Raw genomic sequence first — 45485 nt, forward strand, 5'->3', positions numbered from 1 at the left:
GGCGCTCCATGAGCACTTCATGCTCGGTCACATCAGGCTCGTCAGGATCCGTGCGCTCGACCCAGCGCTTGACGAGGAACTCGACGAGTTCGTCCATGTCGATCGTCAGGCGGCTCGCGAGCGCCTCGACGCGGGCCTTGATCTGCTCGTCAATCTGGACGTGGAAATCGACGCGCGGCATGAACGGTTCAAGGGGTTGGAGAACGGCGGACACTCTGCACCTGATCTTTCAGCGACAAGAGGAAGGCGCGCATTCTGAGAGCTTCAGATCGCTTGGCAAGAGCGCTTGACGGCCGTCAAGCGCTTCACCGACTTGGATCAGTCAGGGCTTGATCTCCTGCGCGGACGCCCACGGACCGGTGATGCCGTCGAGTTCGCAATCCCACAGCGCCTGCGCGTCGAGCGCGTCGGTCACGCCTTCGGCATAGACCTTCAGCGACAGGCTGCGCAGCATGACCACCAGGCTGCGCACGAAGGCTGCGCGCGCCACGTCCGCCGACACCCCGCTCACCACCGAGCTGTCCAGCTTCACGTAGTCCAGGCCCGCCTGGAAAAGACGATCAATTTGAGCCAGTCCCGCGCCCGCGTGTTCCAGGCCCAGCTGGACGCCCAGCGGTCGCAGCTGCCGGCCCAGTTCCTGCAGCGTCTCGAAGTGCTGCACCGCGGCCGGCTCGGCCAGTTCCAGGCCGATGGCGCGCCGCACCGACGCCGGCGCCGCCTGCACCAGTTCGCGCGCCCGCGCGATGAAGCTGCCGTCGTTGAGCGTGGCCGGCGCCACGTTGACGCAGCGCGCGCGCTGGTCCTGCTGCGTGGCCTGCAGCGCGAGCGCCAGCGCCTGCAGGTCCGCCTCCGCGCTCAGCCGGTGGCGCAGCGCCAGCGGCAGCCAGCGCGCGGCCGGCTCGAACTCGCCGACCGGATTGAGCTTGAGCTGCAGCGGACATTCCAGGTGCAGCACCTGCCGCTCGCGGCCGATCAGCGGGAACTCCAGCAGCCGGCTGCGCTGCTGCGCCAGCGCGTCCGAGATCAGCGCGCGCCAGGCCCGCTCGCCCTGCGCGACCTCGTCCGACGGCGGCGCCTCGCGCAGCTCCAGCACGACGCCCTCGCCCTGCTCGGCCTTGGCCAGCGCCGCGTCGGCCGCGGCGAACCAGGCGCTCATCGGCTGGTCGCGCATCAGCTCGACCGCGCCCAGCGCGACGCCCACGCCCGAACCGAGGTTCTGCAGGCCCGCCCGCAGCGCATCGGCCAGCGCCTGCGCCGTGTCGCCGACCACGTTCGGCGCCGGCAGCCACAACGCGAAGTCCGAGCCGTTGAGCCGGCCGGCCAGGCAACCGCGCACCTGCTCCGGATAGACACGCAGCGCCTGCGCGATCGCCACCAGCGCCTGGTCCGTCGCCCCGTGGCCGAGCCGCTGGTTCAGGCCCTGCAGGTCCTTCAGCCGCAGCAGCACCAGGCCGGCGCGCAGCGGACCGTCATCGCGCTCGAGCGCGGAATTGAGCTCCGCCACGAACTGCCGCCGGTGCGACAGCCCGGTCAGCTCGTCGCACAGCAGCTGGTGATGCAGCGTGCGCAGCTGCTCGGCCTGGGCCTCGAACATCTGCCGGGTGCGCACCACCATCGTGTTCATCGCGCTGGTCAGCTTGCGCATCTCCGGCACGCGCGGCTCGAGCACGGTCTCGAAGCGCCCCTGCGTCACGCCCTCGGCCTGGCGCACCGCGGTGTCCAGCGGCCGGCGCAGCCGCGACAGCACGATCGCCGCCGCCACGCCCGTGACCACGCCCACCAGCAGCAGCCAGCTCGCCGTGCTCAAGGTCGCGCGCCACAGCGCCTCGTGGACGTAGCCGGTCTGGCCGCGCAGCTCGATCTCGCCGACCGCCTTCCAGCCGTCCGACACCTTGGCCACGCCCGGCGCCACGTCCAGCGGCAGCAAGGCCACGAACCAGCGCGGCGCATGCGCGAGCTGCGGCGTCTCCAAGTGCCGCTCGAACACCTGCGCCCCGCCGCCGTCGCGCCAGCGCACGCTTTCGTAGGCGCCCGCGTCGAACTGCGCCGAGATCAGCAGCGACATCAGCTCCGCGTCGCCCTTCTGCTGCGACAGCGCCAGCGCCAGCGCATTGGCGTTGTCGGCGTTCTTCAGTTGGGCCTGCGTCTGCAGCAGCTCGCGCAGCGACCAGGTGCTCACCGCCACGCCGCCCAGCACGGACGCCAGCACCGCGCCCAGGACCAGGCACCAGATTTGTCTTATCAGGGACATGTCGTGAATTCTCCGTCGCCCTTCGTCTTGTCGTCTCCGGCCTCTCCCGGGGGACCCGCCGCGCCGCGCCGGTCCCTCAGAAGCCCTCCGCCTTCGCCTTCGCCAGCAGGTCGCGCCACAGCGACAGCCGCACCAGCGGATTGCCCGCGGTGGTGGCGCCCACGCCGCTCCACAGGCCCTCGCCGTTGAAGCTGAACACCGGCGTGAGGTCCGGCCGCAGCGACGCGGGCCGGATCTCCGGATTGATATTGTCCAGAATCAGGGGCTCCGCCTCCGGCTGCGCATAGTAGGCCAGGACCATGTGCGCCTGGGGCCGCCCCTGGAACTGCGCCCGCACGTAGACCATCCGCAGCCGCGACTGCGGCACCCCGGCGGCCAGCAGGCTCATGTACTTCGCGATCGCGTAGTCCTCGCAGTCGCCGGCGCCCTTGTCCAGCAGCTCCAGCGGCGTCGCCCAGTAGTCGATCTGGCCCCACACCTCGATGTCGTCGCGGAACGCCACCCGCTGGTTGAAGAAGCCGTTGACCGCGGCCAGCCGGTCGCGCTCGTCCGGCATCGCGGCCGCGCGGTCGGCCATCTGGATCATCGCCTTCACCGCGGCCTGCGTCCGGGGCGACAGCTTCGCGGCCGATTCGGTCAGCCGGTCCTGGTCCCAGCCCCAGGCCAGCGCCGACCACAGTCCCGCCGTCCACGCGAGCGCCCACAGCGCCGGCCGGATTCTCCGGCCAGCACGGGACACCGTACGCGTGACGAAACGTGACATGCGCTGCAATGTATCTGCCTCCACGCCTGCCCGAGGGCGAACCGCGACGCGCCCCCCGGGGACCGGCAATTTGCCGCACCGCCTTCACGCGGCGCCCGTGGAGCGGCCGGGATAATCCGGCGCTCAGATGAAGACCCATGCCATCCGCCAGGAACTGGACCAGGCGCGCGCCAACGGACCGCTGCGCCAGATCCAGATTCCCCCCTGTCCCGAGCTGCTGCAGCGCCTGCGCGCGGCGATGGACCAGCCGCAGCCCGACCTCAACGAGGTGGCGCGCATCGCCGCCGCCGACGTCGCCATGTCCGCGACCCTGCTGCGCGTGGCCAACAGCCCGCTGCACCTGGTGGCAGGCCACGTGCCCTGCACCACCGTGGGCCAGGCGATGTACCGGCTCGGCCTGGACGAGAGCGCGGCGCTGATGCAGGCCTTCCTGGTCCGTCACGCGATCCCGGTCAACAGCCCGCACCTGCTGCGCTTCTGGCAGCGCTCCACCAAACGCTCGATCGCGATGGGTTTCATCGCCGGCCAGCTGCCCGGCATGCGGGTCGACCTGGCGCAGGGCTACGGCCTGTTCTGCCACGTCGGCATGCCGGTGCTGCTGCAGAGCGTGCGCGGCTACGGCGCCACCATGGTCGAGGCCGCCGCCCGCATCGACCGGCCCTTCATCGCCACCGAGAACGTCAATCACCGCACCGACCACGCGGTCGTGGGCGCGCTGGTGATCAAGGTGTGGCACCTGGCGCCGGAGCTGATGACGGCGATCCGGCTGCACCACGACTTCGACGCGTTGCGGGATGAAGGCGTCGAGCCCGAAGTCCGCACGCTGATCGCCGCCGGCCTGATCGCCGAGCACCTGATGCGCCGGCACGAGGGGCTGGACGAGGACGTCGACTGGGCCGCCAACCGCGCGGCGGCGATGGCCTGGCTGCACCTGTCGGAGGACGAGCTCGAGCAGTGGGACGAGGCGCTGCGTCCGAGGCTGGACGAGGCCTGAGGACCTCACGCGGGCATCACTCGGGGCGCCCGGGACGCTTCAGCCGCGCACCGCGACGCGCGCCGCGGCCAGGTCCCAGCGGGCGCAGCCGACACTCTTGAACAGCCGCGTGCGGCCGTCGTCGACGGGCCGCTGGCCCATCACCAGGTCCTCGATCGAGGCCTGCGGCTCGAAGCGGCCGGCCGCCATCAGGTCGCCGGCCTCGGCCTGCGCGCCGACCGGGTCGTCGACCCAGACCTGCGCGCCGCGGACCAGCTCGGGCGGCAACTCGACCATGTCGTCGCGGAACGCGCCGACGCCGATCACCACCGCCCCCTCGCCGACGCCGGGCCGCAGCACCGGCACGCGGCTGGTCGTGGCGCAGACGATCAGGTCCCAGGCGTGGCGCGCCTGGGACTCGGCCGGCAGGGGCTCGACGCCGAGTTCCTCGACGAATCCAGGCTCCGCCTGATGGCCCTGGACATGGATGGTGGCCTGCGGATGCAGCGCCTGCAGCGCTTCCACATGGGCCCGCGCCTGCACCCCGCCGCCGACGACCAGCGCGCGGCGCGGCGCCTCGCGGGCCAGGTGCTGCAGCGCCAGCATGCTGACCGCGGCGGTGCGGCGCGCCGTCAGCGCGGGGCCGTCCAGCACCGCCAGGCGCTGGCCGGTGCGGCTGTCCATGACGACGACCTCGCCCGAGATCGTCGGCAGGCCCAGCGAGGCATTGAGCGGATGCACGCTGACGAGCTTGGTGATCGACAGCGTGTCGCTCAGGCAGGGCATCACCAGCAGCACGCCGTCCTGGCGCAGCGGCAGGACCTGCCGCGGCGGACAGGTCAGGCGGCCGTCGCGATGCTCGCGGCACACCAGCGCGATCTCCTCCATCAGGAGGGACCACGGCAGCGCCCGCGCGGTGGCGGCGGCGTCCAGGACCAGCATCCGCTCGTCGGCTTCCTGCCCGAGGCTTACTTGCGCGGCGGCGGCACGTCGGTGCACGAGCCGTGCGCGACTTCCGCGGCCAGGCCGATCGACTCGCCCAGCGTCGGGTGCGGGTGGATGGTCTTGCCGATGTCGACCGCGTCCGCGCCCATCTCGATCGCCAGCGCGATCTCGCCGATCATGTCGCCCGCATGCGTGCCGACGATGCCGCCGCCGATGATGCGGTGGGTCTCCTCGTCGAACAGCAGCTTGGTGAAGCCCTCATCGCGCCCGTTGGCGATCGCGCGGCCCGAGGCAGTCCACGGCAGCAGGCCCTTCTTGACCTTGATGCCGCGCGCCTTGGCCTCGTCCTCGGTCACGCCGACCCAGGCCACTTCCGGATCGGTGTAGGCGACGCTGGGGATCACGCGCGCGTCGAAGCGCGACTTGGCCAGCGCGTCGTCGCCGAGCAGCTCGCCGGCGATGACTTCCGCCGCCACGTGGCCCTCATGCACCGCCTTGTGCGCCAGCATCGGCTGGCCGACGATGTCGCCGATCGCGAAGACGTTGGGCACGTTGGTGCGCATCTGCACGTCGACCGGGATGAAGCCGCGGTCGGTGACCACGACGCCGGCCTTGTCCGCGCCGATCTTCCTGCCGTTGGGCGTGCGGCCCACCGCCTGCAGCACCAGGTCGTAGACCTGCGGCTCCTTCGGGGCGCCCTCGCCTTCGAACGTCACCTTGATGCCTTCGGGCGTGGCTTCGGCCGCGACCGTCTTCGTGTTCAACATGATGTTGTCGAAGCGCGGCGCATTCATCTTCTGCCAGACCTTGACCAGGTCGCGGTCCGCGCCGGTCATCAGCGTGGGCAGCATCTCCACGACGTCCAGGCGCGCGCCCAGCGTCGAGTACACCGTGCCCATCTCCAGCCCGATGATGCCGCCACCGACGATCAGCATGCGCTTGGGCTTGCTCGTCAGCTCCAGCGCGCCGGTCGAGTCGATCACGCGCGGGTCATTCGGCATGAAGGGCAGGCGCACCGCCTGCGAGCCTGCAGCGAGGATGATCTTCTTGAACTTCAGCGTCTGGGTCTTGCCGGTGCGCTCCTGGCCCTCGCCGCCGGTCTCCTCGACCGACAGGTGGTTGGCGTCCAGCAGCGAGCCGTAGCCGCGCACGACCGTGACCTTGCGCATCTTGGCCATCATGGCCAGGCCGCCGGTCAGCTTGCCGATGACCTTCTTCTTGTGCGTGAGCAGCTTGGGCAGCTCGACCTTGGGCTCGCCGAACTCGACGCCCAGATCCGCGAAGTGCTTGACCTCGTCCATCACCGCCGCGACGTGCAGCAGCGCCTTGGACGGGATGCAGCCGACGTTCAGGCAGACGCCGCCCAGCGTCGCGTAGCGCTCGACCAGCGCGACCTTCAGGCCCAGGTCGGCCGCGCGGAACGCCGCCGAGTAGCCGCCGGGACCGCCGCCGAGCACGATCACGTCGTACTCGCCTTCGGCGGGGCCGGTATAGGTGGCGGCCTGCGGGGCCGGCGCCGTAGGTGCGGCCGCCGCGGCGGGTGCCGCGATAGGAGCCGCCGCGGCCGGAGCCGGCGCAGCAGCGGCCGGTGCGGGCGCTGCGGCCGCATCGCTCTCCAGCACGACGATCAGGTCGCCCTGGTTGATCTTGTCGCCCAGCTTGACCTTGAGCTCCTTGACCACGCCGGCCGTCGAGGACGGGATCTCCACCGAGGCCTTGTCGGACTCGACGGTGACCAGGCTCTGCTCCTGCTTGATCGTGTCGCCGACCTTGACCAGGACCTCGATGATCGCGACGTCCTTGAAGTCCCCGATGTCGGGAACCTTGACTTCAACCAATGCCATGTCAGGTCCTTCCGATCAGAGCGCGATCCGACGGAAGTCGGCCAGCAGCGAGGCGAAGTACACGTTGAAGCGGGCCGCGGCCGCGCCGTCGATGACGCGGTGGTCCCAGCTCAGCGACAGCGGCAGGATCAGGCGCGGCGCGAACTGCTTGCCGTCCCACACCGGACGCGTCTGCGACTTGCACACGCCCATGATCGCGACTTCCGGCGCGTTGATGATCGGCGTGAAGTAGGTGCCGCCGATGCCGCCCAGCGACGAGATCGAGAAGCAGCCGCCCGTCATGTCGGCCGGGCCGAGCTTGCCGTCGCGGGCCTTCTTGGCCAGCTCCGACATCTCCTGGCTGATCTGGAAGATGCCCTTCTTGTCGCAGTCGCGGATCACCGGCACGACCAAGCCGTTCGGCGTGTCGGCCGCGAAGCCGATGTGGAAGTAGTTCTTCAGGACCAGCGTGTCGCCGTCCAGCGAGGCGTTGAACTCGGGGAACTTCTTCAGCGCCGCGACGGTCGCCTTGATCATGAAGGCCAGCATCGTCACCTTGATGCCGGACTTCTCGTTCTCCTTGTTCAGCTGGACGCGGAAGGCCTCCAGCTCGGTGATGTCCGCGTCGTCGTGGTTGGTGACGTGCGGGATCGTGACCCAGTTGCGATGCAGGTTGGCGCCGCTGATCTTCTTGATCCGCGACAGGTCCTTGCGCTCGACCGGGCCGAACTTCTCGAAGTCGACCTTGGGCCAGGGCAGCAGGCCCGGGAAGGCGCCACCACCGGCAGCGCCGCCCGCCGGGGCGGCCGCCTTCTGCGCCGAGGTCTGCGCGGTGCCGGCCATCACGGCCTTCACGAAGGACTGGACGTCGGACTCGGTGATGCGGCCCTTGGCGCCGGAGCCCTTCACTTCCTCGAGCGGCACGCCCAGCTCGCGCGCGAGCTTGCGGATGCTCGGCGAGGCGTGCGGCAGCTTGCCGGTGGGCTTGGTCGGCTCATGCGGGGGCAACGCGGCGGTCGGGACCTGGCGCTCCACCGGCGCGGGCGCGGGGGCGCTCGCGGTGGCCGGAGCCGGTGCCGCGGCGGCTTGCGCCGGGGCGGGCGCGGCAGCGGCGGGTGCCGGCGAGGCAGCGCCACCGGTGGCCTCGATCACGGCGATCTTCGTGCCCTTGGACACCTTGTCGCCCAGCTTGACCAGCAACTCCTTGATCACGCCGCCGTGTGACGACGGAATCTCCATCGAGGCCTTGTCGGATTCGACGGTGATCAGGCTCTGCTCGGTCTTCACCGTGTCGCCGACCTTGACCAGCACCTCGATCACCGCGACCTCGTCGAAGTCGCCGATGTCCGGCACGACGATGTCGACCGGACCGGCCGATGCGGCCGGGGCCGCCGCAGCCGCGGGGGCCGGAGCGGGCGCGGCCTGCGGCGCCGGGGCGGCGGCCGCGGGAGCCGGCGCAGAAGCCGGCACGGCAGCGGCCGGCGCGGGGGCTGCGGCGGCGTCGCTTTCCAGCACGACGATCAGATCGCCTTCGTTCAGCTTGTCGCCGAGCTTGACCTTCACTTCCTTGACGACGCCCGCCGCCGAGGACGGGATCTCCATCGAGGCCTTGTCGGACTCGACGGTGACCAGGCTCTGCTCAGCCTTCACCGTGTCGCCGGGCTTGACCAGCAGCTCGATGATCGCGACGTCCTTGAAGTCCCCGATGTCGGGAACCTTGACTTCCACCAATGCCATATTGGGTGTCTCCAGAAATTTACTGAGCCGGCGGGCTTACCCAGCGGAGCCCACGGAACTGGCTTCGCCAGGCCGTCGGGCTCGCCCCCTTGAGGGGGCCGGCGAAGCCGGTAGGGGGTGGGCCGTGCTCACGCGTACAGCGGGTTGATCTTGTCGACGTTGATGCCGTACTTCTTGATGGCTTCCGCGACCTTGGCCTGCGGGATCTTGCCTTCGTCGGCCAGGCTCTTGAGCGCGGCCACGACGATGTAATGGCGGTTGATCTCGAAGTGCTCGCGCAGCTTGGAGCGGAAGTCGCTGCGGCCGAAACCGTCGGTACCGAGCACCTTGTAGGAGCGGCCGGCCGGGATGAAGGCGCGGATCTGCTCCGCGTAGTTCTTCATGTAGTCGGTCGACGCGATCACCGGCCCTTGCACCTTGCTCAGCTGCTGCGTCACGAAGGGCACGCAGGCCAGCTCGGTCGGGTGCAGCAGGTTCCAGCGCTCGGCGTTCTGGCCGTCGCGGGCCAGCTCGTTGAAGCTGGGGCAGGACCAGACATTCGCTCCCACGCCCCAGTCGGCCTCGAGCAGCTTCTTGGCGGCCTGGCTTTCGCGCAGGATGGTGCCCGAGCCGAGCAGGTTCACCGTCAGCGGTTGGGCGGCGGCCTCCTCCAGCAGGTACATGCCCTTGAGGATCTGCTCCTCGGTGCCGGCCTTCAGGCCGGGCATCGGGTAGTTCTCGTTGAGCAGCGTCAGGTAGAAGTAGACGTTCTCCTGGTTCTCGACCATGCGCTTCAGGCCCGAGTGCAGGATCACCGCCACCTCATGCGCGAAGGTCGGGTCGTAGCTGATGCAGTTCGGGATGGTGCCGGCCAGGATGTGGCTGTGGCCGTCCTCGTGCTGCAGGCCTTCGCCGTTCAGCGTCGTGCGGCCCGAGGTGCCGCCCAGCAGGAAGCCGCGCGCCTGCATGTCGCCGGCGGCCCAGGCCAGGTCGCCGATGCGCTGGAAGCCGAACATCGAGTAGTAGACGTAGAACGGGATCATCACGCGGTTGTTCGTCGAGTACGACGTCGCCGCGGCGATCCAGCTGGCCATGCCGCCGGCCTCGTTGATGCCCTCCTGCAGGATCTGGCCGGCCTTGTCCTCGCGGTAGTACATGACCTGGTCCTTGTCGACCGGCGTGTAGTTCTGACCCGCGGGGTTGTAGATGCCGATCTGGCGGAACAGGCCTTCCATGCCGAAGGTGCGGGCCTCGTCGACCAGGATGGGCACGGTGCGCGGGCCCAGTTCCTTGTCGCGCAGCAGCGTGGTCAGGAAGCGGACATAGGCCTGGGTCGTCGAGATCTCGCGCCCCTCGGCGGTCGGGTCCAGCACGGCCTGGAAGGTGGCCAGGTCGGGCACCTTCAGCGCTTCCTCGGCCTGCGGGCGGCGCTTGGGCAGGTAGCCGCCCAGCGACTTGCGGCGCTCGTGCAGGTACTGCATCTCGGGCGTGTCGTCGGCCGGCTTGTAGAACGGGATCTTGGCCAGCTCGCTGTCCGGGATGGGGATGTTGAAGCGGTCGCGGAAGGCCTTGATGTCCTCGTCCTGCAGCTTCTTGGTCTGGTGCGCGGTGTTCTTGCCCTCGCCGATCTTGCCCATGCCGTAGCCCTTGACGGTCTTGATCAGCATGACGGTGGGCTGGCCGACGGTGTTGACCGCCTTGTGATAGGCCGCGTAGACCTTCTGCGGGTCGTGGCCGCCGCGGTTCAGGCGCCAGATGTCCTCGTCGGACATGTTCTCGACCATCTTCAGCAGCTCCGGATGCTTGCCGAAGAAATGCTTGCGCACGAACGCGCCGTCATTGGCCTTGTAGGCCTGGTAGTCGCCGTCCAGCGTCTCCAGCATGACCTTGCGCAGCAGCTCCTGCTTGTCGCGCGCCAGCAGCGGATCCCAGTAGGAGCCCCAGATCAGCTTGATGACGTTCCAGCCGGCGCCGCGGAACTCGCCCTCGAGCTCCTGGATGATCTTGCCGTTGCCGCGCACCGGGCCGTCCAGGCGCTGCAGGTTGCAGTTGACGACGAAGATCAGGTTGTCGAGCTTCTCGCGCGCGGCCAGGCCGATCGCGCCCAGGCTTTCCGGCTCGTCCATCTCGCCGTCGCCCAGGAAGACCCAGACCTTGCGCTTGGAGGTGTCGGCGATGCCGCGGGCATGCAGGTACTTCAGGAAGCGCGCCTGGTAGATCGCCATCAGCGGGCCCAGGCCCATGGACACCGTCGGGAACTGCCAGAACTCCGGCATCAGCTTCGGGTGCGGGTAGCTCGACAGGCCCTTGCCGTCGACTTCCTGGCGGAAGTTGTTCAGCTGTTCCTCGGTGATGCGGCCTTCCAGGAAGGCGCGGGCATAGATGCCGGGCGCGCTGTGGCCCTGGATGTAGAGCAGGTCGCCGCCGTGCACGCCGTCATCGCCGTGCCAGAAGTGGTTGAACCCGCAGCCCAGCATCGTCGCCAGCGAGGCGAAGCTGGAGATGTGGCCGCCCAGGTCGCCGCCGTCTTCCGGATGCAGGCGGTTGGCGCGCACCACCATCGCCATCGCGTTCCAGCGCATGAAGGCGCGCAGGCGCTCTTCCATGTCGATGTTGCCGGGGAAGCGCTCTTCCTGGTCGGCCGGGATGGTGTTGACGTAGGCGGTGGTGGCCGAGAACGGCACGTCGATGCCGGCCTGGCGCGCGTGGTCGATCAAGGTCTCGAGCAGGAAGTGCGCGCGCTCGCCGCCCTCCTCGCCGATGACGGCGGACAGCGCGTCCAGCCATTCCTTGGTTTCGAGAGCGTCGGTGTCATTGGCGGCTGCGCCGAGGAACGACTGGGGCTGCGCGGACATGTGTTGTCTCCTGTGTCTCAATCACGGCCTTCGGACGGGCGGGTCGCGCGGCGCGGTGTCCGTTCCGAACAGGCAATCCTGCCCGAGCTTGAGGAAACACGCATGCGTCGGCACCCTCCAGAAGGGCTATGGCGGCGGAGTGTCGCATAAGCCGTGGATTTTCCAAATAGCGCGATGCGTTTCCGTATCGTGAAATTTCCAAGGCGTTTTCAGCGGGGTTTCGTGATGGATGTCTTTCACGATGCGATCCGGGAATGCCCGGATCGGGAATGCCCGGGGCCGCCGGAGCCGGGTCGCACCAAAGGCGCCGGGATAATCGCGCCCATGTTGTCCCGCCTCGATGTCCAAGGCTTTGCGCGCCGTGCCCTGAACCCTCTCAAACGCCTGGTCTCGGCGTGGTGGCGGCGGCAGTCGCCGTCGCGGCAGGACCGCTTCGCGACGCTGGGCCCGCTGCTGTCGGTGGTGCTGTTCCTGGCGGCGATCGTCTCGGCCTTCTGGTACCTGCGCAACGAGGAGATCGAGCGCGAGGCCGAGGCCGTCAAGCGCGACACCGAGATGGCGCAGCAGCAGATCCGCTCGCGCCTGATCGAGAACGAGGACTTCCTGATCCCGCTGCAGCGCGACCTGGCCAACCGCGCGATCGACAACCTCGAATTCACGCAGCGCGCGATGGCGATCGCCCGCAACCGCCCCGAGATCACCCACATCACCTGGCTGAACGCGCGCCGCGAGCGCCGCGTCAGCGTGGCGGCGATCGGCGAGCAGGCCGACTCGCTGATGACGCTGGACGGCAGCGACCCGTCGATGCCCAACGGCCATGCCAACAGCGAGCCCGAGCGCGCCTTCCAGGGCGCCCGCGACCGACGCACCCGGGTTTACTCGGCCTCCTTCGCCGACGCCAACAACACCACCGTCTTCCAGCTGCAGCTGCCGCTGAGCGACCGCGCCGGTTTCGCCGGCGTGCTGATCGCCGAGTACGCGGTGGAGGGCCTGCTGCGCTATTCGGTGCCCAACGAGCTGACTTCGCGTCACGCGGTGGCGGTGCTCGATCCGCGCGAGCAGGTCGTCGCCAGCACGGTGACGCCGATGCCGGGCAAGCGCATCACGCGCGCGCCGATCTACTACGAGGTGCCGATGGCGCCGGCCCCCGGGCTGGTGCTGCGCGGCCAGGGCTACCGGACCTCGATCGGGCTGATCTCCAACACGCTGTTCTGGATGGTGATGGCGCTGTCGGTGCTGACCGTCTGGATGCTGCTGGGCACCTGGAAGCACATGCGCCGGCGCGCGCAGGTGCAGAACGCGCTCGCCGCCGAGACCAACTTCCGGCGCGCGATGGAGAACTCCATGCTGACCGGCATGCGCGCCATGGACCTGGAGACGCGCATCAGCTACGTCAACCCGGCCTTCTGCGCGATGACCGGCTTCGCCGAGTCGGAGCTGATCGGCCGCAAGCCGCCCTTCCCCTACTGGCCGCCCGACCGCTACGAGGAAAACCTGCGCCTGCTGCAGCAGGAGATGCAGGGCCGCAGCCCCGCCGGCGGCTCCGAGGTCAAGGTGATGCGCAAGGACGGCAGCATCTTCGACGCCCGCATGTATGTCTCGCCGCTGATCGACCCCAAGGGCAAGCAGAACGGCTGGATGACCTCGATGACCAACATCACCGAGGCCAAGCGGGTGCGCGACCAGCTGTCCGCGTCGCACGAGCGCTTCACCACGGTGCTGGAAGGCCTGGACGCGGCGGTGTCGGTGCTGTCGGTGCAGCAGGGCGAGCTGCTCTTCGCCAACCGCAGCTACCGCCTCTGGTTCGGCGCCGATCCCAAGGGGCACGCGATGCTCGCGGGCTCGCAGCTGGCCGGCGCGACCAGCACCAAGGAAACCAACTTCGAGACCGACGAGGACGTCGACGACTACGGCGGCCTGCCGGCGCAGCACCTGACCGAGGTCGGCGGCGATTCGCGCGAGGTCTTCATCGCGCAGCTCGACATGTGGTTCGACGTCCGCGCCCGCTACCTGCAGTGGACCGACGGCCGCCTGGCGCAGATGCTGATCGCCACCGACATCACCGCGCGCCGCCATGCCGAGGCCCAGCAGCAGCAGCAGGCCGAGAAGGCGCAGGTCACCAGCCGCCTGATCACGATGGGCGAGATGGCCTCGAGCGTCGCGCATGAGCTCAACCAGCCGCTGACCGCGATCACCAACTACTGCAACGGCATGGTCTCGCGGGTGCGCAACGACAACATCCAGAAGGACGACCTGATCGTCGCGCTGGAGAAGACGGCCAAGCAGGCGCAGCGCGCGGGCCAGATCATCCACCGCATCCGCGCCTTCGTGAAGAAGAGCGAGCCGCAGCGCCAGCCGGCGTTCGCGGCCTCGATCGTGGAGGACGCGGTCGAGCTCGCCGGCATCGAGCTGCGGCGGCGCAACGTGCAGATCCACACCTACGTCGCGCAGCGGCTGCCAGTGATGCGGGTCGATCCCATCCTGATCGAGCAGGTGCTGCTGAACCTGCTCAAGAACGCCGCCGAGGCCATCGACAACGCGGCGCTACCGCCCTCGCGCCGCCACATCGAGCTGCGCGTCGTGCCCAAGCACACCGCCGAGCTCGGCGCCAACATCGAGTTCTCGGTGACCGACATGGGACCGGGCCTGCCGGTCGAGGTCATCGAGCGCATGTACGAGGCCTTCTTCTCCACGAAGGCCGATGGATTGGGCATCGGCCTAGGGTTATGCCGGTCCATCATCGAGTCCCACCAGGGTCGGATCCGCGCCGAGAACCTCTACAATGGCCCGTCCATCGTCGGGTGCCGGTTCGCGTTCACGATCCCCGTGGACATTCCGCGTCCGGAGCCCCAGCTGGCTCCGCTCGACAAGAGCGGCGACCCGGGGACGGGCACTGCTCACAACACCGCAGCAACACCATGAGCTTGATTCCGAAGAAGGGTAATGTCTACGTCGTCGACGATGACGAGGCCGTGCGAGATTCCTTGCAGTGGCTGCTGGAAGGCAAGGACTACCGGGTCAAGTGCTACGACTCCGCCGAGAGCTTCCTGAGCCGCTACGACCCGCGCGAAGTGGCCTGCCTGATCGCCGACATCCGCATGGAAGGCATGAGCGGCCTGGAGCTGCAGGACAAGCTGATCGAGCGCAAGAGCCCGCTGCCCATCGTGTTCATCACCGGCCACGGCGACGTGCCGATGGCGGTGCAGACGATGAAGAAGGGCGCGGTCGACTTCATCGAGAAGCCGTTCAAGGAAGAAGAGCTACTGTCGCTGGTGGAGCGCATGCTGGACCAGGCGCGCGGCGCCTTCGCGACGCAGCAGGAAGCGGCCAGCCGCGACGCCCTGCTGTCGCGCCTGACGACGCGCGAGGCGCAGGTGCTGGAGCGCATCGTCGCCGGCCGCCTGAACAAGCAGATCGCCGACGACCTGGGCATCAGCATCAAGACGGTGGAGGCGCACCGCGCCAACATCATGGAGAAGCTCAACGCCAACACCGTGGCCGATCTGCTGAAGATCGCGCTCGGCGCGAACACGGCGGCCGCCAAGGCGGGCTGATCCGACGTCCCATCCGAAGGCCGCTGCGAAGCGGCCTTTTGCATTCGGCCTTTTGCATTCAGCCTTTTGCATTCCCCGGGCAGAGCGATCCTCTGCCCTTGCGCTTTTCTGATTCCGGAGTACCGACCATGACTGCTCAACTGATCGACGGCAACGCGCTGTCCAAGCAACTGCGCGCCGAGGTGGCGACGCGCGCCGCCGCGCTGACCGCCAAGGGCGTCAAGCCCGGCCTGGCGGTGGTGCTGGTCGGCGAGAACCCCGCGAGCCAGGTCTACGTGCGCAACAAGGTCAAGGCCTGCGAGGACGCCGGCATGCATTCGGTGCTGGAGAAGTACGCCGACACGATGACCGAGGCGGAGCTGCTGGCGCGGGTCGATGCGCTGAACAACGATCCGGCCATCCACGGCATCCTGGTGCAGCTGCCGCTGCCCAAGGGCATCGACGCGCACAAGGTCATTGAGGCGATCGCGCCGGAGAAGGACGTCGACGGCTTCCACGTCGCCAGCGCCGGCGCGCTGATGGTGGGCCAGGACGGCTTCAAGCCCTGCACGCCCTACGGCTGCATGAAGATGCTGGAGTTCATCGGCTATGACCCGAAGGGCAAGCATGCGGTCGTGATCGGCCGCAGCAACATCGTCGGCAAGCCGATGGCGATGCTGCTGCTGCAGGCCAACGCGACGGTGACGGTGTGCCACAGCGCGACGCCGGACCTGGCGCACTTCACCCGCCAGGCCGACATCGTCGTGGCGGCGGTGGGCAAGCGCAACGTGCTGACCGCGGACATGGTCAAGCCGGGCGCGGTGGTCCTGGACGTGGGCATGAACCGCACCGAGGAAGGCAAGCTCTGCGGCGACGTGGACTTCGACGGCGTCAAGGAAGTCGCCGGCTGGATCACGCCGGTGCCGGGCGGCGTCGGACCGATGACGATCACGATGCTGCTGGTCAACACCATCGAATCGGCCGAGCGCGCCGCCGCACAGCGCTGACTGAGGCTCTTTCGCTATAGGGAATAGACCAGCTCAAAGAGGTCGGTCGGCCGACTTTGAAGATGGTTTGGAGCGACTGACGGAAGTGAGGTCGGTTCGCACACTGCGCTCCCCTTCAAGTGCAGAAAGCGAACCATGCGCTCCACATTCAAGCTTCCTTCCCGTTCCACCATCCGGCGTTGCGCCGCATCGGTCCCCGTGCTGCTCGCACTAGGACTGGTCCACGGCCTCTCGCTGGCCCAGAACTGTGATGTGCTCGGCGGCGGGCGCGGCTACAGCGCCGCGCTTCGCGCCGAACAGATGCCGGGACATGTGGTGGCCCGCGACTTCGCCTCGCTCAAGGCCGCCGTCGACAGCGGTGCCCGCCACATCCATGTGCCGAGCGACGCGACCATCGATCTGCCCAATCAATCCTCCGCGCTGTGGCTGCGCGCCGGGCAGACGCTCTTCGGCGACCGCGGCCTCGAGGGCCGCCCCGGCGGACTGTTGCGCACCCGCTGGGTCGACGCCGCCGCGCGCAACTATCCCGTCATCGTGGTTGAAAGCGGCGCGCGCATCTCCGGCCTGCGCATCGAAGGGCCGTCGGGAGAGGCCACCTCCACCAACAGCACCATCGGCATCCAGCTGCTTCCCGGCACGCAAGGCGTCGAGATCGACAACAACGAGCTCTACCACTGGCCCTGGGCGGCGGTCAGCGTCAAGCAATCCGTCGACAACCGGATTCACCACAACCACATCCACGACAACCTTCGCTCACAGCTGGGTTATGGCGTCGTGGTCCAGAATGGCCACGCCCAGGCGGACATTCACTGCAACGTCTTCAACGCCAATCGTCACGCGATTGCCGGCAGCGGAGAGCCCGGCGAGCGCTACCAGGCCCGGGACAACCTGGTCCTCAACGGCGGCGGCAGGGGCGCGTATCACCAGTTCGACATGCACGCCGGGTCGACCGGCGCTGGCGGGCAATCCGTCGAGATCACCGGCAATGTCTTCGACTACGGCCGCTTCGGCACCTCGAACCGATCCAGCGTCCTGATCCGGGGCGTGCCCAAGGAGGGGCCGATCACCGTGGTCGGCAACCTCTTCACGCAGGGATGGGTGGTGGGATCACAGACCGCGGTCGCCGGCGTGGCGGGCTCGATTCCCGACGTCGAGCAGATCCATCATTGGAACCGCTTCCAGACCCCGGCCCTCTATAGCAGCCATCCGGCGGGAGAGTGCCGCCTGACCATCGCCGGCCGCACGACCCGGGTGAATTGCGAGGCCATGCAGCAGCCCGTGCTTCCCTGAGCGCCGATCAGTTGGTGTCGGCCTCGCGCAGCGTCTGCACCACCGGGCGCTGCAGCACGCCGCGCAGCGCCCACCAGCCCGCGAGCTGGGCCAGCACCGCGCCGCCGATCGTCGTGCCGATCAGCACCCAGGGCTTGAACTGCCATTCGAACTCGAAGGCGTAATGCGTCAGCGCCCAGCCCAGCGCCTGCGCCGCGAGACCCGCGAGCAGGCCGGCGAGCGCGCCCAGCCCCAGCAGCTCCGCGCGCTGCACCGCCGCCATCAGCGCACTGGACGCGCCGAAGGCCCGCATCAACGCGAACTCGCGCGTGCGCGCGTCCCGTGAACCCACCGCCGCCACCAGCAGCACCACCACGCCCAGCGCCAGCGCGACCGCGAACAGCAGCTGCACGGCCATGATCACCTGCTCCAGCACCTGCTGGACCTGGTGCAGTTCAGCCGAGACATCGATCAGCGTCAGGTTGGGGAAGGCGTTGACCAGCTTGCGATCGAGCGCCGCGGCGCCGCCCTCGCCCTGCGGCGACCGGTAGGCGGAAATGAAGCTGACCGGCAGCTCCGGCATGGCCGCATGCGGGTACAGCACGAAGAAGTTGACCCGCATCGAGCCCCAGTCCACCTTGCGCAGCGAGGTGATCCGCGAATCGACCGGCACGCCGGCGATGTCGAAGCGCAGCGTGTCGCCGAGCTTGAGCCCCAGTTGGTCCGCCAGGCCCTGCTCGACGCTCACGCCGCCCTGCTCCTCGGCGGTCCACTTGCCGCCGGAGATCTGGTTGTGCGACGGCAGTTCGGCGCTGTGGCTGAGGTTGAACTCGCGCTCGACCAGGCGCTGCGCGCGTTCCTCGGTGAAGCGGCTGGCCTGCACCGCCTCGCCGTTGATCGCGACCAGGCGGCCGCGGATCATCGGGTACCAGTCGTAGTCCTTGACGCCGGCCCGTTCGAGCTCGCCGCGGAAACCCGCGCCCTGGTCCGGCTGGATGTTGATGACGAAGCGGTCCGGCGCGTTCACCGGCGTCGCGGCGCGCCAGCTCTCGATCAGGTCGGTGCGCATCAGCACCAGCAGCGCCAGCGCCAGCAGCCCCAGCGACAGCGAGCCGACCTGCAGCACCGCGAAGGCGGGCCGGGCGGCCACCTGCCGCGTCGCCAGCAGCAGCCAGCGCGGCGCGCCGGCCTGCGGCACCAGGCGCCGCAGCGCCAGCACCGCGCCATAGGCCAGCAGCGCGAAGCATCCCAGCGCGACGGCGAAGCCGCCGGTCGCGACCAGCCCCAGGCGCCAATCGGCCGACAGCGCGGTGAGCACCGCCGCGAAGCCCATCACGCCGGCCAGCAGCACGGCGATGGAGCCCATCTTCGGACGCCCCAGTTCGCGCCGGATCACCCGCAGCGGCGGCACGGCCGACAGCTGCAACACCGGCGGCAGGCCGAAGCCCAGCAGCAGGCTCATGCCCATGCCCAGCCCCAGCAGCACCGGCCAGGCGCCGGGCGCGGGCAGGTCGACGGAGATCAGGCCGGCCAGCAGCGCGATGAAGCCGTAATGCAGCAGGAAGCCGAGCAGCACGCCGATCGCACTGGCGACCAGCCCGACCGTGGCGAACTCCAGCGTGAAGACCCAGGCCAGGCGCCGCTGCGGCTGGCCGAGCACGCGCAGCATGGCGCAGTCGTCGAGGTGGCGGTTGGCGAACTCGCGCGCCGCCAGCGCGACGGCGATCGCCGCCAGCAAGGCGGCCAGCAGCGCCACCAGGTTCAGGAACTTGGTCGCGCGGTCCAGTGTCTGGCGCATCTCGGGCCGGCCGGTCTCCAGCGACTCCAGCCTCACGCCGCGCCACTGGCCATCCTTCATCTGCTGGCGGGTCTGCGTGGTGAACTGCTGCACCGCGCTGCCCGGTTCCTGCCCCTGGCCGATCACCGCGAAGCGGTAGGTGACCCGGCTCGCCGGCTGGATCAGCGCGGTGGCGGCGAGGTCCGACTGCGCCAGCATCACCCGCGGCGCGAAGTTGAGGAAACCGGCGCCCCGGTCGGGCTCATTGGCGATCTCGCCAGCGATGGTGAGCGTCGCGTCGCCCAGCAGCAGCGGATCGCCGACCTTCAGGCCCAGCGCGCTCAACACGCCCGCGTCGACCCAGACCGTGCCGGCGGCCGGCGCACCGACCTGACGACCGTCCTTCAAGCTCAGCGCCCCACGCAGCGGGTAGCGCGCCCCGACGGCCTTGACCGCCACCAGGCGGCTGCCGCCGCCCTGGTCCTCGCCGGCGCGCGCCATGCTCGGGAAGTTCAGCGTCTCGACGCTGCGCAGGTTCAGGCGATCGGCCAGCTGCCGCACCGCGGCGGGCGTCGGCTGGTCGCTCGCGACCACCGCGTCACCGCCGAGCAGTTGGGCGGCGTCGCGTCGCAGGCCCTGGTCCAGTCGGTCCGACAGGAAGGCCACCGCGCACACGGCGGCCACCGCCAGCATCAGGGCCAGGATCAGCAGGTGCAATTCGCCGGCGCGCGCATCGCGCCAGGTCTGCAGGGACATCTGACGCCACAGGGACGGCGGACGCCGGCCGGCCGGGTCGGCGGCGGGCCGGGCCGTGGAAGCTCCAGCGGGGCCGGTTGGGTCGGCGGAAGGGGAAGACGGGTGCGCGCTCATGCGCGGACTGTAGCGAACCGCATGCCCGCCTGCTGCCGCGGGGAGACGGCCATGCAATCGGCTTGAACAGTCCGTGCAACCGGTTTTGACGATGCGGCCGGGCGGCGGGCGTTCAATGAGCCCATGACGCTGCCCTTCCCTTCCCTGTTCGTCTCGCACGGCTCGCCGATGATCGCGCTGGAACCCGGCGAGACCGGCGCCTTCCTGCAACATCTTGGCCGGACGCTCGCCGCCAGCTGGGGCCGGCCGCGTGCGGTGCTCGCGATCTCCGCGCACACCACCGCGCGCGCGGCGCTGCTGCTCGGCGCGCCACGGCACGAGGCGGTCTACGACTTCGGCGGTTTTCCCCCGGCGCTGTCCGCGCTGCGTTATGACGCGCCCGGCGATCCGGCGCTGGCCGAGCGGCTCGGCCAGACGCTGGCCTTGCCCGTCGTCGAGCACGGCGGCCTGGACCACGGCATCTGGACCGCGCTGCGCTACCTGATCCCCGCGGCGGACGTGCCGGTGATCCCGTTGACGCTGACGCCGCACGCGTCGCCGGCGCAGCTGATGGCGCTCGGCGAGCAACTGCAGGGCCTGGGCGCGGACGGGGTGCTGGTCCTGGGGACCGGCAGCATCACGCACAACCTGAGGCTGCTGATGCGCTCCGCGGTCACCGGGACCGCCGCTGGCGACGGCGTGCCGGAGATGCCGGAATCGGCCGCCTTCCGGCGCTGGTTCGCGGAGCGCTCGGCGGCCCGGGACTGGCCGGCGCTCGCGGCCTACCGGACGCAGGCGCCCCATGCGACGCTGATGCACCCGACCGACGAGCACCTGCTGCCCTGGTACGTCGCTGCCGGTGCCGGCGGTCGCGACCACGCCCCGCTGCGGATCCACGAGGGCGTCACCTTCGGCTGCCTCGGCATGGATGCCTATGCGTTCGGGCCGCAGGCCGGCGCGCTCCAGGACGCGGTGGCGAATGCCGATGCGCCCGCCACGGCCTCCTGATCCGCCGACCCACCAACGACAACGGCCCCGCAGGGCCGTTGTTCATCAGGGACACCACGTCGGCGATCAGAGGAAGATCGCCGCGAGGATCCCGAGGATCAGCGCCCACTTGACGATGTAGTAGCCGAGGCGGGATCTCGCCTTGAACGCCTTGAAGAACAGGCGCACCTTGTACGCGTGATAGAAGAACTTGTTGAGGCCGCCGATGGGCTCGCTCTCCAGGTTCTGCGTCGCCGCCGAGGTCATCACCAGCTTGCCGAAGGCGCGGTTGAGCCAGCGGATCGGCGCGAAGTGGACCGGGCGCTCCACGTCGCAGAACAGGATCACGCGCTGATGCGTCGTGGTGTTCTCGGCGTAGTGGATGAAGGTCTCGTCGAACATCACGTCCTCGCCGTCCTTCCAGTGGTAGCGCTGGCCGTCGACCTCGATGTAGCAGCCCGGGTCGTTGGGCGTGGTCAGGCCCAGGTGGTAGCGCAGCGAGCCCGCGTAGGGGTCGCGGTGACGCACCAGCTTCGCGCCCGGCGGCAGCGACGCGAACATCGCCGCCTTCACGCCGGGGATCTGCTTGAGCAGCTCGACCGTGCGGGGGCACAGCGCGTTGGCCGAGGCCATGTCCCGGTCATACCACTTCAGGTAGAAGCGCTTCCAGCCGGTCTTGAAGAACGAGTTGAAGCCGATGTCGTTGTAGCCGGACGCGGCCTTGATGAAGCCCTCGTCGTTGAGCTTGAGGGCTTCCTCGCGGATCACCTGCCAGTTGTCGCGCAGCAGCTTGAGCTCGGGGAACTCGGCCGTGTTCAGGTAGGGCGTGGCGGGGGCGCGGGAGAACAGGTACATGACCGCGTTGATCGGCGAGATCAGCACGGTGAAGTCGGTGAGCGCGCGGGCCAGCTTGAAGCGGACGCGGCCGCGGAAATGGGCGTACAGCGCCGAGGCGATGAAGATCGCCAGCACCCAGTAACGCGTGGGCGGCAGCCAGTCGGCCATGTGTCGGAACTCCTGAAGACAAGCGGCGGATTATCGGCGATCGAGCGCCAGCGACGCCGCCCAGAAGGCCATTCCCCCGAAGGCCAGGGCGACGCCCACCCATCCGGTGGAGGTCCAGCCGTGGCCCGCGGCGATCGCCAGCCCGCCCAGCCAGGGGCCCAGCGCATTGGCCGCGTTGAAGGCGGAATGGTTGAGCGCCGCGGCCAGCGTCTGCGCGTCGCCGGCGACATCCATCAGCCGCGTCTGCAGCACCGTGCCCAGCCCGCCGCCGCAACCGATCAGGAAGACCACCGGCAGCAGCGTCCACAAGTGGCCGGCGGCGAAGGGGTACAGCGCCAGCGACGCGGCGCTCCACAGCAGCAGCCCGCCGACGGTGGGCATCAGCGCGCGGTCGGCGGCCCAGGCGGCGCCAAGCGTGCCGGCCGTCATCCCCATGCCGAACACGCTCAGCACCACTGGCAGCAGGCGGGGGCCGGCGCGGGTGACCTCGAGCAGCGTCGAGCCCAGGTAGGTGTAGACGGCGAACATGCCGCCGAAGCCGATCGTCGCGATGCCCAGCGTCAACCAGACCTGGCGGCGGCCGAGCGCGCCGAGCTCGCGCATCGCGCTGGCGCCGGGCTGGACGCGGTCCTTCGGCGCATGCATCGCGACCAGGGCCGCCGTCAGCAGTGCCAGCAGCGTCACCACGCCGAAGCCCCAGCGCCAGCCCGCCCACTGCCCCAGCGCGTTGGCCAGCGGCACGCCGACGATGGTGGCCACGGTGAGGCCGAGCATCATCAGGCTCACCGCCTGGGCGCGGCGCTGCGGCGCCACCATCGACGCCGCGACCAGCGCGCCGACGCCGAAATAGGCGCCATGCGGCAGCCCGCTCAGGAAGCGGAACAGCAGCATCGCGTGATACCCCGGCGCCAGCGCGCTGAGCCCGTTGCCGACGGCGAAGGCCAGCATCAGCAGGATCAGCAGCGCGCGGCGCGGGACCTTGGCGCCGAGCACCGCCAGCAGCGGCGCGCCGACGACCACGCCCAAGGCATAGGCGCTGATCACGTGTCCGGCGGCGGGGATGTCGATGCCCAGGTCGGGCGCGAAGAACGGCACCAGGCTCATCGCCGCGAATTCGGTGGTGCCGATCGCGAAGCCGCCGATCGCCAGCGCGAGCAGCGCCCAGCCGGTATGGGCACTGGGCAGGGGATCGTCGGAAAACTCGGGCGAGGCGATCGGTGAGGCGGCGGACATGTCGGAACGGCTGAAAGAAAACGTTCAGAAAACGTTCAGCATTGCAACATGAATCGATCGCCGGGACGGCGCAGGGGTTCTGGAGAGCGCCCCGAAAGCGGGGAGCGGCCGCATCGCGACCGCTGGAATGGGGAAATCGGGGGGGAATAGCCCGGGCGGGCCAGGGAACCAGGGGAACCCCAAGGGAGGAGACCCAGCACCGCGAGACGACCGGCGCGCGTGGGTGGAGCGGGCGAAGGGAGTCGAACCCTCGTCATTGGCTTGGGAAGCCAAGGTAATAGCCGTTATACGACGCCCGCGGTAGGAGCGGATTATGGCCCAAGCCGGCGAGGCGCCGACCCAGGCCTCACAGCATGTACCCGCCGTCGATGGTCAGGCTCGTGCCGGTCATGTAGCCCGACTCGGGCCCCGCGAGGAAGGACACCAGCGCGCCGATCTCGCCTGGCCGGCCCATGCGGCCCATCGGCAGCTTGTCCTTCAGGTAATCGGCGAACGGCGCGGTCATGTCGGTCTCCACGGGCCCCGGCTGGACGTTGTTGATCGTGATGCCCCGCGGCGCCAGGTCCAGCGCCAGGTTCTGGGCCATCGACGCGACCGCCGCCTTGGTCATCGCGTAGACGCTGGAGCCGGGCGTGCCGGTGCGGATCGCCGTGTTGCTGCCGATCGTGATCACGCGCCCGCCCTCGCGCATCTGCGCCACCGCCGCCTGGATCGCGAGGAAGACGCCCCGCACGTTGACGTTCAGCGACAGGTCCAGGTCCTCCAGCGACACCGCGTCGACGGTGCCATGGCGCAAGACGCCGGCATTGACCACGGCCGCGTCCAGCGGCCCCAGGCGCTCGACCGCGCGCTCGACCGCCGTGCGCAGCGCCGCCGGATCGGCGCTGTCGGCCGGGATCGCCAGCCCTCGCCCGCCGGCGGCCTCGATCGCGGCAACCACCGCCTCCGCCGCGTCCGGCCGCGACACATAGGTCAGCGCGACGTCGAAGCCATCGCTGGCCAGCCGCTGCGCGATGCCCGCGCCGATCCCGCGCGAGCCGCCGAAAACCAGCGCCACGCGGCGCGTCCGGGGTGATGTCGTCATCGCTGCTTCCTTCCTTTGATCCTCGGATCGTTTACTGGAACAGTCGTTCCACAATCAAGCAAAAAAAACGGGCTCACTTCAGAGCCCGCAAGGCAAGTCGCGCCAGGGCGCGCAGTTCGGCTTCGCCCGCGCCGCCGCGCGCGGCCAGCCGCAGCGCCGCGATCTGGGCAAACAGGAAACTCACCGCCTGGCGCGGGTCGAGCGCCGCCGACAGCTCGCCATCGGCCTGCGCCGCGCGGACCCGCTCGAGCAGCGCCGCCTGCAAGGCCTGGCCAGCCGGCGCGCGGACCTCGATCAGTTCGGCGCTGCCTTCGCTGTCGGTGCCGAACTCCTGGACCGAGCTCACGCCCAGGCAGGGCCGGTGGGCCGTCGCCGCGACGCGCTTGAGCATCCGCTCCAGGCCATCGAGTCCGGTCTTGCCGGCCTTGAGTTCGCGCAGGTGCTCGCCGGTCTCGTCGTCGGCATACCGGCGCAGCGCCGCGCAGTACAGCGGCCACTTGCCGCCATAGGTGTTGTAGAGGCTCTGCTTGCCGATGCCCATTGCGGTGGTGAGCATCTCGGCGGACGTGCCCGCGTAGCCATGCTCGCGGAACAGCGCCACCGCGGCGTCCAGCGCGAGCTCGGGATCGAATTGCTTGGGTCGGGCCATGCGGCGGACTGTAGCGATTCTGGAATGGCCGTTCCAGATAAAGGGGATTGGCGGGAAGCGCGACGCGGTCCGCCGCCGCGATTCGCGCCACCTTGCCGCGCCGCTCAGTCCCAGGTGGGCGCGAAGTCCGGATTGGCCAGGCGCTCGCCGCGGTCCAGGGTGGCGATGCGTTCCATGTCGGCATCGTCCAGCCGCAGCGACAAGGCCTGCAGGTTGGCCGCCTGGTTGGCCGGTCGGGTGGAGGACGGAATCACCGCGAAGCCCTGCTGCAGCAGCCAGGCCAGGGAGACCTGCGCCGGCGTGGTGCCGTGTTTGGCGGCGATGTCCTGCAGCACCGGGTCGGCCATGACCTTGCCGTAGGCCAGCGGCATGTAGGCCGTCAAGTGCAGGCCCTGCGCCCGCGCGAAATCGGCCACCGCGCGGTTCTGCAGGAAGGGATGGCACTCGACCTGGTTGGTGGCCAGCGCCGCGACGCCGACAAGTTCGATCGCCTCGCGCATCTGCGCGACGGTGAAGTTGGACAGGCCGATCGCGTGCGTCAGGCCCTGGCGTCGCGCGTCGAGCAGCGCTTGCAGCGTCTCCTTGAGCGGCACCGCGCCGCCGGGCGACGGCCAGTGGATCAGCGTCAGGTCGATGGCGTCCAGGCGGAGCCTGGCCAGGCTCTCGCGCAGGCTCGGGACCAGGCGGTCACCAGCCAGCGATTCGGTCCAGATCTTGGTCGTGACGAAGAGCTCGGCGCGCGGCACGCCGCTCTCGGCGATCGCCTGGCCGACCTCGGCCTCGTTGCCGTAGATCTGAGCGGTGTCGATGTGGCGATAGCCGAGCGACAGGCCGCTCCTGACGGCGTCGATGACGGTCTGGTCCTTCAGGCGGAAAGTGCCGAGACCGAGGGCGGGCATGGGGCGTGTGGAGGGGGTCATGGGAACTCCAGAAGGGAGAAATCGGGGAGGAACAGGAAGGGCGGCGGCGGGCGGTCGCGTTCAATGTCCGACGACGACCGGACCGGCGCCCGGCGCGCGTCGCGGCAGCGGGAAGCGGCGGTCCAGGCGGCCGGCCAGCACCGTCAGCGCGAAGGCGCCGAGCACCACGATCGCGCCGATCCACGGCGTGTGCAGCAGCCCGAGCCGGTCGACGATCAGGCCGCCGCCCCAGGCGCCACCGGCGATGCCGAGGTTGAACGCGGCGATGTTCAGGCCCGAGGCGACGTCCACCGCCTTCGGCGCATGGGCCTCGGCCTGCTGGACGACGTAGAGCTGCAGGCCCGGCACGTTGCCGAAGGCGAAGGCGCCCCAGGCCAGCACGGTCAGCACCGCGGCGATCGGCGAGTGCACGGTGACGCTGAGCACGACCAGCACCACGGCCAGGCCGAGGAAGATGCGCTTGAGCGCGCCCACCGGGCCGCGCCGGTCGGCGAGCCTGCCGCCCCAGACATTGCCGAAGGCCACCGACACGCCATACACGAGCAGCACCAGGCTGACACCGTTGGCCGAGATGCCGCTGACCTGCTGCAGGATCGGCGCGAGGTAGGTGAAGGCGATGAACGAACCGCCGTAGCCGACGGCCGTCATCGCATAGACGAGCAGCAGGCGCGGCTGGCGCAGCGGCTCGAGCTGCTGCAGCAGGCGGGCCGGCGCGGGCTGGGCCAGTTGACGCGGCACGAAGACCAGGCTGGCGACGAAGGCGACCAGGCCCAGCGCGGCGACGGCCAGGAAGGTGGCGCGCCAGCCGAAATGCTGGCCGACGAAGGTGCCCAGCGGCACGCCCGTGACCAGCGCGACGGTCAATCCCGAGAACATCGTGGCGATGGCGCTGGCCGCCTTCTCACGGGGCACCAGGCTGGTGGCGATGGTCGAGCCGATCGAGAAGAACACGCCGTGCGCCAGGCCGGTCAGCACGCGCGCGACGACCAGCGCGCCGTAACCGGGCGCCAGCCATGCCAGCAGGTTGCCGGCGGTGAACAGCAGCATCAGCGCCAGCAGCAGCTGCTTGCGCGGCCAGCGGCCCGACAGCGCGGTGAGCACCGGCGCACCGATGGCCACGCCCAGCGCGTAGAGCGAGACCAGCAGGCCCGCGGAGGGAAGGCTGACGCCGAGGTCGGCGGCCATGGTCGGGATCAGGCCCACGATGACGAATTCCGTGGTCCCGATGGCGAAGGCGCTGACGGTCAGCGCCCAGAGGGCGATCGGCATGAGGAGGACTCCTGCGGTGAGGGGACGATGGGCGCCAGTGTGCGCATTCATCCCTTGCAGAAAAAGCCTCGAACATCCAAATGATTTTTGCATCGGTCGCAAATATGATGCCGTGACCCCGGGGCGCGGCCCGCCTCGGGCCCGACCTTGGACAGGAGCGCCCGCCCATGAAGAGCACCCTCGACGAACTCGCCGTCCTCGCCGCCATCGTGGATGCCGGCTCGATCAGCGCGGCTGCGGAGCAGCTCGGGCAGGCGGTCTCGGCCGTCAGCCGGGCGCTGAGCCGGCTTGAGCAGAAGCTGGGCACGACGCTGATGCGACGCTCGACGCGCCGCCTGGAACTGACCGAGGAGGGCCAGTTCTTCCTGGCCCGCGCCCGCAAGGTGCTGGCCTCGGTCGAGGAGGCGGAGGAGCAGCTCGCCCTGCGCCGCGACCAGCCGGCCGGGCGGCTGCGCATCAATGCCGCCTCGCCCTTCATGCTGCATGTGCTGGTGCCGCTGATTGGCGGCTTTCGCGAACGCTTCCCGCAGATCGAGCTCGAGCTCAACAGCAGCGACCAGATCATCGACCTGCTGGAGCAGCGCACCGATGTCGCGCTGCGCATCGGCACGCTGGCGGATTCCTCGCTGCATGCGCGGCCGCTGGGCAGTTTCCGGCTGCGCGTGCTCGCCAGTCCGGCCTATCTGGCGGCGCACGGCCGGCCCACCAAGGTCGAGCAGTTGAGCGGGCATTGGCTGCTCGGCTTCACCGCGCCGGAGAGCCTCAACACCTGGCCCCTGCGCTGGTCCGGCGGCGAGGGATATCCGATCAACGCCACGCTCAGCGCGTCCAGCGGCGAGACCCTGCGCCAGCTCGCCCTCGCCGGCCAGGGGCTGGTGACGCTCTCGGACTTCATGACGGCGCAGGACCGCGCCGACGGGACGCTGGTGCAGGTGCTGGCGCCGCACACCGTCGACACCCGCCAACCGGTGCACGCGGTCTATTACCGCAACACGGCGCTGGCCTCCCGCATCAGTTGCTTCCTCGACTACCTGGCCGAGCGCATGGCCGTGTTGCAGGGCGCCTGAAGCGCGCGTGGCGGGCCGCCCTCCCCTGGAGAGGCTGTGGCCCACCTCTCCGTGCGATAGCCCTCGCCGACAGACGCAGATGGGCGGAATAGTCTGCGGCCGCTTGCGCCGCGAGCATCTCGGCTCCCTCACTACGGAGCCGAGCCATGACGCTCTCCTTCCCCCGTCTCCCTCTCCTCGCGCGGTCGATCGTGCCGCCGTTCCTTGCCACTTCCGCCCTCCTGGTCGGCGCGGGTCCGGCCACCGCGGCGGATGGCGCCACCGGCGGCCACGTGCTGAAGCAGTCGGCCTTGCTCGCCGACGAAGCGCGCCTCACCAACGGTCCGCTCATGACGGCGATCAAGCGGGCGATCGCCACGCTGCCCAACGAGCAGGTCGAAGCGATCGTCCCCAATCGCAGCGCGAACCCCGCCAACGTCCGGCGCGTCGAGCGCCTGATGTCCAGCGCCGACTGGGACTATCTGTTCCCGCTGCGCGCGCCCGAGTACACCTATGGCGGCTTCCTGCGCGCGATCGGCAAGTTCCCGGCAGTCTGCGGCGACTATGCCGACGGCCGGGATGCCGACGCCATCTGCCGCAAGACCCTGGCGACGATGTTCGCCCACTTCGCGCAGGAAACCGGGGCGCACGAGAGCTACCGTCCCGAACCCGAATGGCGCCAGGGCCTGCGCTGGGTGCGCGAGATGGGCTGGACCGAGGACATGCGCGGCGGCTACAACGGCGAGTGCAACCCCGCCACCTGGCAAGGCAAGACCTGGCCCTGCGGCACCTTCGCCAATGGCGACTACAAGAGCTACTTCGGCCGCGGCGCCAAGCAGCTGTCCTACAACTACAACTACGGTCCGTTCTCGCTGGCGATGTTCGGGTCCGTGCGCCCGCTGCTGGACAAGCCGGAACTGGTCGCCGACACCTGGCTGAACCTGGCCAGCGCGGTCTTCTTCTACATGTACCCGCAGCCGCCCAAGCCGCCGATGCTGTTCGTCGTCGACGGCACCTGGCAGCCCAATGCGCGCGACCTGGAGAACGGCCTCAAGCCCGGCTTCGGCGTGACCACGCAGATCATCAACGGCGGCGTCGAATGCGGCGGCTCGGTGGAGGTCGCGCAATCGCTGAACCGGATCAGCTACTACCGCGCGTTCGCCGCCCACTTCAAGGTGGCGGTCCCCGCCGATGAAGTGCTCGGCTGCAAGGGCATGAAGCAGTTCGACGAAGGCGGCGCCGGCGCCACCCCGATCTACTGGGAGCAGGACTATCGCTGGGTTCCCACGAACCCGGAAGGTCGCAGCTACGCCTGCAAGCTGGTCGGCTACCAGACGCCGCACTCGGCGCTGACGGCCGGGGACTACGTGGCCTGCGTCAAGCACCACTTCCCCGACGCCACCATCGTCGATGACCGCGTCCAGACCTGGGGCAGCAACGACCGCAAGGGCACGCTGGACACCGTCTACGAGTACCAGAATCCCTACACCCGCCAGACCGAGTACTTCAGCTTGCAGGGCCTGGGCAGCGACGGCCGCTACTGGTACTTCCCGACCGACAAGACCAACAACCGCTTCTGGGTCTACCTGGGCACGGACAAGAACGAGGCGCTGGCCGCCAACGGCCGGATCGCCGCGCTCCAGTCCTGGGGGGCCAATGATCGCAAGGCGGCGATCGGCGACCGCTTCCGCTACCTGAACCCGCACAAGCCGGGCCTGCCGATGGAGGTCTACGAGCTCCGCGCCACGGGGTCCGACGGCCGCTACTGGTACTTCCCGACGACGTCCAGCGCCAACACGTACTGGACCTATGTCGGCCCCGCGGTGACGAGCGCCGGCTCGCGCTGACCTGCCGGTCCGCTGATCCGCTGATCCGCTGATCCGTTGATCCGCTGAACGCGGAACGGCGACCGCACCGGCGGCGCGTCGGCAACGACGCGCCGCCGGCCACATCAACGATTGATGTCGCCGATGCACAGGTATTTGGTCTCGACGTACTCGTCGATGCCCTGGTGCCCGCCCTCGCGCCCCAGCCCCGACTGCTTGACGCCACCGAACGGCACCTCCGCCGACGAGATCAGCCCCGTGTTGATGCCCACCATCCCGGATTCCAGACCCTCCGCCACGCGGTAGATGCGGCCGATGTCACGGCTGAAGAAGTAGCTCGCCAGCCCGAACTCGGTGGCGTTGGCCATCGCGATGCCCTCGGCCTCGGTGGTGAAGCGGAACACCGGCGCCACCGGCCCGAAGGTCTCCTCGCGCGCGCACAGCATCTCGGACGTCGCCTCGGACAGCACCGTCGGCTGGAAGAAGCGGTCGTGCAGCCGTGCGCCGCCCACCAGCACCTTGGCGCCCTTGGCCACGGCGTCGGCGAGATGGCGCTCGACCTTCTCGATGGCGGCGTCCTCGATCAGCGGCCCCTGCGTCACGCCGGGCTCGAAGCCGTTGCCCACCTTCAAGCCACCCACCTTCTCCGCCAGCTTCGCGACAAAGGCGTCGTAGACCCCGGCCTGCACGTACAGCCGGTTCGCGCAGACGCAGGTCTGACCGGCGTTGCGGTACTTGCTGGCGATCGCGCCCTCGACGGCGCTGTCCAGGTCCGCATCGTCGAAGACCAGGAAGGGCGCGTTGCCGCCCAGCTCCAGCGACAGCTTCTTGATCGTCGGTGCGCACTGCGCCATCAGGATCCGGCCGACCTCGGTGGAGCCGGTGAACGAGAGGTGCCGCACCACCTCGCTCTCGCACAGCACCCGGCCGATGGCGATCGAGTGCTCGCCGTCGCCGGTGACCACGTTCAGCACCCCGGCCGGCATGCCGGCGCGCTGCGCCAGTTCGGCCGCGGCCAGCGCGGTCAACGGCGTCTGCTCGGCCGGCTTGATCACCACCGGGCAACCGGCCGCCAGCGCCGGCGCGACCTTGCGGGTGATCATCGCCAGCGGGAAGTTCCACGGCGTGATGGCGGCGCACACGCCCACCGGCTGCTTGATGACCAGGGTGCGCTTGGACGCGTCGGTGGTCGGCACCACTTCGCCGCGCACGCGCTTGGCCTCTTCGGCGAACCATTCGACGAAGCTCGCGCCGTAGACGATCTCGCCACGCGCCTCGGCCAGCGGCTTGCCCTGCTCGGCCGTCAGGATGCGCGCCAGGTCGTCGGCATGCTGGATCAGCAGGTGGTACCAGCGCATCAGGATGGCCGCGCGCTCCTTGGCCGTCTTCGACCGCCAGGCCGGCCAGGCGGCGTTCGCGGCGGTGATCGTCGCGTCGGCCTCCGACGCTCCGAGGTTGGCCACATGCGTCAGCAGCGCGCCGGTGGCCGGATCATCGACGTCGAAGCGGCTCGCGCCGCCGACCCATTCGCCGTTGATCAGCGCGTCGGTCTTGAGCAGGCTCGGATCCTTGAGCTGTGCCAGCGGGGAGGTCTTGGGGTCCATCGTCGCCATGTCCGTGCTCCGTGTCTCTGTCCGGGGAAGGCCGGCATCCTAGCCGCGCCATGCCGGCCGCCATGTCAACGCCGCGTCAACGGGCTCGGCTCCCTATAATCGAAAGCTTCGCGAAATCAAGCGTTTGGCCCCGTTCTCCGGCAAACCGCGCACCCGCGAAGACACAAACTGATTCATGTCGCAGCGACGTCTGCGCCACACCGCACCGCCAGGCCCATCAAGCAAAGGACAGGCATGAAAGCCGCTGAGATCCGCAACACCTTCCTGAAGTTCTTCGAATCCAAGGGCCACCAGATCGTCGCGTCGAGCCCGGTCGTGCCCGGCGACGACCCGACGCTGCTGTTCACCAACGCGGGCATGAACCAGTTCAAGGACGTGTTCCTGGGCTTCGACAAGCGCGCCTACACCCGTGCCACGACCGCGCAGAAGTGCATCCGCGCCGGCGGCAAGCACAACGACCTGGACAACGTCGGCTACACCGCGCGCCACCACACCTTCTTCGAGATGCTGGGCAACTTCAGCTTCGGCGACTACTTCAAGAAGGATGCGATCGCCTATGCCTGGGAACTGCTGACCCAACACTTCAAGCTGCCGGCCGAGAAGCTGTGGGTCACCGTCTATTCCGAGGACGACGAAGCCTACGAGATCTGGAACAAGGTCGTCGGCGTGCCCGCCGAGCGCATCGTGCGCATCGGCGACAACAAGGGCGGCCGCTACATGTCCGACAACTTCTGGATGATGGGCGACACCGGTCCCTGCGGCCCCTGCACCGAAATCTTCTACGACCACGGCCCCGACGTGGCCGGCGGCCCCCCGGGCTCCGCCGAGGAGGACGGCGACCGTTACATCGAGATCTGGAACAACGTCTTCATGCAGTTCAACCGGACTGAAGACGGCGTGATGCACAAGCTCCCCAAGCCCAGCGTCGACACCGGCATGGGCCTGGAGCGTCTGGCCGCGGTGCTGCAGCATGTGCACTCGAACTATGAGATCGACCTGTTCGTCAACCTGCTGGCCGCGGCCAAGCAGGCCGTCGACGGCGCCGGCGCGGGGGACTGCGACAAGGACTCGCCGTCGCTGAAGGTCATCGCCGACCACATCCGGGCCTGCTCCTTCACCGTCGTCGACGGCGTGATCCCGGGCAATGCCGGCCGCGGCTACGTGCTGCGCCGCATCGCCCGCCGGGCGATCCGCCACGGCTACAAGCTGGGCGCTCGCACCCCGTTCTTCCACAAGCTGGTGGCCGCGCTGGCCAGGGAGATGGGCGACGCCTACCCCGAACTGCGCCGCGACGAGGCCCGCGTCACCGAGGTGCTGAAGCAGGAAGAGGAGCGCTTCTTCAAGACCATCGCCACCGGCATGGAACTGCTGGAATCGGCGCTGGCCGGCGGCGCGAAGCAGGTCGACGGCGAGACCGCCTTCAAGCTGCACGACACCTACGGCTTCCCGGTGGACCTGACCGCCGACGTCTGCCGCGAGCGCGGCGTGACCGTCGACGAGGCTGGCTTCAACCGCCTGCTCGAGGAGCAGAAGGACCGCGGCCGCCAGGCCGGCAAGTTCAAGATGGCGCAGGGCCTGGCCTACACCGGCGCGGCCACGACCTTCCACGGCTATGAGCACCTCACGCGCGAGGACGCCAAGGTCGTCGCGCTGTACGTCGACGGCTCCGCGGTGCAGAGCGCCGATGCCGGCGACGACGTCGTCGTCGTGCTGGACCACACCCCCTTCTATGCCGAGAGCGGCGGCCAGGTCGGCGACGCCGGCGAGCTGCGCAACGCGAGCACCCGCCTGGTCGTCGACGACACGCTGAAGATCCAGGCCGACGTGTTCGGTCACCATGCCCAGGTCGTCGAGGGCTCGGTCAAGGTCGGCGACAGCTTCGTCGCCAAGGTCGACACCGAACGTCGCGCCAAGACCGTCCGCAACCACAGCGCGACCCACCTGATGCACAAGGCGCTGCGCGAGGTGCTGGGCGCGCACGTCCAGCAGAAGGGCTCGCTGGTCAATGCCGAGCGCACCCGCTTCGACTTCGCGCACACCGCGCCAATGACGGCCGAGGAAATCCGCAAGGTCGAGGCCATCGTCAATGCCGAGATCCTGGCCAACGCCGACACCGACGCCAGCGTCATGGCGCTGGACGACGCGCAGAAGAGCGGCGCGATGATGCTGTTCGGCGAGAAGTACGGCGAGACCGTGCGCGTGCTGAGCATCGGTTCGTCGAAGGAACTGTGCGGCGGCACCCACGTGCATCGCACCGGTGACATCGGCCTGTTCAAGATCGTCGCGGAGAGCGGCGTCGCTGCCGGCATCCGTCGCGTCGAGGCGGTGACCGGCGACAACGCGCTGCACTACCTGCAATCGCTGGAGTCGACGGTGCAGGCCGTGGCCGGCACGCTCAAGGCCGCACCGGCCGAACTCGAGCCACGCGTGCATGCCGTGCTGGAGCAGGTCCGCGCGCTGGAGAAGGAACTGGCCGCCGCCAAGAGCAAGCTCGCCTCCGCGCAAGGCGACGAGCTGCTGTCACAGGCCGTCGACGTCAAGGGCCTGAAGGTGCTGGCGGCCACGCTGGTCGGCGCCGACGCCAAGACGCTGCGCGAGACCATGGACAAGCTCAAGGACAAGCTCAAGACCGCCGCGATCGTGCTGGCCGCCGTCGATGGCGACAAGGTGCAGCTGGCGGCCGGCGTGACGGCCGATTCGATCGGCAAGGTCAAGGCCGGCGAGCTGGTGAACTTCGTCGCCCAGCAGGTCGGCGGCAAGGGCGGCGGCAAGCCGGACCTGGCCATGGCCGGTGGCACCGATGCCAAGGGGCTGCCCGCCGCGCTGGCCAGCGTGCAGGCCTGGGTCGGCGAACGCGTCTGACACACAAGCGGCACAGACTCCGGGTGGCGGCGGTCATCGAACCGCCCGGCCCGGCGCGCTGACGAACCCTCTTCTTCAAGGGCCCCGGTCGGGCCCTTGTCGTTTCATGCAACTGGAGTAGCAATGACTGACACCCCGATGGCCGACGAGTTCGGCGACTCGATTGACGTCGAGAACGCGCAGCGCCTCGGCGAGCTGCTGGCCGTGCTGGCCGGCCAGGCTGATCCGGATGCCCCGGCGATCACGCTGGATACGCTGGATGGCTACCTGACCGCGCTGCGCGTCGGCCCTTCGGACGCCGCGCCGATCCAGGCGATGGACGCGCTGTTCGGCGAGGACTGGCCCGCCGGCCTGGACGAGGAGGACCTGACCGACGCGTTCATGGAAGCGCTGCACGTGCGTTGGAACGAGATCGGCGACAGCCTCGAGCCGCAGCCGCTGCTGGAGGCGCCGGAGCAGATGCACCTGACGCCGCTGATTTCCGAATTCGATGAGGAAACCAAGGCCGAGTTGGTCGCGCAAGGCGCGATCACCGCCGAACTGCTGGAGCGCATGCCCGCGCCCGGCGCGATGTGGGCCCAGGGCTTCCTGCAGGCGGTCGAGGACACGCACGCCTGGACGCTGCCCGACGGCGACGGCGCCGACGACCTGCGGCTGATGCTGGAGGCGGTCGAGGCGGTGACGCTGGCGGCGGACTCGACGCCGCGCGCGGCCTACATCGAGAAGGCCTATGAAGAACCGGACGGCATCGACCAGAACGCGCTGATCGACGACATGCTCTTCACCGTGCAGGACCTGCGCCTGTTCTGGATGCAGCAACGGGTGCTGAAGGATGCGATCTCCGGCCTGGCGGGCGACGACTCGACGCACTGAGCCTCACACGGACATCACACCGACCACCGAACGCCGGCCTCGCGCCGGCGTTGTTCATGGTGCCGGCGGAGGGGCCTCGACGGCCTGGTTCGACCTCGGCCTGCCCGCGCGGTTCGTCCTTCCCAGGGCCCGGCGCGCCTTCAGCGTCAGAGCCGGCCCTTGCAATTCGGCGCGCCGCAGCGGCAACGCAATCGCCCCTCGTGATGGCTCTCGCCGTAATCGGCGCAGATCTCCTCGCCGGGCGCGATGTCGCGGATCGCGTAGAACTCGGCCCGTCCCTGCCGGATGCGCAGCACCGCGTTGGGCGCACAGCTGTGATTGACGTGGCGCAGCGCGCAGTCGGACTTCGTTGCGTCGATCGCCGTCTTGTCGGTCACCTCGACGACGTGGATGCGGCGTCGACCCTCGATGCGCCGGCGGGCCTCGCGCACCGGCACGATTTCGCCGCGCATCTCGCCGATCTTGAGTCGCGCCGGGATCGGCTCGGCGGCGAACACGCCCAGGCCATCGATCGGGCTCTTGTCCACGGTGAGCGCAAAGCGCTCGGCCGGCTGCGGCTCGCCCTTGCGACGCGCCGGTGCCTCGGTGGCAACGGCAGCGGCGGGGACGGGAGCGACGGAACTCAGTCGAGGCATGAAGACGAGGCGCGGTCCTGGCCGCGGAGAATCGGGAAAGGCGCATTGTCGCGCCGTTGCCACTCGCCGCCGGGCGCCGCCGGAAGTTCGCGGTTGACGGCCGCGACGCACGTCCAAGATACTGGCCCGCATGTCCCTCGCGAACCGCACCGTCTTCGTCGTCCAGCCGTGCTGCATGTGCCTGATGCATGCGCACCTGTGCGCACGCCAGCCGGGGCAGCGTCGATCGCGGTAGACCCTCCCCACGGATCCGGACCTCGACGTCCACCCCCAGGATCCCCGACTCCCCCCGACAAGGCCCGCGTTACCCGCGGGCCTTGTCGCTTTCCGCCCTCGGTCCTTCACCCCACCAGGAGACCCCGATGCAGACCCCGCCCCCTTCCCCCCGCGACCTCAGGATCGCCGACGGCCTGACGCTGAGGCGCCCGCGCGTCGAGGACGCTCGCGCCCATGCCGAGCTGATGGGCCATGCCGGCGTGCAACCCTGGTTGCTGCAGACGCCTTACCCCTCGGAACTGCAGTGGCAGGAGCGATTCGGCAAGGCGCCCGACACCAGCAGCGGCGAACTGGTGCTGCTGGCCTTCGATGGCGACCGCCTGGTGGGGTCCGCCGGCTTGCATCCGGTCGGTCCGCAGGCCCGCCGTCGTCACGCGATGATGCTCGGCATCGGCGTGCATCCGGAAGCGCACGGCCTCGGCGTCGGCTCGGCGCTGATGGACGCGCTGGTGCGTCACGCGGACGACTGGCTGGGCTTGCAGCGCATCGAGTTGACCGTCTTCGTCGACAACCTGCGGGCGATCCGGTTGTACGAGCGCTTCGGCTTCGAGCACGAGGGGCGTCTACGCGGTTTCGCGCTTCGCGAGGGACGCTACGTCGATGCGTTCACGATGGCGCGCCTGCATCCGCGGCCGCCGGTGATCGAACGCTCGCCGGAGTGAAGTCAGGCGCGGCGCCATGCGGCGCCGCTTGCCCGGGGCCGGCTCCGGGCGCGCTCCCCGTGTGATCAGTCCATCGAGACGAGCGCGCCTTCGGCGCTGCGCCGCTGGGTTTGCGCATGCAAGTCACCGTCGGAGGCGCGGCCTTGCGGTTGGGAGGAGCTGTCGGTGCTGCGGTCGGGAACCGCAGGCTGGGGGGCTGGCGGACGGCTGGGCTGCCGCTTGCCGGTGATCAGCAGGCGAGCCAGCTTGACGACCTCGCTGGCCTGCGCTGGAGCGGCGGGCAGAAGCAAGGCAACGCCCAGCAGGGCGGCCCCCAGCAGGGCCAGAGGATGCCGGTGGGCGGTCTGCGCTTGTCGTTGTCGGCTCTGCATGGTCTCCCCGCGCGAATCTGGATCTTGGCGTCGATGGTGGAGTATCGAAAGTCAGCCCCCTCGCCGCCAGAGGCTGGCGACGAATTGCGCCCTGGAGCGGCTGACTTGCGGTCAGGCGGGATGGGTTCACCCCGGCGAGGAGGCGCCGGCCCCGGCCTGCGGCGCCCCGCGGCGCGTGGGTGCTCGCAGCCCCGCACCGCGCACCTCGAACCGGACCTGCTGCAGCACATGCCCGCGGTTGTCCAGCAGCGCGAGTTCATGACGTCCCGGCATCGGCAGCCAGTCCAGCGTTGCCCCTTGGCCGATGACGCGACCATCGAGGCGCCATCTGGCCGTCGCGCCGCGTTCGAGCCGCCCGTCATGGGTGAAACGAAGTCGCTGCGCCGCTGGCGGGATGTCCGGATCCAGGGCGTAGATTGCTCCGTCGGCGGGATTGCTGAGCGCGACGGCCGTGCCGGCGGGCTGGATCACCGCCTGTTCGGTCCCGGCGATGAACCACTCCCGTCGCGGCGGCTCCTGCGCGCTGTCGAATCGCGTCTGCCGAGCGACCACCCCGCGGGGGGGATCGACCGACTCGGGCAACCGTCCCGCGTGCAAGGCCAGCATCACCTCGCGCCAGACCGGCGCGGCGCCGCTCACACCGGAAACCTGCTGCATCGCCTCCCCGCTGGAGTTGCCGACCCACACGCCCACGGTGTAGCGGCTGGTCCAGCCGACGCACCAGTTGTCCCGCATGTCCTTGCTGGTACCCGTCTTGACCGACGCCGGGAACGGCAAGGCCAGCGCGCTGGACAGGCCGAAGGTGAGCGCCCGCGCGTTGTTGTCCGCCAGCACGTCGCCGACGATGAAGCTGGCCTTGGGGTCCGCGACCTGACGGGACGATGCGCGCTTGCCGCCCGCCGCCCGCTGCCCGCCCGGCAGCGCCGCGTCGGCATACCTGCCGCCGTTGGCCAGCGCTCGGTAGGCGTTGGTCAGCCCCAGCAAGGTGACATCCGCGCTGCCTAAGGCCAGCGAGGGACCGTAAAAGCCGCCCGTCTCAGGCAAGCGCAGCCCGAGGGCATTGAGACGTTCGAAAACCGCCTCCGGCGTGAGCATCAGCGACAGCCGCACCGCCGGGATGTTGACGCTGCTGCCCAGCGAAGCCCGCGCGCTGACCCAGCCGCGGTACTGCTTGTCGTAGTTCTGCGGCAGATAGAGTCCAGCCGCCGTCGCGATCTGGGCCGGTGAGTCGTCCAGCAGGCTCGCCGCCGTGATCAGGCGGCGCTCGATCGCCAGTTCATAGAGGAAGGGCTTGAGCGTCGAGCCGGGCTGCCGCCGGGCCAGCACATGATCCACCTGCGCCGACTCCGACAACTGGCTGCCGCTGGAGCCGACCCAGACCCGGACTTCGCCGCTGGCGTTGTCGAGCACGAGGACCGCGCCATCCTCGACCTGTCGACCGGACAGTTCCGCCAGATGCCGCCGCAGCGACTGGACGGCGACCCGCTGCCAGGTGGCGTCCAGCGTGCTGCGCTGCGCCGCGGGTCCGCCCGGCTGGAGCGCGAGGCGGGCGAAATGCGGCGCCCACTGCGGTGCGTCGGCCACCGTCAGCACCTTGCGACGCAGGACCGCCCCCACTTCGTCCACGAGGCCATCGCAGCTCTGACGCATCGCCTGCAGCACGCCGCAAGCCCGCGCGCTGATCGTCTCCACCGGCGAATTCGGCCCCCGCAGCATCGCGGCGAGCATCGCTGACTCTCGCGCGTCAAGTCCGCTCGCCCGCTTGCCGAAAAGCGCTTGCGCGGCGGCCGGCACCCCGACCAGTTCGCCGCGCAAGGGCACGCGGTTCAGATAAGCCTCGAGGATCTGCGCCTTGGTCCACTGGGTCTCCAGGCGACTGGCCACCCACGCCTGCCCCAGCTTCTGCCGGAAACTGCGGCCCCCCCGGCGCGCCAGATCCTCGTCGAGCAGACCCGCGAGTTGCATCGTCACCGTCGAGGCCCCACGCGTACGCGTGTTCCATAGGTTCGCCCAGGCGCTGGAGGCGACTGCCGACCAGTCGACGCCGCTGTGCTCGTAAAAGCGCTGATCCTCGGACAACAGCATGGCCCGCAACAGCGACGGCGACATGTGCTCGACCGTCACCCAGGCGAGGACGCGACGTTTCGGATCCAAGCGGACCGTCTGCAGGACCTCGCCGCGTCGGTCCAGCAACTGGAAGTCCGACACCGGATGCGAGGCGCGCGTCTGCGCGAAGGTGGGCAGCGTCTGGGCGCAGGCGCCCCCCAACAGCCCCACCAAGCCGGCGACAAACACAGCGCCCCGCTTCGCCGCTCGTGCAAAGCGGGCGCGCAAGCAGTCGCCGGCCCCCTTCAAGGCGCCACCTCCAAGGTGGCGTTGGGCAGCTCGCCGAACCGGTCGGGCGAGTACATCGCTTCGGCGCGTGTGGTCGGCATCTGGAAGTGCCCGGCATTGTTCAGGCGCACCGTGTAGGTCAGCACATGTCGACCGCGCGGCAGATAGCCGAAGTAGGCTCGCCACGCGCTGAAGCTGCGCTCGATGAAATCGGGCCAGGCCTCACCCTCGGCGCGTTCTCCCTGGCTGTCGATCGTGCCCTCGAGAACGGCGGCGCCGGTCGGCAACGGATCGCTCAACACCACCCAGGACATGTCGGCCGCCGCCTCGACCTCGAGCCGCACTCGCATCACGTCGCCACGCGACCAACGCGGCGCCGCCTTCTGAGACACCGCCGTGACGGTCCGCTTCACGGTGTATCCCGAGTTCAGCGGCGCTTTCAAGGGAACGGCCGACAAGGCCTGGATCGTGGCCCAGGGCTTGCCCTCGCCCGACTGCTGGACCGACAAGGTGGCCTCGCCCGAAGCGGGCCAGGGCAGACGCAGTTCGCCGCCACCGGGCTTGCCTGTCCAGTCCAGCGTCGCGGAAGCGGTGGCGAGCTTGGCCTCGGTTCGCCCCTTCACCGCCTGCGATTCGAAGCGAGCGGAGAATTTTTCCAATGCGAGGGCCCCCCAGAGGTTCGCGGTCGTATTGAACCAGGCCCCTCGTTCCTGACGAGCGAGCGCGCCGACGACCAGCCGCGGCAGGTCCTCCTTCCATGCCGGATCGTCGACCAGCGCGAGGATCGCGCGCGCCGCCGTGGCGTCACCGCTGCCCATCAGCCACCAGGCATCACCCTCTTCGTTGACGAAACGCAACGTGGTTCCCGCGAAGCTCAAGCGGCTTCGCAACTGGTTCTGCGCCGCAGCGATCTGGGCAGCGCGGTCCGGCGCCGAGGCCATCCTCTGATGCAGCACCAACCAATCGATGACGGCGCTGGTGGGCCAGTTCGGCAGGTTGCGGCCGTCCACCGTCCCCAGCTGCCGCACCGTCGCCTTGTCGTGGCGCGCCAGCGCGGCCAGGGCGGCAATGCGCCGCGGTTCCTCGTCGGGCCGAGGCGACCAATGCCGACGTTCGATGCGCCCCTCCACGAAGGCGGCCAGGCCGTCGAGGGCCTTGGTGAGCTGCGTCGTAGGCAGGGCGCGCCCCGACTCCTGCGCGGCGGCCAGCAGATGGGCCGTCAGGACGTCGCTCCCCTGGGTGAGATGGCGCGACAGCGGGAAGTAGGCAAAGAGCCCATCGCTGTCCTGGTAGCTGGACAGCTGTCCCATCAGCCCCGCCCATGCGGCGTCGTCGTGCAAGGCGATGAATCGCGAACTCTGCTGCTCAAGGCAGGTGAACGGGTATTGCTCGAAGTAGCGCCTGACGCCGGGCAGCGCGCTCGACAGCCGAGGCTGAAGCCCGATCTGCAGTCCGCCACGTTTGACGCCCTGCGCCGGCAAGGCGTCGGCCGGAGCGGCGACGGGAAGGCTGAGCGGACCATCGAGTTGACGCAGTGTCGCCTGGAGCACCCGCAAGGGCACCGCCGCCTGGACGGCTTGCGTCGTCCGCATGGCGTCCTTGGCTCGCGCGCCGCCCTGTTCCTCGGCTTGCGCTTCCCAGACAATGCGCTGCGCGCCTTCGGGGATCACGATGTCCCAACCTACTTCCTGCGCAGCGCCCGCCGCCAACTTCACGAGGCGTGCTTCCGTCGGCACCGGTTGCTCCCCGGCCTCCAGGCTCGCCTGACCCTTGAGACTCACGCGCAAGTCCATTGCGCGCTGCGTCGCGTTGCGCACCGTGACCATGGCCTGGACGCGATCGCCTTCGCGCACGAGCGGCGGCAGGCCGGAGAGCAGTTGGAGGTCCTGGCTCACGTTGATGCTGCCCTCCCCCGTGCCAAAACGCTGCCCGGGCGCGTCCGCGACGGCAACCAGCCGAAAGCGCGTCAGCGAGTCGTTCAGCGTCACCTGGACGAGGGCTTCGCCCTGCGCGTTCAGCTTGACCACCGGCTGCCAGGCCAACAGCGTGTCGAAGAGTTCCCGCGTGGCGAAGCCGCCTCCACCACCGGCCGCCACCGCTTTCCGCCCGTAATGGCGCCGACCGATGATCTCGCTGTGCGCGGTCGCTGTCGTCACCCCCCAGGCGCGGCTCTGGATCATGCCTTCCAGCAGCTTCCAGCTCGGGTTCGGTGCCAAGGCCAGCAGGCCTTCGTCGACCGCCGCGAAAGCGATCTGCGCGTCGGGGACCGGCTTGCCATCCTGCGTGACCCGAAGCTTCACCTGGGCACTCTGGCGAACCCCATACTGGGGTTGCTGAGGCACCACCTCGACCTGCAGGCGATGCTTGGCCTGCCCGATCTCGATGGCCGCCATGCCGAACTTGAAGGAGGGTTTGGACAGGTCGACCATGGCCGTCGGCGGCTGGTAATCGCCGGAGGCCCGCCACTCACGCCACCAGTTGACCGGCTCGCGCCATCCCCAGGAGAAGAACGAATACCAGGGCACGTCACGCAAACGCCCCCGAAGGACCATCACGCCGACGTAGGCGTTCGGCGTCCAATTGCGGTCGATCTTCAAATCCAGCCAGGGATCACGCCCGGAGAGCCGCCGCACCTCGCTGTGGAGCACCCCTTCGCGTTCAACGGTGATCAGCGCGGTCGCCTCCCGGTAAGGCATGCGCACCTGGAAGCGGGCCGTCTCGCCCGGCTCATAGCGACGGCGTTCCGGGATCACGTCGATGCGGTCGTCGTTGTCCTGGGCGAACCACAGTTCACCGGCTCGCGTCACCCACAACGAGCGAGCGGCGCGCGCAGTGCGGCCACCCTCGTCCGCCGCCGAACCGAGCAGTTCGACCTGACCGCCCTGGTTCAGCTTGATTTCGCAGCGCATCAGTCCCATGGCGTCGGTCTTGCCGTTGCAGAGCTCTCCCAGGTCCTTCAGCTGGCGCTGATGCTCGTAGGCGTAGAAGCCTCCCACCAGACGCTTGCGCGTGCTCAGCGTCTGGATCTGACGCGCGCCCACGCTGATCTTCTGATTGGCGAGCGGCTTGCCGTTCGTGTCCAGCGCCACCGCCTGGATCTGCAAGGGCTGTCCGTTGGCGACCCAGCTCGGTGCGCGCAGGCCCACGACCACGTTCGCCGGCCACACGACTTGCGAAGCCGCACGCGTGTGCGTCTGGCCATCGGGATCCCGGTAGTTCAGCTCCACGCGCAGCTCGGATGGCCGGTCCACGGTGCCCTTCAGCGGCACCTTGAACTGGATCCCGCCTTTCGCGTCGGTCTGCAAGGCGAGCTTGTCGAGCAGCAACCGGCTCGTGCCGGCCGGACCGCCTGGAGCTTCGTCATCACCCGGGTCGCTTTCGCTCCCGCTGTCCGGCCCCTGCGCGGAGGGAGGATCGAACACGAAGTCCTCGAATCCTGGAAACTGGGCCCATCGAGCTTGCAACAGCGCACTCACCTCGGTCGCCGCCTTGGCCATCGGACCACCGGCCATGAAGTTCAATTGCGCCGCCCAGGATTGCTCCTGCGCACCGGGGGCAGGAGACTTCGGTGGAATCAGTCGCGCATCGACCAGCGGCACGCGGAACTCTTCCACCTTCACGCCGCCGCTGTCCCAACTCCGCGGTCCCGACGTTTCGCCGCTGCGCTCCATCACGAAGCGATAGCGTCCCAGCTTCGCGTCCGCGGGGACCTTCCAGGAACTCACGGCGTAGCGTGCCCCCTCCCAGCGCAGGTCCAGCGAGGCGACATCCTCGCCCGTCCCTTCGAACTGGATCCTCAGCCTGTTTGGCAGTTGATCCGCAGAAGGGTCGGAGAGACCCTGGACCGTCTCCAGACGGAAGAAATGCTTCATTGAGACCGTCTCACCGGCCCGCAGGAGAGGCCGATCGGTCACCGTATGCGCCCGTGCGGCGCGTTCAGAACCCCAGGCGACGGGCACGTTGAAACGCCACGGCTCGATGCCACGACTCCAACCGCTGAACATGAAGGCCATGTCCTGCGGCTTACCAGGCTGATCAAGCCGCGCCGTGATGAAGAGCCCCGACTCGGCAATGCACTCGCCACGCCCTCGATCCGCATCGAGGTTGGGGCGATCGATGCTTGCAAGTCCTCGCGCGTCGGTCCGCCCCGTCCACAGGGACTTGCCCCGACAGTCATACACCGACACCTGCGCCGATTCGACCGGACGACCTCCATCGAGCGAGGTCACCCAGACGAGGCTATCGTCTTTTCCCAGCTTGAAGTGCAGACCGAGATTGGTGACCAGGGTTCCGGTCCGGACGAACATCGGCTGAACGGGGTCGAGCAGCGATTGTCCGAGCTTCGGCGACTTCAGCTCGAGCACGTGATAGCCCGGTTGCGACAGCGGAATGCCGATCACGTCGATCGCCTTGTCCGGATTCGGTGGCGGTACCGTCATCGACTGCAGATCCGCCGCGCCCTTCAACCATTCGGACTTGCGGTCTTCCCATTCGTTCTGCTTGTGCAGCCGACCGTACCAACGAAGGATGTCAACGTCGTCGCTGATGCGCTTGATGCGTAGATGTCCGCCAGAACGCGGTTGCAGATCCGCTTGCACGTGCCGCATGCTCAGGGGCACGAGGCTGGGGCCCTTGAATTCCCACTCCACGATGCCAAAAGGTGCCGCCGCGAACTTGGCCAAGGGAGGCGCGGCGGCGGTCCGGATCTTCATCGGAAAACTCGCAGCGTTCGAGAGCGTTCGGCCACTCTCGTCCTTGATGCCAGGAGGGAGCTCCAGGACATAGTCCTGCTGTTCGGCCAGTGGCGCAGGAAAGCGCAACGAGGACAACGCGTTCGTCGAATCCTGATCCTGATCTGTCGGCAGAACCGGCGACAGGCTGACACCGCCTGGGCCCTTCAGCCTCACCTTGAGCGCTTGCTCTCTGACGATCGGCTCAGAGAAGGACACCGACAGGGGACGCACCGGTAGGCACGGCGCATTCGCGCGCTCACGTTCACAAGAGAAGTCCGCCGTCAGGGGAGGACGCACGGAGAAGTGCAACCGCCGCTCCCCACGTGTACGTACCGCCGCGTTGGATGCGCCAGTAATCCCGGGCCCCCAAACGAGACTGGCATCCGCGCCTGCTGGCAGCGGTCGTTTGCATGCAACAAGAATCCAGATCTCGCTGTCGGTATGCCGCTGCCCGACGGTTCGAAGGGCTGCATCGCGCTCCGCATTCGGCCGCAGCTCCACGGGAATGCGCTCACCAAGTGCCTTCGATTCGCACCACATGTTGGGCGCGACCGTGTCCAAGCGCGGCGTTCCGGACAGTTGGAGCAGGAAACGCTGATCCTCCTCGATGCGCCCGCCTTCCCATGGCCTCACCTGTCGCACGGTTGGCGCGCTCAGCTGGAACATGAACTGTTGAGCGCCGGACCAGCCCGGTGTCGCTCCGCGCGCGGTGGGGCGGAAATCGGCGCGCGCGGTGACAACGCACTTCGCGCCGGCGGCCAATGGACGGGAGAAGTCGAAGATCCACTCGCGCTCGTTAGTCCATCGACCTGTGCCGGCGACGTCGATGCCGTCGCACCGCAGCTCGACAGGACTAGGCAATCGGGGATCTCCGATACGTGCGACCTCAGCCTTGAAACGAACGACAACGTTCTGAACCGTAGCGATTTCTCCTTGAGGAGAAACGGACGCAATTTCGGCCGCGTTACAGGACGCGCCGATCGAAAACAATGCCAGTAGCGCCAGCTGCAAAAAGCTCGCTGTCTTTCGTGCTCGATACACACTCGCTCCTCGGAATCCCGGACGAGCAAGCAGTCTATTTCGCGCAAGACTGAAAACACAGCCCCACAAAAGGGGCCATCGCATCCCCCGAAAGTCGGCCGGGTGTTCAGCGCATCATTGACGATCGGAGAGATGCCGGAGAGCGGCATCCCAAATGCAAAACCCCTCGACTGTTTCCAATCGAGGGGTTTGCGGGATATTAGCCTGACAATGACCTACTTTCACACGGGAATCCGCACTATCATCGGCGCTGAGTCGTTTCACGGTCCTGTTCGGGATGGGAAGGGGTGGGACCGACTCGCTAT

30 protein-coding genes, 1 tRNA gene and 1 rRNA gene (1 of these 32 cut by a window edge) are annotated in these 45485 nt (G+C 69.0%); 11 read left to right on the forward strand and 21 right to left on the reverse strand.

The annotated features are described in order from the left end of the window. The 3 genes from FHT37_RS11945 to FHT37_RS11955 all read right to left on the reverse strand — a co-directional run. Nucleotides 1-181: the 5' portion of a hypothetical protein gene (locus FHT37_RS11945; RefSeq protein ID WP_147241243.1), read on the reverse strand. It extends 116 nt beyond the left edge of the window; 181 of the gene's 297 nt are visible here — the first part of the coding sequence; the start codon lies at nucleotides 179-181; its stop codon lies beyond the left edge, outside the window. 141 nt (nucleotides 182-322) lie between these two features. After that, nucleotides 323-2251, reverse strand: a complete 1929-nt coding sequence (locus FHT37_RS11950) for an EAL domain-containing protein (RefSeq protein WP_183481035.1) — start codon at nucleotides 2249-2251, stop codon at nucleotides 323-325. A 76-nt stretch (nucleotides 2252-2327) separates the two neighbouring features. Next, nucleotides 2328-3014, reverse strand: a complete 687-nt coding sequence (locus FHT37_RS11955; RefSeq protein WP_091734197.1) for a transglutaminase-like cysteine peptidase — start codon at nucleotides 3012-3014, stop codon at nucleotides 2328-2330. A gap of 127 nt (nucleotides 3015-3141) precedes the next feature. Here FHT37_RS11955 and FHT37_RS11960 point away from each other — a divergent pair, with 127 nt between their 5' ends. Further along, nucleotides 3142-4008, forward strand: coding sequence for an HDOD domain-containing protein (locus FHT37_RS11960; RefSeq protein WP_183481038.1), 867 nt, complete (start codon nucleotides 3142-3144; stop codon nucleotides 4006-4008). 39 nt (nucleotides 4009-4047) lie between these two features. Here the strand turns inward: FHT37_RS11960 and FHT37_RS11965 are convergent, their stop codons facing one another. The 4 genes from FHT37_RS11965 to aceE all read right to left on the reverse strand — a co-directional run bounded on the left by FHT37_RS11965 (nucleotide 4048) and on the right by aceE (nucleotide 11326). Beyond that, nucleotides 4048-4986, reverse strand: coding sequence for a delta(1)-pyrroline-2-carboxylate reductase family protein (locus tag FHT37_RS11965; protein ID WP_183481041.1), 939 nt, complete (start codon nucleotides 4984-4986; stop codon nucleotides 4048-4050). Beyond that, nucleotides 4956-6776, reverse strand: a complete 1821-nt coding sequence (lpdA, locus tag FHT37_RS11970; protein ID WP_183481044.1) for a dihydrolipoyl dehydrogenase — start codon at nucleotides 6774-6776, stop codon at nucleotides 4956-4958. The genes FHT37_RS11965 and lpdA overlap by 31 nt, the downstream gene beginning before the upstream one ends. Nucleotides 6777-6791: 15 nt before the next feature. After that, nucleotides 6792-8492 (reverse strand): dihydrolipoyllysine-residue acetyltransferase, encoded by a 1701-nt coding sequence (gene aceF / locus FHT37_RS11975; protein WP_183481047.1) that lies wholly within the window; start codon nucleotides 8490-8492, stop codon nucleotides 6792-6794. A 128-nt stretch (nucleotides 8493-8620) separates the two neighbouring features. Further along, nucleotides 8621-11326, reverse strand: a complete 2706-nt coding sequence (gene aceE, locus FHT37_RS11980; protein WP_091734128.1) for a pyruvate dehydrogenase (acetyl-transferring), homodimeric type — start codon at nucleotides 11324-11326, stop codon at nucleotides 8621-8623. Nucleotides 11327-11650: 324 nt separating this feature from the next. On the opposite strand from aceE, the gene FHT37_RS11985 reads away from it, so the two are divergent. The 4 genes from FHT37_RS11985 (at nucleotide 11651) to FHT37_RS12000 (ending at nucleotide 17156) form a co-directional block, all read left to right on the forward strand. Next, nucleotides 11651-14248 (forward strand): PAS domain S-box protein, encoded by a 2598-nt coding sequence (locus FHT37_RS11985; protein ID WP_091734130.1) that lies wholly within the window; start codon nucleotides 11651-11653, stop codon nucleotides 14246-14248. Next, complete coding sequence (locus tag FHT37_RS11990; protein ID WP_091734133.1) at nucleotides 14245-14880, forward strand: response regulator transcription factor; 636 nt, start codon at nucleotides 14245-14247, stop codon at nucleotides 14878-14880. Before FHT37_RS11985 ends, FHT37_RS11990 begins: the two co-directional genes overlap by 4 nt. Before the next feature lie 128 nt (nucleotides 14881-15008). Next, entirely contained in the window at nucleotides 15009-15866 is an 858-nt protein-coding gene (folD, locus tag FHT37_RS11995) for a bifunctional methylenetetrahydrofolate dehydrogenase/methenyltetrahydrofolate cyclohydrolase FolD (RefSeq protein ID WP_183481051.1), read from the forward strand. Nucleotides 15867-16001: 135 nt separating this feature from the next. After that, the gene (locus FHT37_RS12000) at nucleotides 16002-17156 is read left to right on the forward strand and encodes a right-handed parallel beta-helix repeat-containing protein (RefSeq protein WP_183481055.1); all 1155 of its coding nucleotides are present in this window, start codon (nucleotides 16002-16004) and stop codon (nucleotides 17154-17156) included. Nucleotides 17157-17163: 7 nt separating this feature from the next. Here the strand turns inward: FHT37_RS12000 and FHT37_RS12005 are convergent, their stop codons facing one another. Continuing rightward, entirely contained in the window at nucleotides 17164-19668 is a 2505-nt protein-coding gene (locus FHT37_RS12005) for an ABC transporter permease (protein WP_183481058.1), read from the reverse strand. Nucleotides 19669-19905: 237 nt separating this feature from the next. On the opposite strand from FHT37_RS12005, the gene FHT37_RS12010 reads away from it, so the two are divergent. Continuing rightward, complete coding sequence (locus FHT37_RS12010) at nucleotides 19906-20769, forward strand: dioxygenase (RefSeq protein ID WP_183481061.1); 864 nt, start codon at nucleotides 19906-19908, stop codon at nucleotides 20767-20769. A gap of 66 nt (nucleotides 20770-20835) precedes the next feature. On the opposite strand, the gene FHT37_RS12015 is transcribed toward FHT37_RS12010, so the two are convergent. The 7 genes from FHT37_RS12015 to FHT37_RS12045 all read right to left on the reverse strand — a co-directional run bounded on the left by FHT37_RS12015 (nucleotide 20836) and on the right by FHT37_RS12045 (nucleotide 26908). Beyond that, nucleotides 20836-21753 carry an aspartyl/asparaginyl beta-hydroxylase domain-containing protein gene (locus FHT37_RS12015; RefSeq protein ID WP_091734142.1) on the reverse strand — a complete coding sequence of 306 codons (918 nt, stop codon included), beginning with the start codon at nucleotides 21751-21753 and terminating at the stop codon, nucleotides 20836-20838. Nucleotides 21754-21783: 30 nt separating this feature from the next. Further along, nucleotides 21784-22986: an MFS transporter gene (locus FHT37_RS12020; protein WP_183481064.1), complete on the reverse strand. Its 1203-nt coding sequence runs from the start codon at nucleotides 22984-22986 to the stop codon at nucleotides 21784-21786. 224 nt (nucleotides 22987-23210) lie between these two features. Continuing rightward, nucleotides 23211-23285: transfer RNA gene (locus tag FHT37_RS12025), tRNA-Gly, on the reverse strand. A gap of 47 nt (nucleotides 23286-23332) precedes the next feature. Continuing rightward, complete coding sequence (locus FHT37_RS12030; protein WP_183481067.1) at nucleotides 23333-24070, reverse strand: SDR family NAD(P)-dependent oxidoreductase; 738 nt, start codon at nucleotides 24068-24070, stop codon at nucleotides 23333-23335. 73 nt (nucleotides 24071-24143) lie between these two features. Beyond that, the gene (locus tag FHT37_RS12035) at nucleotides 24144-24719 is read right to left on the reverse strand and encodes a TetR/AcrR family transcriptional regulator (protein ID WP_091734146.1); all 576 of its coding nucleotides are present in this window, start codon (nucleotides 24717-24719) and stop codon (nucleotides 24144-24146) included. A gap of 104 nt (nucleotides 24720-24823) precedes the next feature. Next, nucleotides 24824-25618, reverse strand: a complete 795-nt coding sequence (dkgB, locus tag FHT37_RS12040) for a 2,5-didehydrogluconate reductase DkgB (RefSeq protein ID WP_091734147.1) — start codon at nucleotides 25616-25618, stop codon at nucleotides 24824-24826. Between the two features lie 81 nt (nucleotides 25619-25699). Next, nucleotides 25700-26908, reverse strand: a complete 1209-nt coding sequence (locus tag FHT37_RS12045) for an MFS transporter (RefSeq protein WP_091734149.1) — start codon at nucleotides 26906-26908, stop codon at nucleotides 25700-25702. A gap of 167 nt (nucleotides 26909-27075) precedes the next feature. On the opposite strand from FHT37_RS12045, the gene FHT37_RS12050 reads away from it, so the two are divergent. Both FHT37_RS12050 and FHT37_RS12055 read left to right on the forward strand, forming a co-directional pair. Then, complete coding sequence (locus FHT37_RS12050; RefSeq protein WP_183481070.1) at nucleotides 27076-27975, forward strand: LysR substrate-binding domain-containing protein; 900 nt, start codon at nucleotides 27076-27078, stop codon at nucleotides 27973-27975. Between the two features lie 146 nt (nucleotides 27976-28121). Continuing rightward, on the forward strand, nucleotides 28122-29801 hold the full coding sequence (locus tag FHT37_RS12055; protein ID WP_183481073.1) for a chitinase: 1680 nt from the start codon (nucleotides 28122-28124) through the stop codon (nucleotides 29799-29801). Nucleotides 29802-29905: 104 nt separating this feature from the next. Here the strand turns inward: FHT37_RS12055 and FHT37_RS12060 are convergent, their stop codons facing one another. Further along, nucleotides 29906-31384, reverse strand: coding sequence for an NAD-dependent succinate-semialdehyde dehydrogenase (locus FHT37_RS12060; RefSeq protein ID WP_183481581.1), 1479 nt, complete (start codon nucleotides 31382-31384; stop codon nucleotides 29906-29908). Between the two features lie 243 nt (nucleotides 31385-31627). Here FHT37_RS12060 and alaS point away from each other — a divergent pair, with 243 nt between their 5' ends. Continuing rightward, nucleotides 31628-34255 (forward strand): alanine--tRNA ligase, encoded by a 2628-nt coding sequence (gene alaS, locus FHT37_RS12065; RefSeq protein ID WP_091734155.1) that lies wholly within the window; start codon nucleotides 31628-31630, stop codon nucleotides 34253-34255. A 123-nt stretch (nucleotides 34256-34378) separates the two neighbouring features. Beyond that, nucleotides 34379-35128: a UPF0149 family protein gene (locus FHT37_RS12070; RefSeq protein WP_091734157.1), complete on the forward strand. Its 750-nt coding sequence runs from the start codon at nucleotides 34379-34381 to the stop codon at nucleotides 35126-35128. Nucleotides 35129-35274: 146 nt separating this feature from the next. Here FHT37_RS12070 and FHT37_RS12075 read toward each other — a convergent pair whose 3' ends face one another. Next, entirely contained in the window at nucleotides 35275-35940 is a 666-nt protein-coding gene (locus FHT37_RS12075) for an SET domain-containing protein (protein WP_254783604.1), read from the reverse strand. Nucleotides 35941-36125: 185 nt separating this feature from the next. Between FHT37_RS12075 and FHT37_RS12080 the strand changes: the two genes are divergently transcribed. Continuing rightward, a complete protein-coding gene (locus FHT37_RS12080) occupies nucleotides 36126-36701 on the forward strand; it encodes a GNAT family N-acetyltransferase (protein WP_183481076.1) in 576 nt (191 codons plus the stop codon). A 65-nt stretch (nucleotides 36702-36766) separates the two neighbouring features. Here the strand turns inward: FHT37_RS12080 and FHT37_RS12085 are convergent, their stop codons facing one another. From FHT37_RS12085 to rrf, 4 genes are all read right to left on the reverse strand, one after another. Continuing rightward, nucleotides 36767-37072: a hypothetical protein gene (locus FHT37_RS12085; protein WP_091734163.1), complete on the reverse strand. Its 306-nt coding sequence runs from the start codon at nucleotides 37070-37072 to the stop codon at nucleotides 36767-36769. A gap of 126 nt (nucleotides 37073-37198) precedes the next feature. Further along, nucleotides 37199-39427 carry a penicillin-binding protein 1C gene (gene pbpC, locus FHT37_RS12090; RefSeq protein ID WP_255489546.1) on the reverse strand — a complete coding sequence of 743 codons (2229 nt, stop codon included), beginning with the start codon at nucleotides 39425-39427 and terminating at the stop codon, nucleotides 37199-37201. Next, nucleotides 39424-45180 carry an MG2 domain-containing protein gene (locus FHT37_RS12095; RefSeq protein ID WP_183481080.1) on the reverse strand — a complete coding sequence of 1919 codons (5757 nt, stop codon included), beginning with the start codon at nucleotides 45178-45180 and terminating at the stop codon, nucleotides 39424-39426. Before FHT37_RS12095 ends, pbpC begins: the two co-directional genes overlap by 4 nt. A 202-nt stretch (nucleotides 45181-45382) precedes the next feature. Beyond that, a 5S ribosomal RNA gene (gene rrf / locus FHT37_RS12100) occupies nucleotides 45383-45485 on the reverse strand; the annotation flags it as partial.

Source organism: Mitsuaria sp. BK037 (assembly GCF_014193045.1).
In the GTDB taxonomy this organism is placed as follows: Bacteria; Pseudomonadota; Gammaproteobacteria; order Burkholderiales; family Burkholderiaceae_C; genus Roseateles.

What these genes read in the sequence shown, in the direction of transcription:
- FHT37_RS11950 (WP_183481035.1), bottom strand. Translation starts at nt 2,251, where the DNA reads ATGTCCCTGATAAGACAAATCTGGTGCCTGGTCCTGGGCGCGGTGCTG.
- FHT37_RS11955 (WP_091734197.1), bottom strand. Translation starts at nt 3,014, where the DNA reads ATGTCACGTTTCGTCACGCGTACGGTGTCCCGTGCTGGCCGGAGAATC.
- FHT37_RS11960 (WP_183481038.1), top strand. Translation starts at nt 3,142, where the DNA reads ATGAAGACCCATGCCATCCGCCAGGAACTGGACCAGGCGCGCGCCAAC.
- lpdA (WP_183481044.1), bottom strand. Translation starts at nt 6,776, where the DNA reads ATGGCATTGGTTGAAGTCAAGGTTCCCGACATCGGGGACTTCAAGGAC.
- aceF (WP_183481047.1), bottom strand. Translation starts at nt 8,492, where the DNA reads ATGGCATTGGTGGAAGTCAAGGTTCCCGACATCGGGGACTTCAAGGAC.
- aceE (WP_091734128.1), bottom strand. Translation starts at nt 11,326, where the DNA reads ATGTCCGCGCAGCCCCAGTCGTTCCTCGGCGCAGCCGCCAATGACACC.
- FHT37_RS11985 (WP_091734130.1), top strand. Translation starts at nt 11,651, where the DNA reads ATGTTGTCCCGCCTCGATGTCCAAGGCTTTGCGCGCCGTGCCCTGAAC.
- FHT37_RS11990 (WP_091734133.1), top strand. Translation starts at nt 14,245, where the DNA reads ATGAGCTTGATTCCGAAGAAGGGTAATGTCTACGTCGTCGACGATGAC.
- folD (WP_183481051.1), top strand. Translation starts at nt 15,009, where the DNA reads ATGACTGCTCAACTGATCGACGGCAACGCGCTGTCCAAGCAACTGCGC.
- FHT37_RS12000 (WP_183481055.1), top strand. Translation starts at nt 16,002, where the DNA reads ATGCGCTCCACATTCAAGCTTCCTTCCCGTTCCACCATCCGGCGTTGC.
- FHT37_RS12005 (WP_183481058.1), bottom strand. Translation starts at nt 19,668, where the DNA reads ATGTCCCTGCAGACCTGGCGCGATGCGCGCGCCGGCGAATTGCACCTG.
- FHT37_RS12010 (WP_183481061.1), top strand. Translation starts at nt 19,906, where the DNA reads ATGACGCTGCCCTTCCCTTCCCTGTTCGTCTCGCACGGCTCGCCGATG.
- FHT37_RS12015 (WP_091734142.1), bottom strand. Translation starts at nt 21,753, where the DNA reads ATGGCCGACTGGCTGCCGCCCACGCGTTACTGGGTGCTGGCGATCTTC.
- FHT37_RS12020 (WP_183481064.1), bottom strand. Translation starts at nt 22,986, where the DNA reads ATGTCCGCCGCCTCACCGATCGCCTCGCCCGAGTTTTCCGACGATCCC.
- FHT37_RS12030 (WP_183481067.1), bottom strand. Translation starts at nt 24,070, where the DNA reads ATGACGACATCACCCCGGACGCGCCGCGTGGCGCTGGTTTTCGGCGGC.
- FHT37_RS12035 (WP_091734146.1), bottom strand. Translation starts at nt 24,719, where the DNA reads ATGGCCCGACCCAAGCAATTCGATCCCGAGCTCGCGCTGGACGCCGCG.
- dkgB (WP_091734147.1), bottom strand. Translation starts at nt 25,618, where the DNA reads ATGCCCGCCCTCGGTCTCGGCACTTTCCGCCTGAAGGACCAGACCGTC.
- FHT37_RS12045 (WP_091734149.1), bottom strand. Translation starts at nt 26,908, where the DNA reads ATGCCGATCGCCCTCTGGGCGCTGACCGTCAGCGCCTTCGCCATCGGG.
- FHT37_RS12050 (WP_183481070.1), top strand. Translation starts at nt 27,076, where the DNA reads ATGAAGAGCACCCTCGACGAACTCGCCGTCCTCGCCGCCATCGTGGAT.
- FHT37_RS12055 (WP_183481073.1), top strand. Translation starts at nt 28,122, where the DNA reads ATGACGCTCTCCTTCCCCCGTCTCCCTCTCCTCGCGCGGTCGATCGTG.
- FHT37_RS12060 (WP_183481581.1), bottom strand. Translation starts at nt 31,384, where the DNA reads ATGGACCCCAAGACCTCCCCGCTGGCACAGCTCAAGGATCCGAGCCTG.
- alaS (WP_091734155.1), top strand. Translation starts at nt 31,628, where the DNA reads ATGAAAGCCGCTGAGATCCGCAACACCTTCCTGAAGTTCTTCGAATCC.
- FHT37_RS12070 (WP_091734157.1), top strand. Translation starts at nt 34,379, where the DNA reads ATGACTGACACCCCGATGGCCGACGAGTTCGGCGACTCGATTGACGTC.
- FHT37_RS12075 (WP_254783604.1), bottom strand. Translation starts at nt 35,940, where the DNA reads ATGCAGCACGGCTGGACGACGAAGACGGTGCGGTTCGCGAGGGACATG.
- FHT37_RS12080 (WP_183481076.1), top strand. Translation starts at nt 36,126, where the DNA reads ATGCAGACCCCGCCCCCTTCCCCCCGCGACCTCAGGATCGCCGACGGC.
- FHT37_RS12085 (WP_091734163.1), bottom strand. Translation starts at nt 37,072, where the DNA reads ATGCAGAGCCGACAACGACAAGCGCAGACCGCCCACCGGCATCCTCTG.